Here is a 56,460-nt window from a genome sequence, read left to right as displayed (position 1 = left end):
TGATAGAAACAGAAGCCACTGGAGCACCTCAAAAACACCATCATACACTAAATCAGTAAGTTGGCAGCATCACCTCGGCGGCGATAGCATCGCTAACAAACTGCGCGGACACGGCAAACGGTATCGCGCTATTTTACTCGACGTCTCCAAACGGCTGAAACTGAAAGCCGATAAAGAGATGTCTACCTTTGAAATTGAGCAACAGTTACTCGAACATTTTCTGCGCAACACCTGGAAGAAAATGGACGAGACGCATAAAAAGGAGTTTTTGCAGACCGTCAACACGAAGGTTAACGAACTGGAAGAGCTGCTGCCGTTATTGATGAAAGACAAGCAACTGGCCAAAGGCGTGTCGCATCTGCTTTCCAGCCAGCTGACCCGCATTTTGCGTACCCACGCTGCGATGAGCGTGCTTGGGCATGGTCTGCTACGCGGCGCGGGTCTGGGAGGGCCGGTGGGTGCAGCATTAAATGGGGTTAAAGCCGTTAGCGGCACTGCCTTTCGGGTGACAATTCCAGCGGTGTTACAAATCGCCTGTCTGCGACGAATGATTAGCGTCACTCAGCCCTGATACCTGACACAGGGGAAAATTTTCATTTTCCCCTCAAAAGATCATAGACACTGCCCCATTGGCTGATTATTATGCCGCGCCCTGAAAACACTACAGTTATTCAGGGAAATTATTTCACCATTCATTCGATGATGATTTTTGAGGAATTATGGGCAACACTAAGTTGGCTAATCCGGCACCGCTGGGCCTGATGGGCTTCGGCATGACCACCATTCTGCTTAACCTGCACAACGTGGGTTATTTCGCTCTGGACGGTATTATTCTTGCCATGGGCATCTTCTACGGCGGCATCGCGCAAATTTTTGCTGGTCTGCTGGAGTACAAAAAAGGCAACACTTTCGGTTTAACCGCATTCACCTCTTACGGTTCTTTCTGGCTGACGCTGGTTGCGATTCTGCTGATGCCGAAACTGGGTCTGACCGATGCGCCAAATGCGCAGTTCCTTGGTGTCTACCTGGGTCTGTGGGGCGTGTTTACGCTGTTTATGTTCTTCGGCACGCTGAAAGGCGCACGCGTTCTGCAATTCGTTTTCTTCAGCCTGACCGTGCTGTTTGCCCTGCTGGCGATCGGTAACATTGCCGGTAATGCTGCGATCATCCACTTTGCCGGCTGGATTGGTTTGATCTGCGGTGCCAGCGCAATCTATCTGGCGATGGGTGAAGTGCTGAACGAGCAGTTTGGCCGCACCGTTCTGCCAATTGGTGAATCCCACTGATTGTTTGAGATCCCCCCGCTCGGGGGGATTTTTTTATTCGTTAACTTCGCGTCTTGCACTCTTTGGTCTGAATGCCGCTACCACTTCCGGTGCCGTTTCAACGTATGGCCCTTCCAGCAACTGAATGCAGTACGGTACGCTGGCAAAAATACCGTGCACCACGACGTTACCCTCAGCATCCTTCACACCTTCCAGCGTCTCTTTGATGGACTTCGGCTGACCGGGTAAGTTAAGGATCAGTGCCTGTTTGCGAATCACACCCACCTGACGCGAAAGGATCGCGGTTGGTACAAAATGCAGGCTAATCTGGCGCATCTGTTCACCAAAGCCCGGCATCTCGCGGTCAGCTACTGCCAGCGTCGCATCAGGCGTCACGTCACGGCGCGCCGGCCCAGTCCCTCCCGTAGTGAGTACCAGATGGCAACTCATTTCATCCACCAGCTCACACAACGTTTGCTCGATGATCGCCTGCTCATCGGGGATTAAGCGGGTTTCCAGTTCAAACGGCGTGGTTAGCGCCGATGTCAGCCATTCTTCCAGTGCAGGGATACCTTTATCCTGATAAACGCCGCTGGATGCGCGATCAGAGATGGAAACTAAGCCAATACGTAAAGTATTCATCAAGATTTTTCCGTTTAAACAGCCTCGTTAAACAGAATGATACACTGCGAAGGGAGTGACAGACAGGCTTCAGAAGAGGTAGCGTGACCGACTTCCCGGTCACGCTAAGAATGATTACAGCAGATCGCCGATCATTTTTTCCAGTTTTTCCTGGTCAACAGCAAACTTACGGATACCTTCCGCCAGTTTATCTACTGCCATTGGATCCTGGTTGTGCTGCCACAGGAACTCAGACTCGGTGATACGCGCCGGACGCGCTTTCACTTCACCGGTGTAAGACAGTTTACGTTCGATAGCCCCTTCGCTCTCAGCCAGCTCTTTCAGCAGTGCCGGTGCGATGGTCAGACGGTCGCAGCCTGCCAGTTCCAGAATTTCGCCGATGTTACGGAAGCTTGCGCCCATAACCACGGTTTCATAACCGTGCTCTTTGTAGTACTGGTAGATTTCAGATACAGAAACCACGCCCGGATCTTCTGCCGGAGCGTACTCTTTCTTATCGGTATTCGCTTTGTACCAATCCAGAATACGACCAACGAACGGAGAGATCAGGAACACGCCCGCTTCCGCACAAGCACGCGCCTGAGCGAAGGAGAACAGCAGAGTCAGGTTACAGTTGATGCCTTCTTTTTCCAGCTGTTCAGCAGCACGGATACCCTGCCAGGTAGACGCCAGTTTGATCAGAATACGATCGTTGCTAATACCCGCATCGTTGTAGAGTTTGATCAGGCGTTTTGCTTTCGCAATTGACGCTTCAGTGTCATAAGAAAGACGCGCATCAACTTCAGTGGAGATACGACCCGGAACCAGTTTAAGGATTTCCAGACCAATATTTACTGCCAGTTTGTCGGTCGCGTCCACGATCTGCTGCGCGCGATCGTTACTCTGCTGTTTCGCCCAGGCGACAGCATCATCAATCAACTTACGGTATTCCGGAATCTGCGCTGCGTTAAGAATGAGAGAAGGGTTGGTTGTGGCATCCTGCGGTTGATACAGCTTCATTGCCGCGATGTCCCCAGTGTCGGCCACTACAGTGGTGTACTGACGAAGGGAGGTCAATTTGTCCGTCATGATAGTATTTCTCTTTAAACAGCTTGTTAGGGGGATGTAACCGGTCTGCCCTGATGATATCACGACGCAACGACAGCGCAACCGCAGACGAAAGGGTTATAGCCAGGCGAGACTGTTTACGTTTTCTGACACTGCGTTGATATCGCTCGCCATTTTTAAACAAAAACTCGAGTATGCTACACAGGCGTTATCTACCAATGCACATCGTATATAATTCTTAATCAATTGGTAACGTTTACACAGGAATGTAACCGCGTGCCGGCGACAAGAGGGATACGAATGCCTGATTTTTTCTCTTTTATTAACAATGTACTATGGGGATCAGTGATGATCTACCTGCTCTTCGGTGCAGGTTGCTGGTTCACTTTTCGCACCGGATTCGTTCAGTTTCGCTACATTCGCCAGTTTGGCAAAAGTCTCAAAAATAGCGTTCATCCCCAACCGGGTGGCTTAACCTCTTTTCAGTCACTGTGCACTAGTCTTGCCGCGCGCGTCGGCAGCGGTAACCTCGCAGGTGTTGCGTTGGCCATTACTGCCGGTGGACCCGGTGCTATCTTCTGGATGTGGATTGCCGCGTTTATCGGCATGGCGACCTCTTTTGCAGAATGTTCCCTTGCCCAGCTTTATAAAGAACGTGACGCTAATGGGCAGTTTCGCGGTGGTCCAGCATGGTATATGGCACGTGGATTGGGGATGCGCTGGATGGGCGTGCTATTCGCTATCTTTTTGCTCATTGCATACGGATTGATTTTCAGCGGTGTTCAGGCAAACGCCGTTGCCCGCGCGATGAATTTTGCGTTTGATGTTCCACCATTAGTAACTGGCATCATTCTCGCCGTCTTTACTCTGTTGGCGATAACCCACGGTATTCATGGCGTAGCCCGACTGATGCAATGGTTTGTCCCTGCGATGGCATTAATCTGGGTACTCACCAGTCTGGCCATTTGTGCGATGAATATCGAGCAACTTCCTCACGTCATTTGGTCTATTTTTGAAAGCGCCTTTGGCTGGCAGGAAGCGGCAGGCGGCGCGGCGGGCTACACCCTGAGTCAGGCGGTTACAAACGGCTTTCAGCGCAGTATGTTTTCTAATGAGGCGGGAATGGGTTCGACACCAAACGCAGCAGCGGCAGCGGCATCCTGGCCGCCGCATCCGGCTGCGCAAGGCATTGTCCAGATGATCGGCATTTTCATCGACACCCTGGTCATCTGCACGGCGAGCGCCATGCTGATATTACTGGCCGGAAACGGTACAACCTATATGCCGCTGGAGGGTATACAACTTCTCCAGAAAGCGATGCGAGCACTAATGGGTTCCTGGGGAGCAGAGTTTGTCACAATCGTGGTAATTCTGTTTGCCTTCAGCTCCATCGTTGCCAATTACATTTATGCAGAAAATAACCTTTTCTTTTTACGCCTGAACAGCCCCAAAGCGATCTGGTGCCTGCGTATCTGCATCTTTACCACCGTGATTGGTGGCACACTACTTAGCCTGCCCATGATGTGGCAACTGGCTGATATTATTATGGCGTGTATGGCGATCACTAATCTGACCGCTATTTTGCTGCTCTCTCCGGTAGTGCATACCATTGCCAGTGATTATCTTCGCCAGCGTAAACTTGGTGTGCGCCCGGAGTTTGATCCGCTGCGCTACCCGGATATCGACCAGCAACTCGCGCCTGATACGTGGGATGATGTTTCGCGGGACTAATCACAACTATCGATCAATTCATCCGCTTTTTTTGCTACAGTCGCTGTAAATTTCCTGCAAGGACTGGATATGCTGATTCTGATTTCACCTGCGAAAACGCTTGATTATCAAAGCCCGTTGGCTACCACGCGCTATACGTTGCCGGAGCTGTTAGACAACTCTCAGCAGCTTATTCACGAAGCGCGGAAGCTGACGCCCCCGCAGATTAGCACGCTGATGCGCATCAGTGACAAACTGGCGGGTATCAACGCCGCTCGCTTTCAAGACTGGCAGCCAGATTTCACCCCGGAGAATTCCCGACAGGCGATTCTGGCGTTCAAAGGCGATGTCTACACAGGTTTGCAGGCCGAAACCTTCAGTGAAGAAGATTTCGCTTTTGCCCAGCAGCACCTGCGTATGCTTTCCGGTTTGTATGGCGTACTGCGCCCACTTGATTTAATGCAGCCATATCGTCTGGAGATGGGTATTCGTCTTGAGAACGCCAGGGGTAAAGATCTGTACCAATTCTGGGGTGATGTGATCACAAACAAGCTGAACGAGGCGCTCGAAGCGCAAGGCGATCAGGTAGTGATTAATCTGGCGTCAGATGAGTATTTTAAATCAGTGAAACCGAAGAAACTGAATGCTGAGATTATCAAGCCGGTGTTCCTCGATGAGAAGAACGGTAAGTTTAAGGTTATTAGCTTCTACGCTAAGAAAGCGCGTGGCCTGATGAGTCGTTTTATTATTGAAAATCGCCTGACCAAACCAGAGCAACTGACTGGTTTTAATAGTGAAGGTTACTTCTTCGATGAAGCCAGTTCCAGCAATGGCGAACTGGTGTTTAAACGCTACGAACTGCGTTAAGTTTGCGGTAAATGCCGGAGGTCATCCGGCATTTGTATTTACCGATGGTGCCTGTCCGGACCCGGACGATGATCGCCGCCGTGATCGTGTCGATGATCTCCACGGTGATCATTTCGATGATCATTATACCAATTATGACGCGGCGCTCCGTGTGGGTGCCAGCGATTGTCTCGCCATTCATAATTTCGATACCACCAGTCACGGTCACGCCAGTAACCGCCATCCCAGTAGTAACCACGGTGGTCGCGATCGCCAATCTGTAATTTCACTGATGGTACTAGCATTATTTCCCCAGCCTGCGCTGCCATAGTAGCGACCAGAATCAGGGAAAGTGCGAGTAAGATAGGTTGCATCTTTTTCACAGGTGACTCCTTTTATCATTGCCAGTTATGGGCCGATATGAGGAGCTTACGGTAAAAGAATCCCCGTTGTCATTCTCTACAATTCAAAGAGCTAAGTTACCGCATTTATTGAAAATTTCTCCTTTTTTTCTGTCGATTTTTCTCATGTTTTCTCCATAAAAAAGCCGAACTGCATAAACGCAAGCCCGGCCATTTTCAGGAAATTAATGGATACTACTTATGATTCATCATCAGCTTGCGCAACGCGGCAAAATCGGCGGGCAGATTATGAGAAAGCAGCGGTAATTCAGCTCGTTCTGCCAGCTCTTTTGGCAGCGCCAGCGATTCACCGAGAATCGCTTCCACACTCTCTTTAAACTTCGCCGGATGTGCGGTGCCAAGGAACAGACCATATTCGCCTGGATGCAACTGGTCACGCAGCGCACGGTAAGCCACAGCAGCGTGCGGTTCTGAGGTATAGCCCAGCTCTTTTAACTCACGCATCGTCTGTTGCGTGGTTTCATCATCCACCGCCGCATAACCCAGCTCTTTCAGTTGCCAGATTTTGCGGCGGAACAACTCTTCCACGCGCGGCCAGTTGTTCGGCTGACTCACGTCCATCGCGTTGGATAACGTCGCCTGGGTGGCTTTTGGCGACCACTGCCCGTCGTGCAGGAAACGCGGCACGGTATCGTTCACGTTGGTCGCAGCAATAAAACGCTTCACCGGCAGGCCAAGAGATTTCGCCAGCAGGCCTGCCGTCAAATCGCCGAAGTTACCGCTCGGCACCGAGACAACCAGCTGGTTGCGCGCTTCTTGCGGCAACTGCGCCACAGCTTCAAAGTAGTAGCAAATTTGCGCCAGCAAACGGCTGATGTTAATGGAGTTAGCGGAGTTTAACCCCAGCGCCACTTTCAGTTCTTCATCATCAAACGCCTGTTTCACCAGCGCCTGACAGGCATCGAAATCGCCGTCGATGGCAACGGTTTCAATATTGCCGCCCAGCGTACAGAACAGTTTTTCTTGCAGTGGACTGATTTTGCCTCGTGGATAGAGGATAACCACTTTCACATTCGGTAAACCGTAGAAAGCATGAGCCACTGCCGCTCCGGTATCACCGGAGGTCGCGGTCAGAATGGTCACTGGCTTATCGCCCGCAATATGGGTCAGCATTTGTGCCATAAAGCGACCACCGAAATCTTTAAATGCCAGCGTTGGCCCGTGGAACAATTCCAGACAACCGACATCGCTTTCAACATTGGCGACAGGAGCCGGGAAGGCAAACGCCGCGCGCACGCGCTCTTCCAGTGCATCCTGCGGGATCTCATCACCAATAAACGCGGCGAGGATCTTCGCGCTGCGAGTGACAAAATCCAGCTTCAGCATCTCATCAATTTCGGTCAGACTAAATTCCGGCAGGTCGTGCGGAAAAAACAGCCCCTGATTTTTGCCCAACCCCTGCGTTACGGCTTGCGCAAAACTGACCTGCTCGTTGTGATCTTTCAGATTGTAGAGTTTCATTTAGTTTTCCAGTACTCGTGCGCCCGCCGTATCCAGCCGGCAAATATGAACAAAACCTTCCTGATTTTGCAGGTAGTTCTTACCCAACCAGTCGGCAACGCGCTGGGCGGTATCCGGCTTGTCACACAGAGCGAACAATGTCGGACCGGAGCCGGAGATACCGCTCGCTACCGCGCCTATTTCCGCAACCGCCTGCCGCGACTGCCTGAAGCCTGGCAATAAACGTTCACGGTAGGGTTCAGCGATAACATCTTTCATCAGCTTCGCGGCAAGCTCAGGCTGACGGGAATAGCAGGCGTGAATGAAGCCCGCCAGATGTCGCCCGTGCGCAATGCAATCCTGGCGGCGATACTGCGCCGGTAATATAGCTCGAGCTTCTGCTGTCGAGACTTTAATCCCCGGATACGCCAGCACCCACAGCCACTCATCAAACCCCGGCACTTGCTGACTGATGATGCCATTTTCTTCGATCATCAACTGCATACCACCAAGAAAGCACGGTGCCACGTTGTCATAATGAATGCTGCCAGAGATACGCCCTTCCAGCTCGCCCATCAAAGCCAGCAAACGGGTATCATTGAGCGGCTTGCCGCAGTGTTCATTCATCGCTACCAGTGCCGCGACCACCGAACAGGCGCTGGAACCTAAACCAGAACCGATCGGCATATTCTTTTCCAGGGTCATCGCCACTGGAATTTGCTTGCCCAACTCCTGGCAAAAACGCTCCCAGCACTGATAAACGATATTTTCTCGTGGTTCTGACGGTAGCTTGTCGGCAAACCGTCCAAGGTTGTTGAGGCTGAATGTCTCTGCCGCCGCAACCGTCACCACATCCCCAAGCAACTCGCCATCAACAGGCGTTACCGCCGCGCCAAGCACATCAAACCCGACGCTCATATTGGCACTGGAAGCCGGAGCATAAACTTTAACCATGTCAGACTCCTAACTTCCATGAGAGGGTACGTAGCAGATCGGCAAAGACACCGGCAGCCGTAACGTCATTGCCCGCGCCGTATCCGCGCAGAACCAATGGCAGCGGCTGATAATAGTGGCTATAGAAGGCCAGGGCGTTTTCGCCATTTTTCACTTTGAACAGCGGATCGTTACCGTCCACTTCAGCAATTTTCACGCGGCAGACGCCATCGTCATCAATATTGCCAACATAGCGCAAAACTTTACCCTCATCACGAGCCTTCGCCACGCGCGCGGCAAAGAGATCGTCGAGCTGTGACAGATTCGCCATAAAAGCTGCAACATCACCCTCTGCGTTAAACTCTGCGGGCAGCACAGGTTCGATCTCGATATCCGCCAGCTCCAGTTCACGTCCAGTTTCACGGGCGAGAATCAACAGTTTGCGCGCCACATCCATACCAGAAAGATCATCACGCGGATCCGGTTCGGTATACCCCATTTCCCGCGCCAGCGTGGTCGCCTCAGAGAAACTCATGCCTTCGTCTAGCTTGCCGAAGATATAAGAAAGCGAACCAGAAAGAATGCCGGAGAATTTCATCAACTCATCACCTGCATTGAGCAGGTTTTGCAGATTCTCAATGACCGGTAATCCCGCACCGACGTTGGTGTCATAGAGGAATTTACGTCGCGATTTTTCCGCCGCATAACGCAACTGGTGGTAGTAATCCATCGACGAGGTGTTGGCCTTTTTGTTCGGCGTGACAACGTGGAAACCTTCGCGCAGGAAGTCGGCATATTGATCCGCCACCGCCTGGCTGGAGGTGCAGTCAACAATGACCGGGTTCAGCAGATGATATTCTTTCACCAGGCGAATTAAGCGCCCAAGGTTGAACGGCTCTTTGGCCTGCGCCAGCTCTTCCTGCCAGTTTTCCAGGTTAAGGCCATGCACATTGGTGAGCAGTGCCTTCGAGTTGGCAACGCCACAGACTCGTAAATCAATATGTTTGTTCTTCAGCCAGCTTTGCTGACGCTTCAGTTGCTCCAGCAGCGCGCCGCCAACGCCACCGACGCCAATCACAAACACTTCGATAACCTGATCGGTATTGAACAGCATCTGGTGGGTAACGCGCACGCCAGTCGTCGCGTCATCGTTATTTACCACGACAGAGATTGAGCGTTCAGAAGAACCCTGAGCAATGGCGACAATGTTGATATTGGCACGAGCCAGCGCGGCAAAGAATTTCGCCGAGATCCCACGCAGCGTGCGCATACCATCGCCCACCACCGAGATAATGGCCAGTCGTTCCGTCACCGCCAGCGGCTCCAGTAAACCTTCTTTCAGTTCAAGATAGAACTCTTCCTGCATTGCCCGTTCAGCTCGCACACAGTCGCTTTGTGGAACGCAGAAACTGATGCTGTATTCGGAAGACGATTGCGTAATCAGCACCACTGAAATGCGGGCGCGTGACATTGCTGCAAAGACGCGCGCCGCCATGCCGACCATCCCTTTCATTCCTGGACCGGAAACGCTGAACATTGCCATGTTATTCAGATTGGAAATGCCCTTGACCGGTAATTCGTCTTCATCACGGCTGGCACCGATGAGCGTCCCTGGCGCTTGTGGATTTCCGGTGTTTTTAATCAGGCAAGGGATCTGGAACTGAGCGATGGGGGTAATGGTGCGGGGGTGAAGAACTTTAGCGCCGAAGTAGGAAAGCTCCATCGCTTCCTGATAGGACATCGACTTTAACAACCTCGCATCGGGCACCTGACGCGGATCGCAGGTATAGACACCGTCGACATCCGTCCAGATCTCGCAACAATCGGCACGTAAACAGGCGGCCAGTACCGCAGCGGAGTAGTCGGAACCGTTACGTCCCAGCACCACCAGTTCGCCTTTTTCATTACCGGCGGTGAAACCTGCCATCAGCACCATGTGGTCAGCCGGAATGCGGCTTGCCGCAATACGGCGGGTGGACTCAGCAATATCGACGGTAGATTCGAGGTAATGACCGACTGCCAGCAGTTTTTCGACCGGATCGATAACGGTAACGTTATGTCCGCGCGCTTCCAGTACACCGGCCATAATGGCGATCGACATTTTTTCACCACGGCAGATCAACGCAGCGTTGATGCTGTCCGGGCACTGTCCCAACAGGCTGATACCATGCAGAACATGTTTAATTTGGGCAAATTCTTGATCGACGAACGTTTTCAGTTGCGCCAGCGGAAATCCCGGCTGGGCGGCGGCGAGTCCCGTCAGAAGTTCGGCAAAAATACGTTCGGCATCGCTGATATTGGGCAAAGCATCCTGGCCGCTAATCGTTTTTTCAATCATCGCCACCAGATGGTTGGTTATTTTGGCGGGAGCAGAGAGGACTGTAGCCACCTGCCCCTGCCTGGCATTGCTCTCCAGAATATCGGCAACCCGCAGAAAACGTTCCGCATTTGCCACTGATGTACCGCCGAACTTCAACACTCGCATGGTTGTTACCTCGTTACCTTTGGTCGAAAAAAAAGCCCGCACTGTCAGGTGCGGGCTTTTTTCTGTGTTTCCTGTACGCGTCAGCCCGCACCGTTACCTGTGGTAATGGTGATGGTGGTGGTAATGGTGGTGCTGATGCGTTTCATGGATGTTGTGTACTCTGTAATTTTTATCTGTCTGTGCGCTATGCCTATATTGGTTAAAGTATTTAGTGACCTAAGTCAATAAAATTTTAATTTACTCACGGCAGGTAACCAGTTCATAAGCTGCTGGCAGATGCTCTTTTTTAATCCATTCAGAGACAGATTTCCCGTTGCAGTCAGAATGAAAACCTAAAAACAACATGACGTGGCGTTTTTTATTTGGTGATATTTTTTTCAATATCATGCAACAAACGATGCAACATTGCGGTATCCCGTTGCTCTAAAAGCCCCAGACGTTGCTGTAACCAGTCGACCAGTTTTGTGTCATCTGCCACCGCTAACGTCGTTAACAACGACATGGCACGTTCGCGTAAAGCGCGCAGTTGATGTTGGTCTGCCGTTGCGTCACTTTTCGTCGGTTGTTGTATTAATGTTGCTAATTGATAGCAATAGACCATCACCGCCTGCCCCAGATTGAGCGAAGGGTAATCCGCCACCATTGGCACGCCGGTAAGAATATCAGCCAGTGCCAGTTCCTCGTTGGTCAGCCCGGAATCTTCACGACCAAAGACCAGCGCCACATGATTCATCCACGCCGATTTTTCTTCCAACAATGGCACCAGTTCCACCGGTGTCGCGTAGTAATGATATTTCGCCCGACTACGCGCTGTAGTGGCGACCGTGAAATCTACGTCATGTAACGATTCAGCCAGCGTCGGAAAAACTTTAATATTATCAATAATATCACCGGAGCCATGAGCAACCCATCGGGTGGCTGGCTCCAGGTGTGCCTGACTATCGACAATCCGCAGTTCGCTAAAACCCATCGTTTTCATTGCCCGCGCTGCTGCCCCAATATTTTCTGCTCTGGCGGGTGCAACCAGAATAATCGTCAAACGCATGTTGCTACTCTTCTTGACCAAATAACCGCGAATAGAGTGATGAATGTCAACTTACTGCGCGGAGAGAATTTACAAAATATTAACGCAAATCGCAGAAAAAGCCCTTTACTTAACTTAAAAAAAGCTAAACTATTTCTTGACTGTACTAACCGTTCAATTGTTAAAAAACGCTACATATCTTTCTGTTTACTTAGGATAATTTTATAAAAAATAAATCTCGACAATTGGATTCACCACGTTTATTAGTTGTAGGATGCAACTAGTTGGATTATTAAAATAATGTGACGAAAGCTAGCATTTAGATACGATGATTTCATCAAGCTGTTAACGTGCTACAATTGAACTTGATATATGTCAACGAAGCGTAGTTTTATTGGGTGTCCGGCACGTCTTAGCCTGTTATGTCGCTGTTAAAATGGTTAGGATGACAGCCGTTTTTGACACTGTCGGGTCCTGAGGGAAAGTACCCACGACCAAGCTAATGATGTTGTTGACGTTGATGGAAAGTGCATCAAGAACGCAATTACGTACTTTAGTCATGTTACGCCGATCATGTTAATTTGCAGCATGTATCAGGCAGGTCAGGGACTTTTGTACTTCCTGTTTCGATTTAGTTGGCAATTTAGGTAGCAAACATGCAGACCCCGCACATTCTTATCGTTGAAGACGAGTTGGTAACACGCAACACGTTGAAAAGTATTTTCGAAGCGGAAGGCTATGATGTTTTCGAAGCGACAGATGGCGCGGAAATGCATCAGATCCTCTCTGAATATGACATCAACCTGGTGATCATGGATATCAATCTGCCGGGTAAGAACGGTCTTCTGTTAGCGCGTGAACTGCGCGAGCAGGCGAATGTTGCGTTGATGTTCCTGACTGGCCGTGACAACGAAGTCGATAAAATTCTCGGCCTCGAAATCGGTGCAGACGATTACATCACCAAACCGTTCAACCCGCGTGAACTGACTATCCGTGCACGCAACCTGCTGTCTCGTACCATGAATCTGGGTACTGTCAGCGAAGAACGTCGTAGCGTTGAAAGCTACAAGTTCAATGGTTGGGAACTGGACATCAACAGCCGTTCGTTGATCGGCCCTGATGGCGAGCAGTACAAACTGCCGCGCAGCGAGTTCCGCGCCATGCTTCACTTCTGTGAAAACCCAGGCAAAATTCAGTCCCGTGCTGAACTGCTGAAGAAAATGACCGGCCGTGAGCTGAAGCCGCACGACCGTACTGTAGACGTGACAATCCGTCGTATTCGTAAGCATTTCGAATCTACGCCGGATACGCCGGAAATCATCGCCACCATTCACGGTGAAGGTTATCGTTTCTGCGGTGATCTGGAAGATTAATCGGTTTACCACCGTCAAAAAAACGGCGCTTTTTAGCGCCGTTTTTATTTTTCAACATTATTTCCAGATGCGTAACTCATCGTCTGTTGTGACTTCTTTACTGGTTTTCATTTTCGGTAGTGAAAATGCATACCAGTCGATATCACGTGTCACAAACATCATGCCAGCCAGCGCCACCACCAGCACACAGGTTCCCAACAACAGCGCGCTATCGGCAGAATTCAGCAGTCCCCACATCACGCCATCCAGCAACAACAGCGCGAGAGTAAACAACATGCTGTTGCGCCAGCCTTTTAATACTGCCTGCAAGTAAATACCGTTCATTAACGCCCCAATCAGACTGGCGATTATCCATGCCACGGTAAAACCGGTATGTTCAGAAAGCGCCAGCAAGAGCAAATAAAACATCACCAATGACAGCCCTACCAGCAAATATTGCATCGGGTGTAAACGCTTTGCCGTTAATGTTTCAAAGACAAAGAAGGCCATAAAAGTTAGCGAGATCAGCAAAATGGCGTACTTGGTCGCCCGATCCGTTAATTGATACTGATCGGCTGGCGTAGTGACTGCGACGCTAAACGCCGGGAAATTTTCCCAGCCGCTATCATTGCCTGAAGCAAAACGCTCACCGAGATTATTAGCAAACCAGCTACTTTGCCATTGCGCCTGAAAACCGGATGCACTTAACTCCCGTTTCGTTGGCAAAAAATCGCCTAAAAAACTGGGGTGCGGCCAGTTGCTGGTTAAGGTCATCTCGCTATTACGTCCCGTCGGCACCACAGAAAAATCACCAGTACCGCTTAAATTCAGCGCCATATTCAGCTTCAGGTTCTGCTTCAGCCAGTCTCCTTCGGGTAAAGGGATATGCACGCCCTGCCCGCCTTGCTCTAACCCGGTGCCAGGTTCAATGCTCAGCGCAGTTCCGTTAAGTTCAGGCGCTTTCACCACGCCAATGCCACGCGCATCACCAACGCTAATCACGATAAACGGCTTGCCTAAGGTGATATTTGGCGCATTAAGTTCGCTAAGACGCGAAACGTCAAAATCGGCTTTCAGCGTTAAATCACTGTGCCAGACCTGGCCGGAATAAATACCGATCTTGCGTTCTTCCACGTTCTGATTGCCATCAACCATCAACGACTCAGGTAACCAAAAATGGATAAAACTTCGTTTCCGCTCCACGGTTTTATCCTCTTCCTGCACCGTATAAAGCTCGGTCACAGGAATAGCGATGAGCGGCCCAACGAGTTTTTGCGGTCCGCTGGTGCTTTGGCGAATCGCATCTTCCACATCGCTCCGGTAATCGGCACGTTCGACAATCACCTGCCGAATCAACATTAATGGAATTAACAACAGCAACACCGTGCCAAACAAAGTGGTCATTTTCCAGAACAGGGGGGATTTCAACATAGTCTTCTCCTTTGCAATGACGGCAGTGTATGAAGGCTATGTGAGAAGAATTTGAAGTTATGTGAAGTGACGGTGAAGCCGAAGCGAGGCCAGCACACCGCTTTCCGGCATGTTGTGCAGCGTGACTTCGCCATTGAGCAAACGGGCAACTTCGCTGACAAACGCCAGCCCAAGACCACTGCTTTTTTGCCCATTTGCACGCGGTAAAGAGTAAAAGCGTTCAAAAATGCGCGACAGCGCGTAGTCAGGAATGCCACTGCCGGTATCCTGCACCTTAAGCGTAACTTGCTCCTCATCTGCCACAGCACTAAGCGTTATGCAGCCATGATCGGGAGTAAAATCGATGGCGTTATCCAGTAAATTCCCCAGCGCCTGCTCCAGTAACGCAGGTTCAGCAGCAACCTTAACCTCTGTAGGCATAACATGCAGAGTGATATTTTTTTCTGCCAACTGCACGGTGCGCGCTTCGCTGATGCGGTTAAATAATGCCGCTACGTCAACCGCAGAAAGAACCACTTCCTGGCGATTCTCCAGTCTTGCCTGGCGTAATAACGTTTCTACCAGTGCCTGCATTCGCGCATTTTGCGTCAAAATATTATCGGTAAAGCGAGCCACCACTTCTGGCGGCGGGCCTTCACGTAAAATTTCCGCTGCGCCACGAATCGCCGCCAGTGGGCTTTTTAGCTCATGAGTTAATGCGTAAACATACTGCTCAATATAGTTTTTCCCTTCCAGCTTCACGCGCATACTTTCCAGAGCCTGCGCTAACTTACGCAGCTCGCTACTGCCGAGTTCAGGGAGAGGAACGGGTTTATTGTCGGTAACGGAATCAGCATAGCGGGTGAGTCGGGCAATGGAGCGGTTGATCCACCAAACCATTCCCGCGCCAATCACCAGCGCAATCCCCAGCAAAATGGTACTCGCCCATAAAATTCGTCGCTCGCTGCGTTTAATGACCGGTGCCATCGCCGCGTTCGGTTTGCCTACGCTCAAAACGCCAATAAGCCGTGAACCGTCCATAATCGGCGCGGCGACATACATCACAGAACTTTCGGGGTCGGCAGGATTTTGCAACGTGCTGCGCGCACCATACTGACCACGCAACGTTAGCCAGACATCATTCCAGCGGGAATAATCCTGTCCCACGGCTTTGTTTGCCGAATCGAACAATACTTTGCCCTGCGCATCAGTCATATAGACATGGTATTCATTGCGCACTTTGTTAATGCCGCCGATATTGGCGCGAAACGGGCGATTTTGTAGCTGGTTAAACGCCTGCGCCAGTTGTCCATGCTCGGGGTCACCAGAGAGCAAATCGGGACGCGCCAGCTCCGCCAGCAACGTTGCGGTGTCGATCAGCGTACCTTCCGTCGCCCTTCGCACACCCGGTTTAACTTCTTTGACAAAAATTGCCAGTACGAACCAGGCTGCCACCGCCACCAGTAAAAAATAGCCCAGCAACAGGCGCATCCCGATGCGCATTACAGGCTCCTCAGGCTGTATCCCATTCCGCGATGAGTATTAATTGGCGAAAGGTCGGGATTTATAGCGCGCAGTTTGGCGCGCAGCGTTTTGATGTGAGTATCGACAGTGCGATCGTAAGTGTCCTGTGCATCTTCCCAGACGCTATCCATCAATTGCTGGCGTGACCAGACGCGGCCTGGCGACTTGAGTAACGTTTTCAACAACAGAAATTCGTACCGCGTCAGCGTTAATGGCGTGTCAAACCAGCTGATCTGCGCCGCAGGTTCATTCAGTTCAAAATGACCAATACGGATGACGGGAGACGGCGTAGAAAACTTCTTCACCCGACGCAGTAAGGTGCGCACCCTGGCGCACACTTCGCGAGGTGAAAACGGTTTAGCCACGTAGTCGTCAGCGCCAATCTCCAGCCCAAGCAGGCGATCCACCTCTTCACTACGGGCGGTCAGAAACAGTACAGGCAACGCAGGATGGAGCGCCAGCAACTGGCGACACAGTTCGAAACCGCTAATATCAGGCAGGCCGACATCGAGAATGATAACGTCAGGAACCTGCAGGCGCGCTTTATCCAGCGCCGGTAAGCCCCGTTCAAAGAACTCGACGGCAAAACCTTCCTGCTGCAACATGTAGACCAGCGTGTCGGCTATCCCTTGCTCGTCTTCCACTAACCAGACCGTTTCCCGTTGCATAAATCGCCTCTGTTATTGTCGCCACGGCATGACAGGAACGGCGCTGATGGCATTTTTCGGTGAACCATCGACAACTTTGTCGGAGTAAGCCAGGTAAGCGAGCGCGTTGCGTTTGGCGTCATAGAAACGCACGACCTGTAACGACTTAAAGACCAGAGAAGTCCGTTTTTTGAACACGACTTCGCCTTGAGCTTTGCCGTTTTTAATGCGATCCGACAGTTCAATCGGCCCTACCTGCTGGCAGGAAATGGCCGCATCGGAAGTATCTTCCGCCAGACCTAATCCCCCTTTAATACCGCCGGTTTTCGCCCGACTCACATAACAAGTGACATTTTTTACATCGGGATCGTCAAAGGCTTCCACGACAATTTTGTGATCCGGGCCGATCATTTTAAATACGGTGTCGACCGAACCAATTTCTTCCGCATGAGCCAATGGTCCCAGCATTATCAGGCTTAAGGACAAGATCAAATGCTTGTATTTCATATTGTTACCATTTTTATAAGTTACACTGAGCAATTAGTTCGTCATGATAAATAACATATTGATTAAGAACAAAAACTCAATATTTTTATCTCCGTCAAGACCTAAAACATACTCTGCTAAGAAAAAAAACACTGAATGCTAAAACAACAAAAAATGCTATTATCCAATTACCTGATGTCAGGTGCTCGTTGTTGAAAGGATGAGGATATTTTATGGATCAGGCCGGCATTATTCGCGACCTTTTAATCTGGCTGGAAGGTCATCTGGATCAGCCCCTGTCGCTCGACAATGTAGCGGCGAAAGCAGGTTATTCCAAGTGGCACTTACAGAGAATGTTTAAAGATGTCACTGGCCATGCTATTGGCGCGTATATTCGTGCTCGTCGTTTGTCGAAATCGGCGGTCGCACTACGCCTGACTGCGCGTCCGATTCTGGATATCGCGCTGCAATACCGCTTCGACTCTCAACAGACATTTACCCGCGCATTCAAGAAGCAGTTTGCCCAGACTCCCGCACTTTACCGCCGTTCTCCTGAATGGAGCGCCTTTGGTATTCGCCCGCCGCTGCGTCTGGGTGAATTTACCATGCCAGAGCACAAATTTGTCACCCTGGAAGATACGCCGCTGATTGGTGTTACCCAGAGCTACTCCTGTTCGCTGGAGCAAATCTCTGATTTCCGCCACGAAATGCGCTACCAGTTCTGGCACGATTTTCTCGGCAACTCGCCAACCATTCCACCAGTGCTTTACGGTTTGAACGAAACGCGTCCAAGCCAGGATAAAGATGACGAGCAAGAAGTGTTTTACACCACGGCTCTGGCTCGGGATCAAGCTGACGGCTATGTACTGACGGGACATCCGGTACTGTTGCAGGGTGGCGACTATGTGATGTTTACCTACGAAGGTCTGGGAACCGGCGTGCAGGAGTTTATTCTGACGGTATACGGAACCTGTATGCCGATGCTCAACCTGACCCGCCGTAAAGGTCAGGATATTGAGCGATACTACCCGGCAGAAGATGCCAAAGCGGGTGATCGCCCAATTAATCTGCGCTGCGAGCTGCTTATTCCAATACGTCGTTAACGCTGTAGCTCGTCTAATGCAGGGGCGTCCAGATGCGAGATGTCCCCTGCGGTTTCAACTACCCAGCCAGATGCCAGCCACAGGCTTTCCTGATAATCCACGCGCGAAATAGAACAGTTACGCAGACGTAAGCGGCGTTCTGCCCATGCCGGTAAGCCCAGAATGGTACTCACCAGGCATCCCAGCGCGATACCGTGACTCACCAGCAGTGGTCGACTTCCCGGTGGTAAATCCCGACAAGATTCCAGTGCTGCGTTAACGCGATCGCTAAGTTCCTGCATCGACTCGCCTTCAGGAATACGCCCGTCAACGGTGCCATTGACGAGCTGACGACGCCAGTTCTCTTCTTCTTCAGTCAGAGAGTCAATGTGTCTTTTCTCCAGCACGCCCATATTTAACTCACGCAAGCGGGAATCAAAGATGATGTCACAACCACAAGCCTGGGCGATGATTTCCGCCGTACGCCGGGTGCGGCCTAAATCACTACTGATGATATGCGTAATGCCAAGCTCTTTGGCACGGTTCGCCACCTGCATTGCCTGTTGCTCACCTTTTGCAGTCAGCGGGCTGTCAGACTGGCCCTGAATACGTCGCTCGGCGTTCCACTGTGTTTCACCGTGGCGGACAAGGTATACCTGTAACATGCTTTTTTTCCGTATACTGCTTTAACGTTAATTTTGTGAGTAATCCTGATTATGCACCATGTTGTCTGTGCGACCACCAATCCCGCTAAAATTCAGGCCATTCTGCAGGCATTTCACGAGATCTTCGGTGAAGGATCCTGCCACATTGAGTCCGTTGCCGTCGAGAGCGGCGTACCGGAACAGCCCTTTGGCAGTGAGGAAACGCGCGCTGGCGCACGAAATCGGGTAGCAAATTCTCGTCGTTTACGCCCAGAGGCTGATTTTTGGGTAGCAATTGAAGCGGGTATTGATGGTGACAGCACCTTCAGTTGGGTGGTGATTGAAAACGCGAGCCAGCGCGGTGAAGCGCGTTCGGCAACTTTGCCGTTACCTGCGGTGATTCTGGAGAAAGTGCGTGAGGGCGAGGCGCTTGGCCCCGTGATGTCGCGTTATACCGGCATTGATGAGATTGGCCGTAAAGAGGGCGCGATCGGCGTGTTTACCGCCGGGAAACTCACCCGCGCCAGCGTCTATCACCAGGCGGTGATCCTGGCGCTAAGTCCGTTTCATAATGCGGTATATCAGCCATTGTAGGACGGATAAGGCGTTCACGACGCATCCGGCATTCGGTGCGCAATGCCTGATGCGACGCTGACGCGTCTTATCAGGCCTACAAAATCAATCGCTTTTCAGCAGCACTTCTTCCAGCCACTGGCGCAACTCGACAGGCGCGGCTTTCAGACTGTTAGATCCACGAGTAATGGTCGCAATGCCCGCGCCGAGTTCGTTTTTTAACTCACGCTGGCTCATTTCACCGCGCAACAACTCTTCTACGATACGCACGCGAGTCCCCAACGCTTCGCGCTCATCCGGCGTCAGCATCAGGTTTAGCAACGGTAAATGGAGATCGTTTTCGTAGGCATTCTTAAGCAGGTCAACAAAACGTAACCACTCCTGGTGACGCTGTTCTGCCATCGCTGCTGAATAGGGTGATTGTTGAGCCATAGTGTGTCGCCATTGTTAGCGGGGGAAGCCTGATGCCTCCCCCGGTTGTACTCGCAAAAGAGTACGATAGCATATCATAAACGGGCGGTTCAGTAACGACGCCCCCATTCTGTGGCGCTCAAAAGCGTCGGTTTATCGCCCATGAAATAGCGATAGTACGCGTCATAAGCCAGCACGTTCTTCACATAACCGCGCGTCTCGGAGAACGGGATACTCTCGACAAACGCCACCGCGTCGATACGTCCGGCGCTGTTGCCAAGCCAGGTACGCACTCTCCCTGGTCCCGCGTTATAGGCTGCCGATGAGAAAATACGGTTATTACCAAACTGCTGATAAACATATTGCAGGTAACTGGTGCCAATGTTGATGTTCGTTTCCGGATCAAGCAATTGTCCTGGGCTGCTGTAACCTGGAATTGAGAACATCTTCACCGTATGGGTCGCTGTGCCAGGCATAATCTGCATCAGGCCGCTGGCGCCTACCGGCGACTTCACTTTCGGATTCCAGGCGCTCTCCTGGCGGACAATCGCCATTGCATAGCTTTGCGGGATATCTTTGCCATTGGTGTAGCGTTTGAAAAGATCGTTGTAGGCCAGCGGGAATCGCTCTTCCAGATGATCCCACAGCTTCCCGGCGATCGTTGCCTGAACGCTAAGATCCCACCATTGGTTATTGAAAGCATATCGCGCCAGTTGAGCCTGCTCTGCTTTTGACTTGCTCTTCACAAGATTGGCCCACTCGCTACGCGCGGTATTATCGAGATTCCAGTACATCAACTCGCGCACGCGCGCCATCTCCGACCCCTGAGTCAGGGCGCTGTCAACATTCTGCGGCGCTTTATCAATCTTCAGCTCATACTCTTCGCCGATCCGCTGTGCAGCAACCATCGGGTAGAAACCACGCTGTTGCATGAGTTGATGCAAAATCTCTTTTGCTTCCGCTTCACGACCGCGTTCCAGCAATAAATCCGCCTGCCAGTAACGCCATTCATCTTTCTCTTTCGCTTCCATCGGCAAGCGTGCCAGCCAGGTATTCAGGCCAGAACGGTCGCCAGTGCCAAGCGCCATCCGCACGCGTCGTTCAATTAACGACGTGGATTGCGAACGCATAATGGCGTCATCGCGCCATTTCGCCTGCTCGTCGGTGACGTCGTTGCCCATCAGACGCCAGGCGACGATATCGCGTAGCTCCTGAATCTGATCTTCATTAAGCTGCTGCGCCTGGGCAAGCGACGGGATCATCAACCGTGCGTTTTCTGCATCCTGGCGCGCCACGCTGGCAAACGCCACCGCTGCCATCTGGCGGGTAAAATCAGTCGCTCCGGTAGTACGCGCGAAGGTCAGCACTGTATTAGGATCGTTCGCCAGCGAAATAATCGCCGAGGCGATAGTTTGATAATCGGCAGGCATCTGCCCTGCGAGTACCGTCACCAGCCCGGTATTGCCCGCTTTCATCGCCAGGCGGATACGCTCTAAATAAGCCAGTGGTTCTTGCTTACCGGACGCGCGCCAGACGCTAAACAACTTATCGCAAGCGTTAGGCTGACTCTTTCCGGTTAGCCAAAGTTCTTTCGCCCCCTGCCAGGCTTCTTCGCTCTGCCCGATATTCCATTTCGCATAGTAATAATTACATTGCGCTTCGGTAGTCCCTGGTTTTTCCGGGCTAAAAGCTAACAGACCACGCCAGTCTTCACGCCGCGCCAGTTCATTGACGAAGCGAGATTGTAGCGTGCGAGCGGGAGGAAGCGTGGGGTTAGCGCGAACAAAGTTAGTGACCTTGACCGCCGGTTGATTCATCAGGTCATCGGTAATCTGGCGGTATTCCAGGTAGGGATAAAGCGGATAATCCTTCAGTCCAGGCATCATTTGTTCGACCACATCCATTTGTCGATTATCCCAGGCCTGCTTGATTTGCGCGTAACGGCTACGCTGCTCATCCAGTGAGTCGGCTCGCGCCACGCTGCTGACCGTCAGCAGACAGACACCGGCAGCCAACAGCCGCCAGGTAACTTGTTTGGCTTTTTCCACAAGCGCATCCTCTAAGTGTAAATACATCAATGCAGCGTCATGCCGCCTAATAGATTTATGCTAACCAGTCATTGCCGTTTGTGCCACGTTATGGACACTTTTTTACTTTTACTGCGAGGGTGATCGACCGGCTGGGATTAGATAAGGAAACAGGCTACACTTCGCCTTTGAAAACTCATCATCACGATAAACATAGAGGCGAAGTCCAACGTGGCTCAATTCGTTTATACCATGCATCGTGTCGGCAAAGTTGTTCCGCCGAAACGTCATATTTTGAAAAACATCTCTCTGAGTTTCTTCCCTGGGGCAAAAATCGGCGTCCTGGGTCTGAACGGCGCCGGTAAATCTACCCTGCTGCGCATTATGGCGGGCATCGATAAAGACATCGAAGGCGAAGCGCGTCCGCAGCCGGATATCAAGATTGGTTATCTGCCGCAGGAACCGCAGCTGAACCCGGAACACACCGTGCGTGAGTCCATTGAAGAGGCGGTTTCTGAAGTGGTTAACGCCCTGAAACGTCTGGATGAAGTGTATGCGTTATACGCCGATCCGGATGCCGATTTTGACAAGCTGGCCGCTGAACAAGGCCGTCTGGAAGAGATCATTCAGGCTCACGACGGTCATAACCTGAACGTGCAACTGGAACGTGCAGCAGATGCGCTGCGTCTGCCGGACTGGGAGGCGAAAATCGCTAACCTCTCCGGTGGTGAGCGTCGTCGCGTGGCGTTGTGCCGCCTGCTGCTGGAAAAACCAGACATGCTGCTGCTCGACGAACCAACTAACCACCTGGATGCCGAATCCGTAGCGTGGCTGGAACGCTTCCTGCACGACTTCGAAGGCACCGTTGTGGCGATTACCCACGACCGTTACTTCCTCGATAACGTTGCGGGCTGGATCCTCGAACTTGACCGTGGCGAAGGTATTCCGTGGGAAGGTAACTACTCCTCCTGGCTGGAGCAGAAAGATCAGCGTCTGGCGCAGGAAGCTTCGCAAGAAGCAGCACGTCGTAAGTCGATTGAAAAAGAGCTGGAGTGGGTACGTCAGGGGACTAAAGGCCGTCAGTCGAAAGGTAAAGCACGTCTGGCGCGCTTTGAAGAGCTGAACAACACCGAATATCAGAAACGTAACGAAACCAACGAACTGTTTATTCCACCTGGACCGCGTCTGGGCGATAAAGTGTTGGAAGTCAGCAACCTGCGTAAATCCTACGGCGATCGCCTGCTGATTGACTCCCTGAGCTTCTCGATCCCGAAAGGGGCAATCGTCGGGATCATCGGGCCGAACGGTGCGGGTAAATCGACCCTGTTCCGTATGATCTCTGGTCAGGAACAGCCGGACAGCGGCACCATCACTTTAGGTGAAACGGTGAAACTGGCGTCTGTTGATCAGTTCCGTGACTCAATGGATAACAGCAAAACCGTTTGGGAAGAAGTTTCCGGCGGACTGGATATCATGAAGATCGGTAACACCGAGATGCCGAGCCGTGCCTACGTAGGCCGCTTTAACTTTAAAGGGGTTGATCAGGGTAAACGCGTTGGCGAACTTTCCGGTGGTGAGCGCGGTCGTCTGCATCTGGCGAAGCTGCTGCAGGTTGGCGGCAACATGCTGCTGCTCGACGAACCGACCAACGATCTGGATATCGAAACCCTGCGTGCGCTGGAAAACGCCCTGCTGGAGTTCCCGGGCTGCGCGATGGTTATCTCGCACGACCGTTGGTTCCTCGACCGTATCGCGACGCACATTCTGGATTACCAGGATGAAGGTAAAGTCGAGTTCTTCGAAGGTAACTTTACCGAGTACGAAGAGTACAAGAAACGCACGCTGGGCGCAGATGCGCTGGAGCCGAAGCGTATCAAGTACAAGCGTATTGCGAAGTAATGCGTAAAATGCCGGATGCGGCGTGAACGCCTTATCCGGCCTACAAGCCCAGCGATTTCAATACGTTGCGAAACAGTAGGCCTGATAAGACGCGTCAGCGTCGCATCAGGCATTGGGTCTTAACCCTGCTCCCCCATCATCTCCCGCACCAGCTCCACGCAGCGCAGGAAACGGCTGTCGTAATCGTCCTCTTCAACCCGCACAAATTCGATATTGTTCTCTTCCAGCATCTCCACCAGCAGATTCTGGAACTCTTTACGATCCACCGAACTACCGAGGCTGCGTAAACCATCCGCCACCCACGGCGTGTTGTTCTCCAGCAGGATCACCAGATCAAAACGGTATTCATCGATCAGCGCCTGCACGAACGGATGCTCACGCCCTTCGTACTTTTTGCAGAACGCCTGCGTTGTCACAAAATCGGTGTCGATAAACGCCACTTTATTGGCATATTTAACTGCAAAATCAATATATTGTGCGTGACCCAGCGCGATTTTATCGTAGTCGGAATACTGCAACGCAATCTCATCTCCGCCAAGGTGTGAAAAGACATAATCACGACCAAACTCCCACGCACTGGTGGTGTTGAAGATGTTGGCGAGTTTGTTTACCAGGGTAGATTTACCGCTCGACTCGCCGCCGAGGATCGCCACGGTGCGCACAAAGAACGGCTTCACTTCGGTAGGAATATATTCCCAGTAGCGGAACGGGTTTTCGCGGATCTGCGCACCGCTGATACTCATAAAGGTACGTTTCGGATCGACAAGCACCGTTTCGATCCCCAGATGCTCCAGGTACTGTGGTGCGTCGGTCTCTTCCGAGGTGTAGATCAGATCCGGCTGAATGCCTTTTTCAGCCATAAACTTTTTGATGCCGTTGCTCCACACATCCCAACCGTGCGGATACGGCTCCATGCCCTCTTCGTTGAAAGCATGAATGCGGATATTTTTCTGATATTTAAAGGTTTGCAATAACCAGCGCAGACGATCCGGCACCGTGGGCTGCTGCGACATGGCGCTGTCTTCAAACAACGCGCGGTCGCGAGTATCGTCAAAGCCCATAATGATATGCAGCTCATCAACCTGGCTACAGGCGCGCTGGATAAGGTAGATATGTCCGGTATGCAGCGGGTAGAACTTACCGAATACCACACCAATGGTTTTCTTCTGTCGGGGAAACTCAAGCCCCAAAAAACGGTGCAACGCCTCCAGCTTTTGTGCGCTGGGGCTTTTGATTTTGGCATTCAGTAACTGGCTTAAATACCCTTTGGTCATACCGCTGGCATCAGCAACCTGCTGTAACGTGCAGCCTTGTTGCTTAATAGCGGTTTTCAGGTAATCAAATGACGACATATCTCCCTCCGTATCTCTCATTATAAGTCGTCGAACACGCTAAGCGCGTCGGAGAGTTTTTTAACGCCAAAAATCTGCATCCCTTCCGGCGCTTTTTTCGGCACGTTGGCCGCCGGAACAATCGCCCGGCGAAAACCGTGTTTCGCCGCTTCAGAGATTCGTTCCTGACCGCTGGGCACCGGGCGGATCTCCCCTGCCAGCCCCACTTCGCCAAACACCACCAGATCCTGCGGCAGCGGCCTGTCGCGCAGGCTGGAAACCATCGCCAGCAGTAACGCTAAATCGGCACTGGTTTCGGTCACCTTCACACCGCCGACCACGTTAACAAACACATCCTGATCGGCCATTTGCAGACCGCCATGACGGTGCAGCACCGCCAGCAGGATCGCCAGACGGTTTTGTTCCAGCCCGACCGCCACGCGGCGTGGGTTCGCCATCATCGAGTGATCGACCAGCGCCTGAATCTCCACCAGCAGCGGGCGCGTCCCTTCCCATACCACCATCACTGAACTGCCAGAGGTCACTTCATCGCCACGGCTTAAGAAGATTGCCGAAGGATTGCTGACTTCACGCAGCCCCTGTTCGGTCATCGCAAAGACGCCCAGCTCATTCACCGCGCCGAAGCGGTTTTTATGGCTGCGTAAGGTGCGAAAACGGGAGTCGGCATCGCCATCCAAAAGCACCGAACAGTCGATACAGTGTTCCAGCACTTTCGGGCCAGCCAGCGAGCCATCTTTGGTTACGTGCCCAACCATGACAATCGCCACGCCGCGCGTTTTGGCGAAGCGCGTCAGATAAGCCGCCGTTTCACGCACCTGCGCCACGCTGCCAGGCGATGACTGAACATCCGCCATATGCATCACCTGGATCGAGTCAATTACCATCAGCTTCGGTTGCTCTTCTTCGGCAATCAGGCAGATCTGCTCGATGCTGGTTTCCGACAACATATTGAGATTGTCAGTCGGCAGGCCGAGACGATGAGCGCGCATTGCCACCTGTTGCAGCGACTCTTCGCCAGTGACATACAGCGTTTTCATCTGCTGCGCCAGTTTGCACAGCGTTTGCAGCAGCAGCGTGGATTTACCGGCACCAGGGTTACCGCCAATCAGAATGGCGCTTCCCGGCACCACCCCGCCGCCTAATACGCGGTCGAACTCTTTAAATCCGGTAGAAAAACGCGGCAATTCCTCAAGGCTGATATCGGAGAGTTTCTGGACTTTCGCCACTCCGGCGCTACCGGCATAGCCACTGAGACGCTCGTTACGCGCCACCGTTGGCGACGCAGCAAGACGCACCTCGGTGATGGTGTTCCAGGCATGACAGGCGCTGCACTGCCCTTGCCAGCGCGGATAATCTGCCCCGCATTCATTACAAACAAAGGCGCGTTTTGGAGCTTTTGCCACGGTGTACCTCGTTAATGCTGTGCCGCCCGCAGGATGACGGGCGTGCAATTACTTCTGATTCAGGCTGCCGGAGAGGATGCAGAACACCCCCATCAGGTCAGCGTGACGGATGGTGACTTCCGTCTTTTCATTCACTTTTGGCTTGGCATGGTAGGCAATCCCCAGCCCTGCCGCTTTGATCATCGGCAGGTCGTTGGCACCATCGCCAATCGCCACGGTCTGCGCCAGCGAGATTTCATACTCCTGTGCCAGTCGGGTCAGGGTATTAGCTTTGTACTGCGCGTCTACGATGTCGCCGATCACATTGCCGGTAAATTTACCGTCCATGATCTCCAGTTCATTAGCTACCACGGCGGTCAGGCGCAGCTTGTCGCGCAGGTATTCGGCAAAGAAGGTGAAGCCGCCGGAGGCAATCGCCACTTTCCAGCCCAGCGTTTCCAGTTTGAGTACCAGCTGCGTTAAGCCTGGCATCAACGGCAGATTTTCACGTACCTGAAGCAAAATGTTCGCGTCAGCGCCTTTCAGCGTCGCCACGCGACTGCGCAGGCTGGCGGTAAAATCAAGTTCTCCACGCATCGCCCGTTCTGTCACTTCCGCCACCATCTCGCCCGTTCCGGCCAGTTTGGCAATTTCATCAATACATTCAATCTGGATGGCGGTGGAATCCATGTCCATCACCAGCAAACCCGGCGTGCGCAGGTGCGGGATTTTCCCCAGCGGCGCGACATCCAGCTGCGCTTCGTGGGCCAGGCGTGTAGCCCGTGCGGTGAGTGAACCTGCCAGACGAATCACCTGATAATCTTCCACGCACCAGGCGGCAACAATCACCATCGCCGCACCCAGTTTGCTCTGGTATTGGGTCAGACGTTGTTTATCCAGCCCACGACCATACAGCAGCCAGCCGCTACGACCTGCGTGGTAATCCAGTGGCATCACTTCATCACCACTTAATGAAAGAGGCAGACCCGGCCATAAAGAGACATCTTCAGGCAGGTCGCACCAGGTAATGTTAGGCATTAAGGCTCCTGTAAAATCGTTCGAAGCAGGGAAAATAACGCATGAGGCTACCTTGTATCCATTGCTTCTGGCAACATTAAGTCTCAAATTTTCAAAGGGTGGAAGATGGCTCGCACAAAACTGAAATTCCGGCTGCATCGGGCAGTGATTGTCCTGTTCTGTCTTGCCTTGTTAGTGGCGCTGATGCAGGGGGCGTCATGGTTTAGTCAAAACCACCAGCGACAGCGTAATCCACAGCTGGAAGAACTGGCCCGCACCCTGGCGCGTCAGGTGACGCTGAACGTTGCACCGCTGATGCGTACCGACTCACCGGATGAAAAACGCATTCAGGCGATCCTCGATCAGTTAACGGATGAAAGCCGCATCCTCGACACGGGTGTGTATGACGAACAAGGCGATCTTATCGCACGTTCTGGCGAAAGCGTCGAAGTGCGCGACCGGCTGGCGCTCGACGGTAAAAAAGCAGGCGGCTATTTTAACCAGCAGATTGTCGAGCCAATTGCGGGTAAAAACGGCCCGCTCGGCTATCTGCGCCTGACACTCGACACCCATACGCTCGCCACCGAAGCCCAACAGGTGGATAACACCACTAACATTTTACGCCTGATGTTGCTGCTCTCACTGGCAATCGGCGTAGTGCTGACCCGCACGTTGTTGCAGGGTAAGCGCACCCGCTGGCAGCAATCTCCCTTCCTGTTAACCGCCAGCAAACCGGTGCCGGAAGAGGAAGAAGGCGAGAAAAAAGAGTGACCCATTACTACAAGAAAGGAAATCGTTATGTCCACATTACGCCTGCTCATCTCTGACTCTTACGACCCGTGGTTTAACCTGGCGGTGGAGGAATGTATTTTTCGCCAGATGCCCGCCACGCAGCGCGTTCTGTTTCTCTGGCGCAATGCCGACACCGTGGTGATTGGTCGCGCGCAGAACCCGTGGAAAGAGTGTAATACCCGGCGGATGGAAGAAGATAACGTCCGACTGGCGCGGCGCAGTAGCGGCGGCGGCGCGGTGTTCCACGATCTCGGTAATACCTGTTTTACCTTTATGGCTGGCAAGCCGGAGTACGATAAAACCATCTCCACGTCGATTGTGCTCAATGCGCTGAACGCGCTCGGCGTCAGCGCCGAAGCGTCCGGACGTAACGATCTGGTGGTGAAAACCGCCGAAGGCGACCGAAAAGTCTCAGGCTCAGCCTATCGCGAAACCAAAGATCGCGGCTTCCACCACGGCACCTTGCTACTCAATGCTGACCTTAGCCGTCTGGCAAACTATCTCAACCCGGATAAAAAGAAACTGGCGGCGAAAGGCATTACCTCGGTACGTTCCCGCGTGACCAATCTGACCGAATTGCTGCCGGAAATTACCCATGAGCAGGTTTGCGAGGCCATAACCGAGGCCTTTTTCGCCCATTATGGCGAGCGCGTGGAAGCGGAAATCATCTCCCCGGACAAAACGCCAGACCTGCCGAACTTCGCCGAAACCTTTGCCCGTCAGAGTAGCTGGGAGTGGAACTTCGGTCAGGCTCCGGCGTTCTCGCATCTGCTGGATGAACGCTTTACCTGGGGCGGCGTAGAACTGCATTTCGACGTTGAAAAAGGCCATATCACCCGCGCCCAGGTGTTTACCGACAGCCTCAACCCCGCGCCGCTGGAAGCCCTCGCCGGGCGACTGCAAGGCTGCCTGTACCGCGCGGATATGCTGCAACAAGAGTGCGAAGCTCTGTTGGTCGACTTCCCTGAACAGGAAAAAGAGCTACGGGAATTGTCAGCGTGGATGGCTGGGGCTGTGCGGTAACTACGCGCCCATGCGGGCAACTTTCTCTTCGATTTGCCGGATTTTTTCCGGCATTTCTTGCGCAATGTGGCGAAACGCCTCGCTGATACGCGGATCTCCGGCGACCGTTTGCCAGAACTGCTGCGCCAGCGGGATCGCCGTTAACCATGCGCTTTTACTGACGTTAAGATCAAACTTCACCTCAATGGCAGCATCTCGCAACATTCCGGCGCTGTTTGGCGCATAAGCCATCGGCAGCATGTCGTAGACGGGCGTCAGCGCAAATGGCGGTTCAGATAAATAAAACGATAAATTGCCTGCATGCATATCACTGTTAGCGATAAGTCGCCCAAACGCCCAGATCACTTCTGTTTGCGCCACGCTCTCATGGGTGGCAAGTTGTTGCTCACACAAACGGCGCATTGCCTCCGGCCACGATCCCGGAGAAGAGATAAACTCACTTTGCACCGCCTCCAGCGACACAATGGGCAAGCGACCATCGTTACCTTTGCAGTCAAAGCGTTCCGCTTCAAGGAATACCTGCCTGTTACTTGTTACAAGCACCGTTGACTGGCTGGCGTAGATCCCGCCAGCGCGCAGGATTTGCGCGGCAATAGATTCCGCAATAAGCAGGTCACCCCAACGTTGGCTGACTGCGGTTTGCTGCGGCACGGTGAATTTCACCAACACATGTTTATTGCCTGACGGCGTTTGTGCATAGCAGGTAAATTTTGGCTGCTCACCGCCCGCAGAAGAACCCACAATTTCTCCTGCCAGTGCGTCATGTGCCAGTTGTTCATAGCGGATGAGTTTTTCATCCAGAGTAATTGCCGCAGGGCGTTGTGCAGTAATCCATTGCTGATAATTCCCCTCCCCGACCAGCCAGCCGCCGGTATATTCACCGCTAAATACGGTCAGGGCGTAGAGCACCTCTTCTTCCTGCCAGAGACGGATATCTTCGGTCAGATTCAGTTGCGCGGCTAACTTCCTGCCCCACGCGCGCCCTAAAAAACCCTGTGGTCGGAGATCGGTCAAATACCAGGGCAAACCATCAAACCACTGTTCGTCGCCATCTGCGCCTGTTACCAGACAACTTCCCTGCGGCCAGCACAACCGGATGTCGGCGAATTTATGCGCCTTTCCGGCAGCGTCCACTCGCCAGACGGGAATACGTTCTATTCCGCGATAAGGCCGCAGCAGTACATATCGCGTTGCCCGTGCTTTACCAAAGCGAATCACCCGATCTTCTCTGGCAACAAGGCGTGAGAACGTCGCCTGACTGATTGCCAGACGCTGGCGCAATTCCGGGGCAGAACGCGGCCCTTGCAGTAAAAGATCGGTCAGTTCTCTCATTAATGAATAGATTCGTGAATAGATACTTGAATAGATTTATTAACACATTTCACTGAAAAGTATAGCGAAAATATTCAAGCTGGAGAGAAAAATGAATTGATACTAAAAAGCCGGAGCAGTCTCCCGCTCCGGCTTAACACGACAATCGCCTTTCAGCGAAAAACAATTACTCTTTATCGCCCAGCAGAACGGATTCCAGTGCGATTTTGATCATGTCGTTAAAGGTGGTCTGACGCTCTTCAGCAGTGGTCTGCTCGTGAGTGCGGATGTGGTCAGACACGGTGCAAATAGCCAGGGCTTTCGCGCCAAATTCTGCTGCTACGCCGTAGATACCAGCCGCTTCCATTTCTACGCCAAGGATGCCGTATTTTTCCATCACGTCGAACATTTCGCCGTCCGGAGAGTAGAACAGGTCAGCGGAGAACAGGTTACCAACGCGCGCATCCACGCCCAGAGCTTTAGCCGCGTCTACCGCGTTACGCACCATGTCAAAGTCAGCGATAGCAGCAAAGTCATGGTCTTTAAAACGGATGCGGTTAACTTTGGAATCGGTGCAGGCACCCATACCGATAACTACGTCACGCAGTTTTACGTGCGGCAGAACAGCGCCACAGGAACCCACGCGGATGATTTTTTTCACGCCGAAATCGGTGATCAGCTCTTTGGTGTAGATGGAGCAGGACGGGATCCCCATACCGTGACCCATTACGGAAATTTTGCGGCCTTTGTAAGTACCGGTGAAGCCCAGCATACCGCGAACGTTGTTCACTTCACGGGCATCTTCAAGGAAAGTTTCAGCAATATACTTCGCACGCAGCGGGTCGCCTGGCATCAAAACTACGTCAGCGAAATCGCCCATTTCTGCATTAATGTGTGGGGTAGCCATTGTTTTATCCTTATCAACATGTTTTCACCCTCTCCCTGTGGGAGAGGGCCGGGGTGAGGGCATCAAGCCGCACCCATTATCAGAACATGGCTTTGCCATATTCCATATCAGAAGTGCCAAAATATTTTGCCAGAGTCTGACCGATATCCGCGAAGGTTTCACGGTGACCCAGCGAACCCGGTTTTACTTTCGGGCCATACACCAGTACCGGAATGTGTTCACGGGTGTGGTCAGTACCAGTCCAGGTTGGGTCGCAACCGTGGTCAGCGGTGAGGATCAGGATATCGTCATCGCGCAGCAGTGACATCAGCTCCGGCAGACGGCGGTCGAACAGTTCCAGACCCGCAGCATAACCCGCGACGTCACGACGGTGACCCCAGGAAGAGTCGAAGTCAACAAAGTTAGTGAAGACGATAGTGTTATCACCTGCTTCCTTCATCTCTTTAATGGTGGCGTCAAACAGCGCGTCCAGACCGGTCGCTTTCACTTTTTTGGTGATACCGCAGTTAGCGTAGATGTCTGCAATTTTACCGACAGAAACCACCTGGCCGTGTTTTTCATCAACCAGTTTCTGCAACACAGTTGGTGCTGGCGGTTCAACAGCCAGATCGTGACGGTTGCCGGTACGCTGGAAGTTACCGGCTTTGTCGCCGATAAACGGACGGGCGATAACGCGACCGATGTTGTAGCCGCCGTTGGTCAGCTCTTCACGGGCGATTTCGCACAGTTCGTAGAGTTTATCCAGGCCAAAGGTTTCTTCATGGCAGGCAATCTGGAACACGGAGTCAGCGGAGGTATAGAAAATCGGCTTGCCGGTTTTCATGTGCTCTTCGCCCAGTTGATCCAGGATGACCGTACCGGAAGAGTGGCAGTTACCCAGGTAACCCGGCAGATTAGCGCGTTCGACCAGTTTATCCAGCAGTTCTTGCGGGAAGCTGTTTTCATGATCGGAGAAGTATCCCCACTCAAACAGAACCGGTACACCGGCGATTTCCCAGTGACCAGACGGGGTATCTTTACCGGATGACATTTCGTGCGCCCATGCGTACGCGCCGATAACTTCAGCGTTGCCGTCCATTCCTGCCGGAATGAAACCGGTAGAACCTTCGTGTGCTTTCGCCAGCCCCAGACGGGTCAGATTTGGCAGATTCAGTGGCCCTTTACGACCATTATCAGCTTCGCCTTTAGCACAAGCTTCTGCGATATGACCCAGGGTGTCAGCCCCGACGTCACCAAAGCGTTCTGCATCTTCTGTAGCGCCGATGCCGAATGAGTCCAGCACCATAATAAATGCACGTTTCATATGTTCTCCGTACTCAGTGCTTCAAATTTAAATGATCAGATCAGTATACAATTATTCACTGATACGACGATAGACGGTTGGTGTGCTTTCTGGTGCTTTATCGGCAAGTTTAATTGCCGCTTTCACCGCTTTCGCCGCTTCCTGCCAGCTGTTTTCGTCTTTCGCGTGGACAACTGCCAGCGGACGCTGACCGTCTACCTGGTCGCCCAGACGCGCCATATCAGTAAAGCCGACGCTGTAATCGATGGTGTCAGATGCCTGACGGCGACCGCCGCCCATTGCAACCACTGCCATCCCCAGCGCGCGGGTATCCATTTCACTGACAAAACCTTCGGTATCAGCATAGACTGCTTTCGTCAGCATCGCTGTCGGCAGATACTTCGCGTAGTTCTCAACGAAGTCGGTTGGGCCTTTTTGTGCCGCCACCATACGACCAAAGACTTCTGCCGCTTTACCGTTGTCCAGCACCGCCTGCAATTTCGCGCACGCTTCAGCGTCATCTTTCGCCAGTTTGCCGGAGATAAGCATCTCCACGCACAGTGCCATTGTGACATCAAACAGACGCGGGTTACGGTATTCACCAGTCAGGAACTGCACCGCTTCACGCACTTCAACCGCGTTACCGGCACTGGAGGCCAACACCTGATTCATGTCGGTGAGCAGCGCAGTGGTGCGCACGCCAGCGCCATTTGCCACGCCAACAATCGCTTCGGCAAGGGCTTCAGAGAGTTCGTAGGTCGGCATAAACGCGCCGCTACCGACTTTCACGTCCATCACCAACGCATCCAGCCCTTCCGCCAGTTTCTTAGCCAGAATAGAGGCAGTGATCAGCGGGATGGAGTCCACGGTTGCGGTGATATCACGGGTTGCGTAGAAACGTTTATCCGCCGGAGCCAGTGAGCTGGTCTGACCGATAATCGCCACGCCGACGTCTTTAATTATTTCGCGGAAACGATTGTCATCCGGGAAAATGTCGAAGCCAGGGATGGATTCCAGTTTGTCGAGCGTACCGCCAGTATGACCGAGGCCGCGACCGGAGATCATTGGAATGTAACCACCGCAGGCAGCGACCATTGGCCCTAACATCAGCGAAGTCACATCGCCGACGCCGCCGGTGGAGTGTTTATCAACAATCGGGCCATTCAGATGCAGGCTTTTCCAGTCGAGAACGGTTCCTGAATTTCGCATCGCCATCGTCAGCGAGACACGCTCCGGCATTGTCATATCGTGGAAGAAAATGGTCATCGCGAGGGCGGCAATTTGCCCTTCGGAGATAGTATTGTCGCGAATGCCATTGATAAAGAAACGAATTTCTTCATCGCTCAGCGCATGACCATCACGTTTTTTACGAATAATTTCTTGTGCGAGAAACAAGGTAACCTCCCGTGGAATAAGTTTGAAGGCGTTGTTGCCAGATGGCGGATGTTGTTATTGCCTGATGCTGACCGCTTCTTATCATGCCTACACGGCACTCGCCCCGTAGGCCGGATAAGGCGTTCGCGCCGCATCCGGCATCACTGCTGACAGCCTGATGCAACGCTGACGCGTCTTATCAGGCCTACAGGGGTACCCGACCCGTAGCATCCGGCATCCACCCTCTGGCAAAAGGCAGCTTAGTAGCTGCTGGCGCTCTTACCGTCGCCGTGGCCCAGAGCTTTCAGCAGGCTTGCCAGCAGGCTGGAAGCGCCAAAGCGATAGTGACGTGCATCTGCCCAGTCAGCACCGAACAGTTCATCTGCAATCGCGAGATATTTCTGTGCATCTTCCGCAGTACGCACGCCACCCGCCGGTTTGAAACCAACGGTTTTTTCTACGCCCATGTCGCGGATGACTTCCATCATGATGCGCGCGCTTTCAGGCGTCGCATTCACCGCGACTTTACCGGTAGAGGTTTTGATAAAGTCAGCGCCCGCTTTGATGGAGATTTCAGATGCTTTGCGGATCAGGGCTTCGTCTTTCAGTTCACCGGTTTCGATGATCACTTTCAGCAGCACATTCGCCGCTGCACAAGCCTCTTTACAGGCTTTCACCAGGTCAAAACCAACCTGCTCGTTACCCGCCATCAGCGCACGGTACGGGAACACCACGTCAACTTCATCGGCACCGTAGGCGATTGCCGCACGGGTTTCTGCCAGTGCGATGTCAATGTCGTCGTTACCGTGTGGGAAGTTAGTTACCGTAGCAATACGGATTTCCGGGGTGCCCTGCTCTTTCAGAGTCTTGCGAGCAATCGGGATAAAGCGAGGATAGATGCAGATAGCGGCGGTATTGCCGACCGGAGTTTTAGCCTGATGACACAGGGCGATCACTTTCTCGTCAGTGTCGTCGTCATTCAGAGTGGTCAGGTCCATCAATTTCAGTGCACGCAGGCTGCTTGCTTTCAGATCAGTCATTTCATTCTCCTGGCTTGTCGCCAATAAAATTCACCTTGCGAGTTTGTTAGTATTCTAACATCGACTCCGCAACACACTTCGATATACATCACAATTAAGAAAATCTACTTACAAATTTGCATTATGGTAATGCGATCTGGATCAAATAATTCACTTTCAAATGAATGCGCCAGTGGTGGCAAACGCATCAGGATCAAAGTGAACATCACGAAACCTCTTACAATGGCGCATCACCTTCGGCATAAAAGGAAAAGAAGATGCCCACTTCTCATGAAATGGCACTGCAACAACGTTGCCAGCAAATTGTCACCAGTCCGGCACTTAGCCCGGAGCAGAAGCGCCATTTTCTGGCGCTGGAAGCAGAAAACAATCTGCCTTATCCACAGCTTCCTGCCGAAGCCCGCCGCGCGCTGGATGAAGGCGTAATCTGCGATATGTTTGAAGGTCATGCGCCGTACAAACCGCGCTATGTCTTACCCGATTACGCCCGTTTTCTGGCGAACGGTTCTGAATGGCTGGAGCTGGAAGGCGCGAAAGATCTTGATGATGCGCTCTCCCTGCTGACCATTCTTTATCACCATGTCCCGTCAGTCACATCAATGCCGGTCTACCTGGGGCAACTGGATGCGTTGTTGCAACCGTATGTTAAAATTCTAACACAAGACGAAATCGATATTCGAATAAAACGTTTCTGGCGTTATCTCGACAGAACCCTGCCAGACGCTTTTATGCATGCCAATATCGGCCCGTCCGATTCCCCCATCACCCGTGCAATTTTACGCGCAGATGCTGAGATGAAGCAGGTTTCTCCAAATCTGACCTTTATCTACGATCCTGAAATCACCCCTGATGATCTGCTGCTGGAAGTGGCAAAAAACATTTGTGAATGTAGCAAACCGCACATCGCCAACGGTCCGGTGCATGATAAAATTTTCACAAAAGGGGGCTACGGGATCGTGAGCTGTTACAACTCACTGCCGCTGGCTGGCGGTGGCAGCACGCTAGTACGCCTTAACCTGAAAGCCATTGCAGAGCGCAGTGAATCGCTGGATGACTTCTTTACGCGCACTCTACCGCACTACTGCCAGCAGCAGATCGCCATCATCGATGCGCGATGTGAATTTCTCTATCAACAATCACACTTCTTTGAGAATAGCTTCCTGGTAAAAGAAGGGTTGATTGATCCTGAACGTTTTGTGCCGATGTTTGGCATGTACGGGCTGGCGGAAGCGGTTAACTTGCTGTGCGAGAAAGAAGGGATTGCCGCGCGCTACGGTAAAGAAGCCGCCGCAAATGAAGTCGGTTATCGCATCAGCGCGCAACTGGCGGAGTTTGTCGCCAATACTCCCGTGAAATATGGCTGGCAAAAACGCGCCATGTTACACGCACAGTCGGGGATCAGTTCCGATATCGGCACCACGCCGGGGGCGCGATTGCCGTATGGCGATGAGCCAGATCCAATCACCCATCTGCAAACCGTCGCCCCGCATCATGCATATTATTACTCTGGGATCAGCGACATTCTGACGCTCGACGAAACCATCAAGCGTAATCCACAGGCGCTGGTACAGCTTTGCCTCGGTGCCTTTAAAGCCGGAATGCGTGAATTTACCGCCAATGTCAGCGGTAACGATCTGGTTCGCGTTACCGGTTATATGGTGCGTTTGTCGGATTTAGAAAAATATCGTGCCGAAGGTTCACGTACCAACACAACATGGCTGGGCGAAGAAGCTGCACGTAACACTCGTATTCTGGAACGCCAGCCGCGCGTGATAAGCCATGAACAGCAGATGCGCTTTAGTCAGTAAGATTATCCCCTTCTCCTGCGTTGACGGGCCAGGCAGTCGTCTGGCTCTGTTTTTACAAGGGTGCAATCTGCGCTGCAAAAACTGTCACAATCCGTGGACGATGGGGCGCTGTAATAATTGCGCGGAATGCGTGCCACAGTGTCCGCATCAGGCGTTGCAGATTGTTGACAGCAAAGTGGTGTGGAACGTTGCAGTCTGCGAGCAGTGCGATACCTGCCTGAAGATGTGCCCGCAGAATGCCACGCCGATGGCGCAAACCATGAGCGTGGACGAGGTGCTTAGTCATATCCGCAAAGCGGTGTTGTTTATTGAAGGGATAACGGTGAGCGGTGGCGAAGCCACGACCCAACTGCCGTTTGTGGTGGCGCTGTTTACTGCTATCAAAAATGATCCACAATTGCGCCATCTCACCTGTCTGGTGGACAGCAACGGCATGTTGAGCGAAACCGGCTGGGAAAAATTGCTTCCGGTGTGCGACGGCGCAATGCTCGATCTCAAAGCGTGGGGGAGCGAATGTCATCAACAGTTAACCGGACGCGATAATCAACAGATTAAGCGCAGCATCAGTTTGCTTGCAGAGCGCGGCAAGCTGGCAGAACTGCGTTTACTGGTAATCCCCAATCTGGTGGATTATTTGCAACACATTGAAGAACTGGCGGCGTTTATCAAGGGACTTGGCGATGTTCCGGTACGCTTGAACGCGTTTCATGCCCACGGCGTATATGGCGAAGCGCAAAGCTGGGCGAGCGCCACACCGGAAGACGTTGAGCAGTTGGCTGGCGCGTTACGGGAGCGCGGGGTAAGTCGATTGATATTTCCGGCGCTGTATTTGTGACATGCCAGAGATGTCGCAAAACTCAACATCAAGCACAATCAGTCCCCTCGCCCCTCTGGGGAGAGGGTTAGGGTGAGGGGAACAAGCAGCACCATTGTTCACTTACGGACGGCCTTACCAGCCATCGGGCACGTTAAACAACGCATACGTGTTATTAAGCAACACGTCGGCAATCTCATCTGCGGGTTCCGGGCGTAACTCGCACAGTACGGCAAATACCCGGGCAGCCTGCTCCGGGCGGTTGGGCTGCCCCTGAAAACCATTTAGCGGCATATCCGGCGCGTCGGTTTCCAGCAACAACGACGCCAGCGGTAATTTTGCGATGACATCGCGGGTTTTACTGGCGCGCGGATAGGTGATAGTTCCACCAACGCCAATTTTGTAGCCCAGTTGCACAAACCGCTCGGCCTGTTGCTGGCTGCCAGAAAAACCATGAACCACGCCAGCACGCGGCAAATTGTGGCGTTTAAGATGCATCGCCAGTTTGTCATGCGTGCGCCGTGAATGAAGGATCACCGGCAGATCGTAGCGTTTCGCCAGCTTAAGTTGTTCGTCGAGTAACCACTGCTGGCGATCAAATTGTGGATCGTCGCCAAAGAGATCCAGGCCTACCTCCCCTACCGCCACCACCTTCGGCGAGCGCCTTTCCAGTGCCTGCTGTAACTGCTCCAGCGACGCATCGCAATGTTTTTCCAACATCCCCGGATGCAACCCTAAGGCGGCATACAGCGGTTGATAATTTTCCGCTAACGCCTGCACGCGGGCAAAATTTGCCGCCTCAGTTGCCGGTACAATGATCTTGCCTACGCCCGCTTGTGCCGCGCGTTGCAGGCTGGCCTCTTCATCACCGCTAAACGGCGGAAAATCAAAATGGCAGTGGGTGTCGATAAAACGGCAAATCAAGCCAGATCCTCGTTGTTGAATGTCGGGTCATTCGCCTGCGGGGCGTCTATCACCTCGGTAACCAGCGTATCGTTGGCGACTGGCGCAGGCGGAATGACGATTGGTTCCGGCGTCGCCACAGGCACCAGATGGCGAGTGAACGGTGCTTTTTCGGTTAGCATTTTACCGACCGTGGCCAGGAAATAGCGACCGCATAAACGCCCAAGTTTATAGTCATCGCGTAGCGCCGGAAGCCGACTGCCAAGCGCGATGCTATGCAGCGGCTTCGGCGGATAAATTTCGAAAATGCGTAGCTTGCCTGGCGGTTTCTCAATAAATTGCTGGATGGCGCGATAGCTGGTTTCATGATGCTGCACCAGATTGACCAGCGGTTGTAGGCTACTGTCTCCCAGCCAGCGTTCCATGCGTTTGAACCACTGCGGCGTGTAGTACATTTGCGACGGCACGGTGCGGATTACCACCAGTGTTTTCGCCCCCTGTCTTGCCGCTTCTTTAACCGGAATCGCATCGCTGACGCCACCATCAAAATAGTTAATCCCATCAAGTGAAACCCCGGTGCGATAAAAACCTGGAATAGCACTGGAGGCGCGAATCAAATCCAGCCAGTTTTGTTTGGTTGGTAAAAAGTAATTTGGTGTGTAGTCATCCTGACGACAGGCACACATATAAAACGATTTGCCGCTATCGAACAACCGCGCGGCGGTATCCATCTGCAACGGCATCTGGCGTGCAGTCGCTTCCACCAGCCAGTCGAGATCGATAAGATTTCCTCCACGGACAAAGCGCACTGGATCGAAAAATTCGCGCTTTGTGGTATAGCGCATGATAACTTTACGCGCGTAACCGGGCTGATTACAAATATACGCCGAAAGGTTCTGCGCCCCGGCGGACGTGCCAAAATAGAGATCGAAAGGATTAAACTGCGCGCGCATAAACTCATCCAGCACGCCAGCCGTAAAGATTCCACGCTGCCCGCCGCCTTCGCACACCAACGCAATTCGTCCAGGCTGGAACGGCCTTAGCGACAACGGCGCAATATTACCAAGCGTTACAGGTATTCGCTGCCCCACCTCTGCCTTCCTGTTTTTGTTGTGAAAGAATGACAAAGTAACGCAATTTATTATTCGCTAAAACCGCAAAAGCCAGTCCGCTGGACTGGCTTTGTATAAAATTTTCTTAATCGTCTGAAATCTAGGGTCGTTTTCGGCCCATGAACAAACTCACCAGGAACAGAATAATCCCGACGACAAAGACAATTTTTGCAGCACCCGCTGCAGTACCGGCCAGACCACCAAACCCAAGAGCGGCGGCGATTAACGCGATAACCAGAAATATGATGCCCCAACGAAACATAAGCCTCTCCTTTACCATAGTTAATGTCACCGCTTGATATTCACTCAATGCGATATTTTTAGTGTGGTGCACATCGCGCCTCCCGACAAAGTTCGGGAGGACGAATTACGACGAATTACTTAGTTTTCAGATCATTTTTAACGCTTTTCACACCATCTACCGCTTTGGCGATACTTTCAGCACGGTCGCTTTGTGCCTGAGAATCTACGGTTCCGGAGAGCTGAACCACGCCATCGGTGGTTTCAACTTTCACTTTACGTGAAGGAACAATGTCGTCCGCCAGCAGTTTGGCTTTGATTTCACTGGTGGTGGCGGTGTCACCGGCGTAACCCTTCACGGAGCTTTCTTTAGCGTCGCGAACGTGCAGTTTGTCGCTGACGGAGGTCACGCCTTCAACGCCTTTCGCCACTTTCACTGCCTCTTCGGCCTGTGTCTGGCTTTCAACAAATCCGCTTAAAGTCACGACTTTTTGATCGGTTTTGACAGAGATATCAGTGCTCTTGATATTTTCATGATCCACCAGAGCCGCCTTCACTTTCGCTGTGATGGCGCTGTCATCCATGAAATTACCGACTTTATTCATAGAGCTATCGACTTTTTGCCCTGCGCTTTCATTGGTGGTCTGCGCGTTGTTTTCCGCGTAGGCAGAACCGGTCGCGACGGCAGAGGTCAGCATTACAGCCAGCAGAGTTTTCGAAATCTTCAGTCTTGTCATAGTCATCGATTTATTCCTGTATATTTGCTCGTAATTTGAGCCAGGCAACACGAGGTTGCATTGCTGAATAGGGAGAGACTTCACCCTCGACAGAAGTCAATGGTCGCCATCACAAAAGCGATAGGTGATGAATAACGACCGTTACAACTTCTTAATCAGTTATTAATATCAATCGAATGACAGTTAACGGTTTTAAATACTGTTACCTACTCACATAACGGTATTTAAAGCCGACACAAATGTCATTGCTTTGTTAAATATAGATCACAATTTTGAAACCGCCCGCCATATCGGCTAAAAAGCGAGCAAACATAAGCGAAAGCGAATGTTTTAAGAACATTCCGCAAGCGGCTAATAAGGAAGGGAAATTGACAGGGCGCAGCGGCTGCCGCGCCCTGGAGGCAAGAATTAATGCTCGCGGGTCTGGTGGAATTGAACGTCCGGATAACGCTCTTGCGCTAAGCGTAGGTTAACCATGCTGGTGGCGATGTAAGCGAGGTTATCGCCGCCATCGAGCGCCAGTTGACCTTCGTTCTTACGCTTGAACTCTTCGAATTTCTTTGCGTCCGCGCATTCTACCCAGCGGGCGGTGGCAACGTTGACTGACTCATACACTGCTTCAACGTTGTATTCGCTCTTCAGGCGCGATACCACCACATCAAACTGCAGCACACCAACCGCACCGACGATCAGGTCGTTATTGGAGATCGGACGGAACACTTGCACTGCGCCCTCTTCAGAAAGCTGTACCAGCCCTTTGAGCAGCTGTTTTTGCTTCAGCGGATCTTTCAGGCGGATACGACGGAACAGTTCCGGTGCGAAGTTCGGAATACCGGTGAACTTCATCATCTCACCCTGGGTAAAGGTGTCGCCGATCTGAATGGTGCCGTGGTTGTGCAGACCGAGGATATCGCCAGGATACGCTTCTTCAACGTGCGAACGGTCACCCGCCATAAAGGTCAGCGCGTCAGAGATCACCACGTCTTTCGCGGTGCGCACCTGGCGCAGCTTCATGCCTTTTTCATATTTACCGGATACCACGCGCATAAACGCCACGCGGTCGCGGTGTTTCGGGTCCATGTTGGCCTGAATTTTAAATACGAAGCCGGTAAATTTATCTTCGCTCGCTTCTACGGTACGGGTGTCAGTCTGACGCGGCATCGGCGCAGGCGCCCACTCCACCAGACCATCCAGCATATGATCGACGCCGAAGTTACCCAGCGCAGTACCGAAGAATACCGGAGTAATTTCGCCCGCAAGGAACAATTCTTTGTCGAACTCGTTAGAGGCGCCTTTCACCAGTTCCAGTTCGTCACGCAGTTGCTGTGCCAGATCTTCTCCAACCGCAGCGTCGAGATCCGGGTTGTTCAGCCCTTTAACAATGCGTACTTCCTGAATGGTGTGACCTTTACCGCTCTGGTAGAGATAGGTTTCATCTTTATACAGGTGATAAACGCCTTTAAACAGCTTGCCGCAGCCAATCGGCCAGGTGATCGGCGCACAACCGATTTTCAGCTCGTTCTCAACTTCATCGAGCAATTCCATCGGGTCGCGGATATCACGGTCAAGTTTGTTCATAAAGGTGAGGATCGGCGTATCGCGCAGACGGGTAACTTCCATCAGCTTGCGGGTACGATCTTCAACACCTTTTGCAGCGTCGATAACCATCAGGCAGCAGTCCACCGCCGTCAGGGTACGATAGGTATCTTCCGAGAAGTCTTCGTGCCCCGGGGTGTCAAGCAGGTTAACCAGGCAGTCGTGATACGGAAACTGCATCACAGAGGTGGTAATGGAGATCCCACGCTGCTTTTCCATCTCCATCCAGTCCGACTTGGCGTGCTGATTAGAGCCACGGCCTTTTACTGTACCGGCGGTCTGAATGGCCTGTCCGAACAGCAGCACCTTCTCGGTGATGGTGGTTTTACCGGCGTCCGGGTGAGAAATTATAGCAAAGGTGCGGCGCTTCGCCACCTCTTGCAAATAAGGAGACAACGTCATAATTCTTTCTTCTTGAGTAAGCGGCATCGCGCCGCGCTTGTTGAAAACGAAAAATTGCGGCTATTTTACCCATCAACGGGGGGGAGGCAATCAGTGTTTACACAGGAGTTGCTCCAGTTCGTGCAACGAAGAAACTGTCCAGGTGGGCGCAATGCCTTCTGGTTGCTCGCGATTGTGCGCATTCAGCCAGCAGGTAGCAAGCCCGGCGTTGATGCCACCGAGAATATCGGACTCAGCAGTGTCACCAACCATTAGCACGCGTGAACGGTCAGGATTGCCCGCCTGTTCCAGCGCATAATCGAAAATTTTCTTATTCGGTTTGGCAACGCCAACTTCTTCGGAAATCACCAGCAAATCGAAATAATCACGCAAACCCGTTCGTTCCAGACGCACTTGCTGCAAGGCACTAAAACCGTTGGTGATGATGCCGATTTTGGCATTGCCGCGAATGGCGTTAAGCAGGGAAACCGCGCCAGGCAGCGGTGTGCAGATTTCCGCCATCGCATTAATAAAGGCAGCGTTGAGTTTACCCGGCTCGACGTTCAGCCGTTCGGCCCAGCTTTCAAAACGCCCGTGCTGGAGCTGTAATGAAGTGATCGCGCCGTTTTGATAATCCACCCACAGTGGTTTGTTAACGGCCTGATAGTCCTGAAAATCTTCAGCGGTAAAGGTGACGCTGTAGTCAAGGAACATCCGCTGCAGGCCGGTGAACGAGTCAAAAGTAAACAGCGTTTCATCGGCATCAAAGAAAATCCAGTCCCACTTCATTATTCCACCTTGTCTTACATACTGATTGGCAACGCCATGATGATGGCGTCTTCGCGACCGTCCGTGGTGGGGTAGTAATTGCGGCGAATTGTCGCCTCGTTAAAGCCTAAACTTTCGTACAGAGCAATGGCGGCGGCGTTAGAGGCGCGGACTTCCAGCCATAGCGTCGCCACGCCGCGTTTTTCCAGTTCGTCGATCAGATGTTCCAGCAACGCCCTTCCCAGTCCCTGACGCTGATAGTCGGGATCGACCGCAATATTGAACAATGTAGCTTCATCCAGCACCACTTGCGTAATCGCAAACGCAGCCATTTTGCCGTCTTGTGTCAACTGAAAGTTGAGATAGCGTTCGCCCTGGTTGCTGGCAAAGGTTTTTTCACTCCACGGAAAGGCGTGGGCGCGTTGTTCAATGTGGAAAGCCGCAGGTAAATCAGTCGTTTCGAGGGAAGAAATCGTGTTCATATGTGCAAATTTGTTGCCATAACGCGGCGCGTGCCGTTGGGTTTGCCCGTAATTCGGTGAGCGCCGGTGATGTCACCTGAGCGCCCTCCAGTGACAGCGGTTCGTCAGTACCCAACCGCCAACTGTTGCATCGACTGCCTTGTGGCAGCATCGCGATCCTATCTGGTGTCAGTTGCAGCACCTGATCGGGGCTGACGGTTAATGCGCGCAGAACATCGCTCACCAGAGGATCGGTCAGGGCGGGAAGATCGTTTGCCACCATCACCAGACGGACGTGTGCCGGGATCGCAATGGCAATCTCCCCCTGCAACGCGCCAGGGCGACGCAGCGACCACTGGGTAATGCCCAGCTGCTGTAACTGCCAGTCTCGTCGGGATGTCATAGCGAATCGCTCCTGTTGTCAGGGGCGCAAATATAGCAAATTCGTCGATACCGCGCCAACATATGGCTATAATCGCCGCCAGTATCAATTGAGGAGCATTCCATGTCTGCATTTACCCCGGCAAGTGAAGTCTTGCTGCGCCACAGTGATGATTTCGAACAAAGCCGTATTCTGTTTGCCGGTGACTTACAGGATGACCTGCCCGCGCGTTTAGATACCGCGACCAGTCGTGCTCATACCCAGCAATTCCACCACTGGCAGGTGTTAAGCCGCCAGATGGGTGATAACGCCCGTTTTAGTCTGGTCGCCACGGCGGATGACATCGCAGATTGCGATACGCTGATTTACTACTGGCCGAAGAACAAACCGGAAGCTCAGTTCCAGTTGATGAATTTACTTTCTCTGCTGCCAGTGGGCACTGACATTTTCGTCGTTGGCGAAAACCGTAGCGGCGTGCGCAGCGCCGAGCAGATGCTGGCAGATTATGCGCCATTGAATAAGGTAGACAGCGCCCGTCGCTGCGGCCTCTATTTTGGTCGTCTGGAAAAGCAGCCAGTGTTCGATGCGGATAAATTCTGGGGCGAATATAACGTAGATGGACTGACGGTCAAAACGCTGCCTGGCGTGTTTAGCCGCGACGGTCTGGATGTCGGCAGCCAGTTGCTGCTCTCGACGTTAACCCCGCACACAAAAGGCAAAGTGCTGGATGTCGGCTGCGGTGCAGGTGTGCTTTCAGTTGCCTTTGCGCGCCATTCACCGAAGATTCGTCTCACTCTGTGCGATGTCTCTGCCCCGGCGGTAGAAGCCAGCCGTGCGACGCTTGCGGCCAACGGTGTTGAAGGTGAAGTCTTTGCCAGCAACGTCTTTTCCGAAGTGAAAGGTCGTTTTGATATGATCATCTCCAACCCGCCGTTCCATGATGGGGTGCAAACCAGCCTGGATGCAGCACAAACGCTGATTCGCGGCGCGGTGCGTCATCTTAACAGCGGCGGCGAGTTACGAATTGTGGCGAACGCCTTCCTGCCTTACCCGGACGTGCTGGATGAGACATTTGGCTTCCACGAAGTCATTGCGCAAACCGGGCGTTTCAAGGTGTATCGCGCCATTATGACCCGCCAGGCGAAGAAAGGTTAAGTCTCTCGCCGCAAGCCTTGTTGGATGCGGCGTGAACGCCTTATCCAACCTACAAAACCTGCACATTAGCCCTTCGTAGGCCAGATAAGACGCGCCAGCGTCGCATCTGGCATCTGCACCCACATACCATGTCGGATGCGGCGTGAACGCCTTATCCGACATACAAAACCTGCACGTTAGCCTCCTGATGACCATTTTTCCAGCAATTACACATCAGTCGATAATTAACTATTGACGAAAAGCTGAAAACCACTAGAATGCGCCTCCGTGGTAGCAATTCTTTTTAAGAATTGATGGTATGCGAAGGTGGCGGAATTGGTAGACGCGCTAGCTTCAGGTGTTAGTGTCCTTACGGACGTGGGGGTTCAAGTCCCCCCCCTCGCACCAATTATCTTTACTTCCTCTCTTGTTTCTTCCCTGCTTTTTCATCCCTGATTCCACTTTATTATCATTAACATGACGCCAGAAATAAGCGCCAGGCACGATGGTAGTAAAACGTAATGCCGTAACTGTTTGTGATATAGCATCAGCGGCGTCAACACTAATCCCATCAGAATGACAATCCGCCACTGATCCGGCGATAAATCCGCATACGTCATCCCTGCAATCAGCAATCCCGGCAGCAACACTCCCCAGCCACTGCCCAGCATACGTTGCAACATGGTTTAATCTCTCAAAGCGATAATGATAACCAATATCATATGATAATTTTTATCATTTGCAAGCCAGAGAAATCCCTTGCTATCGGGCAAACCTATCGCTAGGATTAGCAATCATTATCATTTAGATTACTATCACGATTATGGCCTATCGTTCTGCACCGCTCTATGAAGATGTTATCTGGCGAACGCATCTCCAGCCGCAGGATGCTGGGCTTGCGGAATCAGTACGGGCGACGATCGCAGAACATCGTGGACATTTGCTGGAGTTTATCCGTCTGGATGAACCCGCCCCGCTTAACGCCATGACACTGGCGCAATGGTCATCACCGAATGCGCTACGTTCTCTACTGGCGGTCTATTCCGATCATATCTACCGTAATCAACCGATGATGATCCGTGAGAACAAACCGCTGATCTCACTCTGGGCGCAATGGTATATCGGCCTGATGGTGCCACCCTTAATGCTGGCGCTGCTGACGCAGGAAAAAGCGTTAGACCTTTCTCCAGAACATTTCCACGTTGAGTTTCACGAAACCGGGCGCGCAGCCTGTTTCTGGGTCGATGTATGTGAAGATAAAAACGCAACAACGCATTCTCCACAACAACGAATGGAAACGTTAATCAGCCAGGCGCTTGTCCCGGTAGTGCAGACATTAGAAGCAACTGGAGAGATCAACGGCAAACTCATCTGGAGTAATACCGGTTATTTGATCAACTGGTATCTGACAGAGATGAAGCAGTTGCTCGGCGAGGCAGCGGTTGAATCGCTGCGTCATGCCCTGTTTTTTGAGAAAACGCTCACTACAGGTGAAGATAATCCACTCTGGCGTACAGTAGTGCTACGCGATGGTCTGCTGGTACGCCGTACCTGCTGCCAGCGTTATCGCCTACCGGATGTGCAGCAATGTGGTGACTGTACGCTGAAATAAAAACTTTGCCGGGACGATAACCCGGCATTAAGCATATTAAAAGGGATGCAACACGTTACTTGTTTCGCAATGCCGCATACATAACAGAATATCTGCGGCCTCCAACAACCCCGCATCAGAACTGACGCCCAGTTTCGACATCACATTAAATTTATGCGCCCGGATCGTTTTAATATTGCGTTTAAGCTGCTCGGCAATTTGTGTCATTGAGTAGCCACGCGACATAAAACGCAATATTTCTCTCTCCGTTGGGCTTAACGTCCGGCTTTGGTTAATGTACCACTGATTATTCAGCCGATCTGTCGCCTGACGCACACCATTTAATGACAGAAACAACTCCTGATGAAAAACTTCCAGCGTCGATGCTTTACTTAATACTCCGTCCAGCGGAGATGGAGATAATGAACCGATCAACCGTGCTTCAATATCATCATCTGCAATAACCAAACGTCGGGTACGCGGAAATTTAATCGCCAGCTCAGTCAGGCAAGATAATCCTTCTCTGCGCTCACTTCTCATGGCAGAAAAAGAAAAAATGACCGCCGCGAACGAGATCCGCGACATTGCATTCTGAAACGACTCCTGACTGGTATAGGTGTGGAGCTTATAAGGGTTACCCGCAAACTTTCTGAATAAACTCTCAATACCGATACTGCTCATGACGCATTTTTCTACGAGTGCGACATTTCTCTTCTTAATTCGGCTGTGTTCCATTCTGCGGCATCTCCATAAACAGAAGGCAAGTTAAGTTCTCTTGCACCCTGTGCGCTATTTATCCATGCATACATCTCAGCATTGCTGTGAATTGCCAGCCGACGCATCGCACTGTTTTTTTGTGCGCTGATAGTTTTATTACTTTTCTTGAGCAATGAAGCTATCTGGTTGATGCCCCATCCTTTGCCTAACAGCCGCAGTACCTTACGCTCTGAAAGCGTCAGAACGACGGTGCGATAGCTAAAATCCTGAGTTTCAGCCATTGTCGGAGAGGTCAGCATCGCGCTGATACGATCCGCATACGCATTACCGGAACGAACTGTTTTAACCAGATTCTCAATGGGTTCAATATCCGACAGTAACGTCGCTGTTGGACACATTAGCAGTTCTACTGCCGGGGAGTACCAGGCACGCGAAACCATGAAAACCCAATGTATTTCCCGGTATTGTGAGATCAATGAATAGTAATGTTCACAAACGGAACGCGGGTCTTCCGTTTCGCCGGATAAATCGGCAACCACTAACCCAGCACGACGTAATTGTAATAAGGTTAACTCCTCCGCAGAGGCGCTACTCGTTATTTCATATTCAGGTAGATGGGTCCTCATGACCTCTTTTAATCCTGCCTGCATAACGGGTATTTTACTGATAACAATTCCATTTTTGCAGCATCCTGGCAACATATATCCTCCATATCCACTCTCTATAAATCATGATGGTTAATTCAGGATATTCACCCCCTAAATTAATCCAACAAATTAATAGTTCTAGCGAATAAATTATCCTTAGCATTCACTTCCATATCAGTTTACCCCTGACACACCAAAAATCCTTTGTATGTTTCAGGAGGCTAGCATCAAATAATAACCTGGTAAAATACCTCTGACACATTTAAAATATCTAAATTATGTTGTTAGAAATACTTAATCAAAAACCACAAATCCAATCAGTTTACGATATCATTCAAAATAATGGTCAAAGGCGAAACTCAAGACCTTTAGACCGAAAGAGCAACAAAAAAATCAATAAAAACTGAAAGATATTTCTTATCCAGATTCGAAAAATTGATTTTCCCTGCTATTAGCCAAACGAGTAAAAACAAAACTATAAATTCATTTCAGTGATAATATTCATGAGGATATTTATTTGACCTCTGACGCAGATCGCTTCCTGTCGCCATAACCAGAATTAATCAGCGCAATTTTGATCTTAACCAACCCCAAAACAACCGCGCTTCATGATACAAATGGGGTCTCATTATTTGAACAATACGCAGCACGTCTATGACAAAGGGCGAGTTATGCAAACTGAGCAACAGCGAGCCGTAACACGGTTATGTATCCAGTGCGGATTATTTCTTTTGCAGCACGGGGCGGAAAGTGCGCTGGTGGATGAGCTTTCTTCACGACTTGGGCGCGCGCTGGGGATGGACTGCGTTGAAAGCTCCATCTCTTCCAACGCAATTGTGCTAACCACCATTAAAGATGGTCAATGTTTAACCTCGACACGTAAAAATCAGGATCGCGGCATTAATATGCATGTGGTTACTGAAGTACAACACATTGTGATTCTGGCGGAACATAAATTGCTGGATTACAAAGGTGTGGAGAAGCGTTTTAGCCAAATACATCCTCTGCGCTATCCGCGTTGGCTGGTAGCCTTGATGGTAGGACTTTCTTGCGCCTGTTTCTGCAAACTGAATAACGGTGGCTGGGACGGCGCGCTAATTACGTTCTTCGCCAGCATGATCGCCATGTATATCCGCCAGCTGCTGGCACAACGCCATCTTCACCCACAGATAAACTTTTGCCTCACTGCATTTGCCGCCACCACGATTTCCGGCCTCCTTTTACAACTTCCGACATTCAGTCATACGCCTACCATCGCGATGGCGGCCAGCGTTCTATTGCTGGTGCCGGGCTTTCCGTTGATTAATGCCGTCGCCGATATGTTTAAAGGCCATATCAATACCGGGCTGGCACGCTGGGCAATTGCCAGCCTGTTGACGTTGGCTACCTGCGTTGGCGTGGTGATGGCACTCACGATTTGGGGGCTACGTGGATGGGTATAATCGAATTTCTCATAGCGTTGGTGCAGGATATGCTCCTCGCGGCAATTCCTGCCGTCGGATTTGCGATGGTATTCAACGTTCCGGTTCGGGCATTACGCTGGTGTGCGCTGCTTGGCGCGATTGGTCATGGTTCACGAATGATCTTAATGACTACCGGGCTGAATATTGAGTGGTCAACCTTTATGGCCTCTATGCTGGTCGGCACCATTGGAATTCAATGGTCGCGCTGGTATCTGGCGCATCCAAAAGTCTTTACCGTGGCGGCCGTTATCCCTATGTTCCCTGGCATCTCTGCTTATACAGCAATGATTTCAGCTGTAAAAATCAGTCAGTTAGGTTACAGCGAGCCGTTGATGATTACCCTGTTAACCAACTTTCTTACGGCGTCATCAATTGTTGGAGCATTATCCATCGGCCTTTCCATTCCTGGATTATGGTTGTACCGCAAGCGCCCTCGCGTATAAAATTGCCTCGCTTAAAGCACACGGATGAGAGACAGCCTCCTTTCATCCGTGTGTTACTATAAAAGTAATCTCCCTTCTCGTTCATCGTTCCATATTGAGAAACAGTATGTCTTCCAGAGTTTTGACCCCGGACGTCGTTGGTATTGACGCCCTGGTACACGATCACCAGACCGTTCTGGCAAAAGCTGAAGGCGGAATGGTTGCCGTATTTGCTAACAACGCTCCGGCGTTTTATGCCGTCACGCCCGCGCGTCTTGCTGAACTGCTGGCGCTGGAAGAAAAGCTGGCGCGTCCGGGAAGCGATATCGCTCTGGACGATCAACTCTATCAGGAACCGCAAACTGCCCCCGTTGCCGTACCGATGGGGAAATTTGCCATGTACCCAGACTGGCGACCCGATGCCGACTTTACCCGCCAGGCCGCGTTATGGGGCATGGCACTAAGAGAACCCGCTACCGCCGAAGAACTGGCCTCATTCATTGCCTACTGGCAGGCGGAAGGTAAAGTTTTTCACCATGTGCAGTGGCAGCAAAAACTGGCGCGCAGTCTGCAAATTGGCCGCGCCAGCAACGGCGGACTAGCCAAACGAGATGTGAACACGGTCAGCGAACCTGACAGCCAAATTCCACCAGGATTCAGAGGGTAACGATGAAAAACGTTGGCGACCTGATGCAACGCCTGCAAAAAATGATGCCTGCCCATATCAAACCCGCCTTCAAAACGGGTGAAGAACTTCTGGCGTGGCAGAAAGAACAAGGGGCGCTCCGCTCCGCCGCTCTGGAGCGCGAGAATCGGGCCATGAAAATGCAGCGCACCTTTAACCGCTCCGGCATTCGTCCGCTGCATCAGAACTGTTCCTTTGAGAACTATCGTGTTGAATGCGAAGGGCAGATGAATGCGTTGAGCAAAGCGCGTCAATATGTCGAAGAGTTCGACGGCAACATCGCCAGCTTTATCTTTTCTGGCAAGCCGGGCACCGGTAAAAACCATCTGGCGGCGGCAATCTGCAACGAACTACTGCTGCGCGGCAAATCGGTATTGATTATTACTGTTGCCGATATTATGTCGGCGATGAAAGATACCTTCAGAAATAGCGGCGTCAGTGAAGAACAACTGCTCAACGATCTGAGCAACGTTGATCTACTGGTGATCGACGAGATCGGCGTGCAGACCGAATCTAAATACGAAAAAGTGATCATCAATCAGATCGTCGATCGTCGTTCTTCTTCCAAGCGCCCAACCGGAATGCTGACGAACAGCAATATGGAAGAAATGACGAAGTTGCTGGGCGAGCGTGTTATGGATCGTATGCGCCTGGGTAACAGTCTGTGGGTGATCTTCAACTGGGACAGTTATCGTAGTCGGGTAACGGGTAAAGAGTATTAATCCCCATTCCCGGCGTTATACTGCGACACAATTCCACCTTGAGTAATGATGATGAAAACTGTTAAACACCTTCTGTGCTGTGCAATTACCGCCAGCGCATTAATTTCCACCGGGGTAAATGCCGCTTCCTGGAAAGATGCGCTCTCCAGTGCCGCCAGCGAGTTAAGCAATCAAAACAGCACTACACAGGAAGGCGGCTGGTCGCTCGCTTCATTAACTAACCTGCTTAGTAGCGGCAACCAGGCATTAAGCGCAGATAACATGAACAATGCCGCAGGCATTCTGCAATACTGCGCGAGGCAAAAGCTGGCTTCGGTGACCGATGCGGAAAACATCAAAAACCAGGTGCTGGAAAAGTTAGGTCTGAACAGCGAAGAGCAGAAAGAAGACACCAACTATCTGGACGGTATTCAGGGTTTGCTGAAAACCAAAGATGGCCAGCAGCTTAATCTGGATAACATCGGTACGACTCCGCTGGCGGAGAAAGTGAAAACCAAAGCCTGCGATCTGGTATTAAAGCAAGGTCTGAACTTTATCTCTTGATCCGCATAACGCCGCGTTTTAGCTGTTAATCGGCTGGCGCGGCAATCCCCTTCTCTTTTTCCCGCTTCTGACGCTTTCATCCCCTGCTATGCGGGAAACAACCCCGATCAAAAAAGTCTGTTTATAAACTAATTCCTAACAACATCGCATTTTTTTGACACTAGAATTGCAGCAATATGGCAGCGCCATTACATTGTGTTTCTCAAAAAATCTTAAGCATCGGCTACACAGCCTGGTTTAGTGAGGATCGCCCGTTGTCAGAACTACTCTCATTTGCCTTGTTTCTCGCCTCTGTGCTGATCTACGCATGGAAAGCGGGACGTAACACCTGGTGGTTTGCCGCCACATTAACGGTGCTGGGGCTATTTGTCGTTTTAAATATCACCCTTTTTGCCAGTGACTACTTTACTGGCGATGGCATTAACGACGCGGTTCTCTATACCTTAACCAACAGCCTGACCGGTGCAGGCGTCAGCAAATATATCCTGCCAGGTATTGGCATTGTACTGGCACTGGCAGTCGTTTTCGGTGCACTGGGCTGGATCCTGCGCCGTCGCCGTCATCATCCGCACCATTTTGGTTACAGCCTTTTGGCGCTCTTGCTGGCACTGGGTTCTGTCGATGCCAGCCCGGCGTTTCGTCAGATAACGGAACTGGTGAAATCACAGTCACGCGATGGCGATCCGGACTTTGCGGCTTATTATAAAGAACCGTCGAAAACCATTCCTGACCCGAAACTCAACCTGGTTTATATCTACGGAGAAAGCCTCGAGCGCACCTATTTTGACAACGATGCTTTCCCGGATCTCACGCCTGAATTGGGCGCGCTGAAAAATGAAAGTCTGGATTTCAGCCACACGCAGCAGCTGCCGGGAACGGACTACACGATTGCGGGCATGGTGGCTTCCCAGTGTGGCATTCCGCTTTTTGCTCCATTTGAAGGCAACGCTTCTGCATCCGTTTCCAGCTTCTTCCCGCAGAACATCTGTCTGGGCGATATTCTGAAAAACTCGGGTTATCAGAACTATTTCGTACAGGGAGCCAATCTGCGTTTTGCTGGTAAAGATGTGTTCCTGAAATCACACGGTTTCGACCATTTGTACGGCTCGGAAGAGCTGAAAAGCGTGGTCGCAGACCCACATTATCGCAACGACTGGGGATTCTACGACGATACCGTGCTGGATGAAGCATGGAAAAAATTTGAGGAGCTGTCTCGCTCCGGTCAACGGTTCTCACTGTTTACCCTGACGGTCGATACCCATCACCCGGATGGTTTTATCTCTCGTACCTGTAATCGCAAAAAATATGATTTCGACGGTAAACCGAACCAGTCATTCAGCGCGGTAAGTTGCAGCCAGGAGAACATTGCGGCGTTTATCAATAAAATCAAAGCCTCTCCGTGGTTTAAAGATACCGTCATTGTCGTCTCTTCCGACCATCTGGCGATGAACAACACGGCATGGAAATACCTCAATAAGCAGGATCGCAATAACCTGTTTTTTGTCATCCGTGGCGACAAACCGCAGCAAGAGACGCTGGCGGTGAAGCGCAACACGATGGATAACGGCGCTACGGTACTGGATATCCTTGGTGGTGATAATTTTATCGGCCTCGGACGCAGTAGCCTTTCTGGTCAGTCAATGTCAGAAGTGTTCCTCAACATGAAAGAGAAAGTACTGGCGTGGAAACCGGATATCATTCGTCTGTGGAAATTCCCCACCGAGATAAAAGAATTTACCATTAATCAGAATAAAAATATGATCGCCTTCTCAGGTAGTCATTTCCGTTTGCCGCTGCTGTTGCGGGTTTCAGACAAACGAGTGGAACCACTGCCAGAAAGTGAATACTCCGCACCACTGCGTTTCCAACTGGCCGATTTCGCCCCACGTGATAATTTCATCTGGGTTGACCGCTGTTACAAAATGGGGCAGTTGTGGGCGCCGGAACTGGCGCTTTCTACCGACTGGTGTGTTTCACAGGGGCAACTTGGCGGGCAACAAACTGTGCAGCATGTCGATAAGCCAGAATGGAAAGGTAAAACGGCATTTAAGGACACGGTCATCGACATGGAACGCTACAAAGGCAATGTCGATACACTGAAGATTGTCGATAACGATATTCGCTACAAAGCAGACAGTTTCATCTTTAACGTCGCGGGTGCGCCGGAAGAGGTAAAACAGTTTAGCGGGATTTCCCGTCCGGAGTCGTGGGGACGCTGGTCCAACGCACAGCTTGGCGATGAAGTGAAAATCGAGTACAAGCATCCGCTGCCGAAGAAATTTGATCTGGTGATTACCGCCAAAGCCTACGGTAATAACGCCAGCCGCCCCATTCCGGTACGCGTTGGCAATGAAGAACAAACCATCGTGCTGGGCAACGAAGTAACCACCACTACGCTGTATTTCGATAACCCAACCGATGCCGACACACTGGTGATTGTGCCGCCGGAACCTGTCGCAACCAACGAGGGGAATATTCTCGGTCACTCGCCGCGTAAACTCGGTATCGGGATGGTGAAAATTAAAGTGGTGGCGCGTGAAGGGTAAACACTGACGGATTTACAGGTCGGATAAGACGCGTAAACGTCTTATCCGACCAACAAAACATTATTGATAAATAAAAATAGTGTCCAACACTGCATAGCCACTTTACCAGTCACTCATTCTCAGAAAGTAACCACGCCCTTAATCAACTCACGATTGTTAATCACATCGCGCTCATAGGTTTCTGCCAGCGTGGCGAACGGATAGCGATGGGTTAACATCATGTTAGCAGTGATTTTCCCTTCCGCCATCAGCCGCCAGACTTTCGCAAAATCTTCCGGCGTAGCGTTACGGCTACCCATTATTGTGGTCTCTTTTTTGTGGAATTCTGGATCAGAGATTTGCAAATCGCCTTTAAACAGGCCGACAAAGACTACCGTGCCACCGTGGCGAATCAGATTAACAGTGTTATTCATCGCATGTTGATTACCTGTCGCGTCGATCACTTTCTGCGCCAGAGAGCCGCCAAATTGCGCACGTAGTTGGTCATCAAAATCTTCTGCGAACGGATCAAGCACGGGCAGCTCCAGACGCCTTATCACATGCTCACGCCGCGCCGGACTGGTATCCACCACCACCACATGTGCGCCATCAACTTTAGCGATTGCCGCAGCTCCCAAACCGATTGGCCCCGCCCCGACCACCAGCACTTGCTCACCAGGCGCAACTGCCGCGCGACGTACCGCATGAGCACTAATGGCGAAGGGTTCAATCAACGCTGCCGCCTGCGGGTCAATGCCATCTGCGGGCAAAATGTTCGCCTCTGGCACGCTTAAATACTCACTAAAACCGCCATCCTGATGCACGCCAATGACCGAAATGCTTTCACAGCAGTTGGTGCGACCACTTTTACACGCCGGGCATTTCTGGCAGGCAATATAAGGGATCACGGCAACTTGCTGACCATTTTTGAGATCAGCAATATCTTTACCTAATTCAACAATCTCGCCACATATTTCATGGCCTAACACACGTGGATAACTAAAAAATGGTTGATTCCCACCCCAGGCATGAATATCAGTACCACAAATTCCGACAGACTTAATCTTTATTAATACTTCATCGCCACCGGGAATAGGCATTTCATATTGTTTCCAGACTAATTCTTTCGGTTTCTGGCAAATTAATGTATTTATCTTAGGCATAATTCTGCTCTCCATTTTTTGTTATCTTAGATATCAATGGAAATGAAAAATGCCAGTGAAATAGAAAATCTATTTTGTGAAAATACACGCATAAAAATGTTTTAAATCGGGTTTTAATAGCGCGACAAGGAGAAAAATATGAGTCGCTCACAAAATTTACGCCATAATGTAGTTAACCAGTTTATTGATGAGATGGTATGTGGTCATATCCCTTCCCCACTCCGGTAATGACTCTAACTTATTGATAGTGTTTTATGTTCAGATAATGCCCGATGACTTTGTCATGCAGCTCCACCG

The 56,460-nt window shown here is 51.6% G+C and carries 57 protein-coding genes, 1 tRNA gene, 1 pseudogene and 1 other annotated feature; of the genes and pseudogenes, 22 read left to right on the top strand and 37 right to left on the bottom strand.

Going from position 1 to position 56,460, the window contains the following annotated elements; all coding sequences use genetic code 11:
• Together FC814_RS12080 and satP are read left to right on the top strand one after the other, a co-directional pair.
• Positions 1-571: ubiquinol-cytochrome C chaperone family protein (locus FC814_RS12080; protein ID WP_301546366.1), on the top strand; the 571-nt coding region annotated here is incomplete at its 5' end.
• 148 nt (positions 572-719) lie between these two features.
• A complete protein-coding gene (gene satP / locus FC814_RS12075) occupies positions 720-1,286 on the top strand; it encodes an acetate uptake transporter (protein ID WP_000528538.1) in 567 nt (188 codons plus the stop codon).
• Positions 1,287-1,319: 33 nt separating this feature from the next.
• Here the strand turns inward: satP and mog are convergent, their stop codons facing one another.
• Both mog and tal read right to left on the bottom strand, forming a co-directional pair.
• Positions 1,320-1,907 carry a molybdopterin adenylyltransferase gene (gene mog / locus FC814_RS12070; RefSeq protein ID WP_024212610.1) on the bottom strand — a complete coding sequence of 196 codons (588 nt, stop codon included), beginning with the start codon at positions 1,905-1,907 and terminating at the stop codon, positions 1,320-1,322.
• Between the two features lie 114 nt (positions 1,908-2,021).
• A complete protein-coding gene (tal, locus tag FC814_RS12065) occupies positions 2,022-2,975 on the bottom strand; it encodes a transaldolase (protein ID WP_000130187.1) in 954 nt (317 codons plus the stop codon).
• Positions 2,976-3,254: 279 nt separating this feature from the next.
• On the opposite strand from tal, the gene FC814_RS12060 reads away from it, so the two are divergent.
• Entirely contained in the window at positions 3,255-4,685 is a 1,431-nt protein-coding gene (locus FC814_RS12060; protein ID WP_137325988.1) for a sodium:alanine symporter family protein, read from the top strand.
• A 69-nt stretch (positions 4,686-4,754) separates the two neighbouring features.
• Complete coding sequence (gene yaaA / locus FC814_RS12055) at positions 4,755-5,531, top strand: peroxide stress protein YaaA (RefSeq protein ID WP_137325987.1); 777 nt, start codon at positions 4,755-4,757, stop codon at positions 5,529-5,531.
• Positions 5,532-5,569: 38 nt separating this feature from the next.
• Here the strand turns inward: yaaA and FC814_RS12050 are convergent, their stop codons facing one another.
• The 7 genes from FC814_RS12050 to yjjY all read right to left on the bottom strand — a co-directional run bounded on the left by FC814_RS12050 (position 5,570) and on the right by yjjY (position 12,375).
• Complete coding sequence (locus FC814_RS12050) at positions 5,570-5,893, bottom strand: DUF2502 domain-containing protein (RefSeq protein ID WP_301546365.1); 324 nt, start codon at positions 5,891-5,893, stop codon at positions 5,570-5,572.
• Positions 5,894-6,106: 213 nt separating this feature from the next.
• Positions 6,107-7,393 carry a threonine synthase gene (gene thrC / locus FC814_RS12045; protein WP_137325986.1) on the bottom strand — a complete coding sequence of 429 codons (1,287 nt, stop codon included), beginning with the start codon at positions 7,391-7,393 and terminating at the stop codon, positions 6,107-6,109.
• Positions 7,394-8,326 carry a homoserine kinase gene (gene thrB / locus FC814_RS12040; protein WP_000241673.1) on the bottom strand — a complete coding sequence of 311 codons (933 nt, stop codon included), beginning with the start codon at positions 8,324-8,326 and terminating at the stop codon, positions 7,394-7,396.
• Between the two features lies 1 nt (position 8,327).
• Positions 8,328-10,790, bottom strand: coding sequence for a bifunctional aspartate kinase/homoserine dehydrogenase I (gene thrA / locus FC814_RS12035; RefSeq protein WP_085460296.1), 2,463 nt, complete (start codon positions 10,788-10,790; stop codon positions 8,328-8,330).
• Positions 10,791-10,815: 25 nt separating this feature from the next.
• Positions 10,816-10,935 (bottom strand) — a sequence feature (Thr leader region).
• The gene (gene thrL, locus FC814_RS12030) at positions 10,871-10,936 is read right to left on the bottom strand and encodes a thr operon leader peptide (RefSeq protein WP_001386572.1); all 66 of its coding nucleotides are present in this window, start codon (positions 10,934-10,936) and stop codon (positions 10,871-10,873) included. It overlaps the preceding feature by 65 nt.
• Positions 10,937-11,148: 212 nt before the next feature.
• Positions 11,149-11,835 carry a tRNA/rRNA methyltransferase gene (locus FC814_RS12025; protein WP_085460295.1) on the bottom strand — a complete coding sequence of 229 codons (687 nt, stop codon included), beginning with the start codon at positions 11,833-11,835 and terminating at the stop codon, positions 11,149-11,151.
• 399 nt (positions 11,836-12,234) lie between these two features.
• Positions 12,235-12,375: a protein YjjY gene (gene yjjY / locus FC814_RS12020; RefSeq protein WP_001303782.1), complete on the bottom strand. Its 141-nt coding sequence runs from the start codon at positions 12,373-12,375 to the stop codon at positions 12,235-12,237.
• Positions 12,376-12,470: 95 nt separating this feature from the next.
• On the opposite strand from yjjY, the gene arcA reads away from it, so the two are divergent.
• Complete coding sequence (gene arcA / locus FC814_RS12015) at positions 12,471-13,187, top strand: two-component system response regulator ArcA (RefSeq protein WP_001194358.1); 717 nt, start codon at positions 12,471-12,473, stop codon at positions 13,185-13,187.
• Between the two features lie 57 nt (positions 13,188-13,244).
• On the opposite strand, the gene creD is transcribed toward arcA, so the two are convergent.
• The 4 genes from creD to creA are packed head-to-tail and all read right to left on the bottom strand — an operon-like array spanning position 13,245 to position 17,254.
• Complete coding sequence (gene creD / locus FC814_RS12010) at positions 13,245-14,597, bottom strand: cell envelope integrity protein CreD (RefSeq protein WP_000920370.1); 1,353 nt, start codon at positions 14,595-14,597, stop codon at positions 13,245-13,247.
• 57 nt (positions 14,598-14,654) lie between these two features.
• The gene (gene creC / locus FC814_RS12005) at positions 14,655-16,079 is read right to left on the bottom strand and encodes a two-component system sensor histidine kinase CreC (protein ID WP_085460294.1); all 1,425 of its coding nucleotides are present in this window, start codon (positions 16,077-16,079) and stop codon (positions 14,655-14,657) included.
• On the bottom strand, positions 16,079-16,768 hold the full coding sequence (gene creB, locus FC814_RS12000; RefSeq protein ID WP_001188653.1) for a two-component system response regulator CreB: 690 nt from the start codon (positions 16,766-16,768) through the stop codon (positions 16,079-16,081). The genes creC and creB overlap by 1 nt, the downstream gene beginning before the upstream one ends.
• A 12-nt stretch (positions 16,769-16,780) precedes the next feature.
• Complete coding sequence (creA, locus tag FC814_RS11995; protein ID WP_000875485.1) at positions 16,781-17,254, bottom strand: protein CreA; 474 nt, start codon at positions 17,252-17,254, stop codon at positions 16,781-16,783.
• Between the two features lie 212 nt (positions 17,255-17,466).
• Here creA and robA point away from each other — a divergent pair, with 212 nt between their 5' ends.
• Entirely contained in the window at positions 17,467-18,336 is an 870-nt protein-coding gene (gene robA, locus FC814_RS11990) for an MDR efflux pump AcrAB transcriptional activator RobA (RefSeq protein WP_000371672.1), read from the top strand.
• Here robA and gpmB read toward each other — a convergent pair.
• Positions 18,333-18,980: a 2,3-diphosphoglycerate-dependent phosphoglycerate mutase GpmB gene (gpmB, locus tag FC814_RS11985; RefSeq protein ID WP_000942335.1), complete on the bottom strand. Its 648-nt coding sequence runs from the start codon at positions 18,978-18,980 to the stop codon at positions 18,333-18,335. The two genes, robA and gpmB, sit on opposite strands and share 4 nt — an antisense overlap.
• A 51-nt stretch (positions 18,981-19,031) precedes the next feature.
• On the opposite strand from gpmB, the gene yjjX reads away from it, so the two are divergent.
• Positions 19,032-19,553, top strand: coding sequence for an inosine/xanthosine triphosphatase (gene yjjX / locus FC814_RS11980; protein WP_032224345.1), 522 nt, complete (start codon positions 19,032-19,034; stop codon positions 19,551-19,553).
• Between the two features lie 84 nt (positions 19,554-19,637).
• On the opposite strand, the gene trpR is transcribed toward yjjX, so the two are convergent.
• Together trpR and sltY are read right to left on the bottom strand one after the other, a co-directional pair.
• Entirely contained in the window at positions 19,638-19,964 is a 327-nt protein-coding gene (gene trpR, locus FC814_RS11975; protein ID WP_000068670.1) for a trp operon repressor, read from the bottom strand.
• An 89-nt stretch (positions 19,965-20,053) separates the two neighbouring features.
• Complete coding sequence (gene sltY, locus FC814_RS11970) at positions 20,054-21,991, bottom strand: murein transglycosylase (RefSeq protein WP_137325985.1); 1,938 nt, start codon at positions 21,989-21,991, stop codon at positions 20,054-20,056.
• A gap of 210 nt (positions 21,992-22,201) precedes the next feature.
• On the opposite strand from sltY, the gene ettA reads away from it, so the two are divergent.
• The gene (ettA, locus tag FC814_RS11965) at positions 22,202-23,869 is read left to right on the top strand and encodes an energy-dependent translational throttle protein EttA (RefSeq protein WP_000046760.1); all 1,668 of its coding nucleotides are present in this window, start codon (positions 22,202-22,204) and stop codon (positions 23,867-23,869) included.
• Between the two features lie 119 nt (positions 23,870-23,988).
• Here ettA and nadR read toward each other — a convergent pair whose 3' ends face one another.
• The 3 genes from nadR to serB are packed head-to-tail and all read right to left on the bottom strand — an operon-like array spanning position 23,989 to position 27,641.
• Positions 23,989-25,221 carry a multifunctional transcriptional regulator/nicotinamide-nucleotide adenylyltransferase/ribosylnicotinamide kinase NadR gene (gene nadR / locus FC814_RS11960; protein WP_000093820.1) on the bottom strand — a complete coding sequence of 411 codons (1,233 nt, stop codon included), beginning with the start codon at positions 25,219-25,221 and terminating at the stop codon, positions 23,989-23,991.
• Between the two features lie 20 nt (positions 25,222-25,241).
• Positions 25,242-26,624, bottom strand: coding sequence for a DNA repair protein RadA (gene radA / locus FC814_RS11955; protein ID WP_001029698.1), 1,383 nt, complete (start codon positions 26,622-26,624; stop codon positions 25,242-25,244).
• 48 nt (positions 26,625-26,672) lie between these two features.
• Complete coding sequence (serB, locus tag FC814_RS11950; RefSeq protein ID WP_137325984.1) at positions 26,673-27,641, bottom strand: phosphoserine phosphatase; 969 nt, start codon at positions 27,639-27,641, stop codon at positions 26,673-26,675.
• A 105-nt stretch (positions 27,642-27,746) separates the two neighbouring features.
• Here serB and FC814_RS11945 point away from each other — a divergent pair, with 105 nt between their 5' ends.
• Positions 27,747-28,391, top strand: a complete 645-nt coding sequence (locus tag FC814_RS11945) for a YtjB family periplasmic protein (protein WP_137325983.1) — start codon at positions 27,747-27,749, stop codon at positions 28,389-28,391.
• A gap of 27 nt (positions 28,392-28,418) precedes the next feature.
• A complete protein-coding gene (lplA, locus tag FC814_RS11940) occupies positions 28,419-29,435 on the top strand; it encodes a lipoate--protein ligase LplA (RefSeq protein ID WP_001550572.1) in 1,017 nt (338 codons plus the stop codon).
• On the opposite strand, the gene yjjJ is transcribed toward lplA, so the two are convergent.
• From yjjJ to deoC, 5 genes are all read right to left on the bottom strand, one after another.
• Positions 29,436-30,767 carry a type II toxin-antitoxin system HipA family toxin YjjJ gene (gene yjjJ / locus FC814_RS11935; RefSeq protein WP_105290156.1) on the bottom strand — a complete coding sequence of 444 codons (1,332 nt, stop codon included), beginning with the start codon at positions 30,765-30,767 and terminating at the stop codon, positions 29,436-29,438. It lies immediately after the preceding gene.
• A gap of 166 nt (positions 30,768-30,933) precedes the next feature.
• Entirely contained in the window at positions 30,934-31,653 is a 720-nt protein-coding gene (gene deoD, locus FC814_RS11930; protein WP_000224878.1) for a purine-nucleoside phosphorylase, read from the bottom strand.
• 79 nt (positions 31,654-31,732) lie between these two features.
• Positions 31,733-32,956: a phosphopentomutase gene (gene deoB / locus FC814_RS11925; RefSeq protein ID WP_000816471.1), complete on the bottom strand. Its 1,224-nt coding sequence runs from the start codon at positions 32,954-32,956 to the stop codon at positions 31,733-31,735.
• Positions 32,957-33,007: 51 nt separating this feature from the next.
• Entirely contained in the window at positions 33,008-34,330 is a 1,323-nt protein-coding gene (deoA, locus tag FC814_RS11920) for a thymidine phosphorylase (protein ID WP_137325982.1), read from the bottom strand.
• A gap of 239 nt (positions 34,331-34,569) precedes the next feature.
• Positions 34,570-35,349, bottom strand: coding sequence for a deoxyribose-phosphate aldolase (deoC, locus tag FC814_RS11915; RefSeq protein WP_001298497.1), 780 nt, complete (start codon positions 35,347-35,349; stop codon positions 34,570-34,572).
• A gap of 257 nt (positions 35,350-35,606) precedes the next feature.
• Between deoC and FC814_RS11910 the strand changes: the two genes are divergently transcribed.
• A complete protein-coding gene (locus FC814_RS11910) occupies positions 35,607-37,157 on the top strand; it encodes a YjjI family glycine radical enzyme (protein WP_137325981.1) in 1,551 nt (516 codons plus the stop codon).
• On the top strand, positions 37,129-37,992 hold the full coding sequence (locus FC814_RS11905; RefSeq protein WP_105290158.1) for a YjjW family glycine radical enzyme activase: 864 nt from the start codon (positions 37,129-37,131) through the stop codon (positions 37,990-37,992). The genes FC814_RS11910 and FC814_RS11905 overlap by 29 nt, the downstream gene beginning before the upstream one ends.
• A 114-nt stretch (positions 37,993-38,106) precedes the next feature.
• Here the strand turns inward: FC814_RS11905 and FC814_RS11900 are convergent, their stop codons facing one another.
• The 8 genes from FC814_RS11900 to holD all read right to left on the bottom strand — a co-directional run bounded on the left by FC814_RS11900 (position 38,107) and on the right by holD (position 44,572).
• Positions 38,107-38,895, bottom strand: a complete 789-nt coding sequence (locus tag FC814_RS11900) for a metal-dependent hydrolase (protein WP_085460292.1) — start codon at positions 38,893-38,895, stop codon at positions 38,107-38,109.
• Complete coding sequence (locus FC814_RS11895) at positions 38,892-39,965, bottom strand: patatin family protein (protein ID WP_137325980.1); 1,074 nt, start codon at positions 39,963-39,965, stop codon at positions 38,892-38,894. Before FC814_RS11895 ends, FC814_RS11900 begins: the two co-directional genes overlap by 4 nt.
• A gap of 121 nt (positions 39,966-40,086) precedes the next feature.
• Positions 40,087-40,248, bottom strand: coding sequence for a DUF1328 domain-containing protein (locus tag FC814_RS11890; RefSeq protein ID WP_000490275.1), 162 nt, complete (start codon positions 40,246-40,248; stop codon positions 40,087-40,089).
• Between the two features lie 115 nt (positions 40,249-40,363).
• Complete coding sequence (osmY, locus tag FC814_RS11885; RefSeq protein ID WP_137325979.1) at positions 40,364-40,969, bottom strand: molecular chaperone OsmY; 606 nt, start codon at positions 40,967-40,969, stop codon at positions 40,364-40,366.
• Positions 40,970-41,371: 402 nt separating this feature from the next.
• Positions 41,372-42,961: a peptide chain release factor 3 gene (gene prfC / locus FC814_RS11880; RefSeq protein WP_000175941.1), complete on the bottom strand. Its 1,590-nt coding sequence runs from the start codon at positions 42,959-42,961 to the stop codon at positions 41,372-41,374.
• 90 nt (positions 42,962-43,051) lie between these two features.
• Positions 43,052-43,729, bottom strand: coding sequence for a pyrimidine 5'-nucleotidase (gene yjjG, locus FC814_RS11875; RefSeq protein WP_000870704.1), 678 nt, complete (start codon positions 43,727-43,729; stop codon positions 43,052-43,054).
• A gap of 14 nt (positions 43,730-43,743) precedes the next feature.
• On the bottom strand, positions 43,744-44,190 hold the full coding sequence (gene rimI, locus FC814_RS11870; RefSeq protein WP_001092448.1) for a ribosomal protein S18-alanine N-acetyltransferase: 447 nt from the start codon (positions 44,188-44,190) through the stop codon (positions 43,744-43,746).
• Positions 44,159-44,572, bottom strand: a complete 414-nt coding sequence (holD, locus tag FC814_RS11865; protein ID WP_000204010.1) for a DNA polymerase III subunit psi — start codon at positions 44,570-44,572, stop codon at positions 44,159-44,161. Before holD ends, rimI begins: the two co-directional genes overlap by 32 nt.
• Positions 44,573-44,674: 102 nt before the next feature.
• On the opposite strand from holD, the gene rsmC reads away from it, so the two are divergent.
• Both rsmC and FC814_RS11855 read left to right on the top strand, forming a co-directional pair.
• The gene (rsmC, locus tag FC814_RS11860; protein ID WP_137325978.1) at positions 44,675-45,706 is read left to right on the top strand and encodes a 16S rRNA (guanine(1207)-N(2))-methyltransferase RsmC; all 1,032 of its coding nucleotides are present in this window, start codon (positions 44,675-44,677) and stop codon (positions 45,704-45,706) included.
• Between the two features lie 300 nt (positions 45,707-46,006).
• A tRNA-Leu gene (locus tag FC814_RS11855) sits at positions 46,007-46,093 on the top strand.
• Between the two features lie 38 nt (positions 46,094-46,131).
• On the opposite strand, the gene FC814_RS11850 is transcribed toward FC814_RS11855, so the two are convergent.
• Complete coding sequence (locus tag FC814_RS11850; protein ID WP_000941740.1) at positions 46,132-46,368, bottom strand: DUF1435 domain-containing protein; 237 nt, start codon at positions 46,366-46,368, stop codon at positions 46,132-46,134.
• Between the two features lie 140 nt (positions 46,369-46,508).
• Between FC814_RS11850 and fhuF the strand changes: the two genes are divergently transcribed.
• Positions 46,509-47,297 (top strand): siderophore-iron reductase FhuF, encoded by a 789-nt coding sequence (fhuF, locus tag FC814_RS11845; protein WP_137325977.1) that lies wholly within the window; start codon positions 46,509-46,511, stop codon positions 47,295-47,297.
• 36 nt (positions 47,298-47,333) lie between these two features.
• Here fhuF and bglJ read toward each other — a convergent pair whose 3' ends face one another.
• Positions 47,334-48,011: a DNA-binding transcriptional activator BglJ gene (gene bglJ / locus FC814_RS11840; RefSeq protein WP_024165170.1), complete on the bottom strand. Its 678-nt coding sequence runs from the start codon at positions 48,009-48,011 to the stop codon at positions 47,334-47,336.
• On the bottom strand, positions 47,969-48,694 hold the full coding sequence (locus FC814_RS11835) for a response regulator transcription factor (protein WP_000936647.1): 726 nt from the start codon (positions 48,692-48,694) through the stop codon (positions 47,969-47,971). The genes bglJ and FC814_RS11835 overlap by 43 nt, the downstream gene beginning before the upstream one ends.
• A gap of 617 nt (positions 48,695-49,311) precedes the next feature.
• Here FC814_RS11835 and FC814_RS11830 point away from each other — a divergent pair.
• From FC814_RS11830 to opgB, 6 genes are all read left to right on the top strand, one after another.
• Positions 49,312-50,082, top strand: coding sequence for a threonine/serine exporter ThrE family protein (locus FC814_RS11830; protein WP_024212502.1), 771 nt, complete (start codon positions 49,312-49,314; stop codon positions 50,080-50,082).
• Positions 50,073-50,546 carry a threonine/serine exporter gene (locus tag FC814_RS11825; protein ID WP_000511337.1) on the top strand — a complete coding sequence of 158 codons (474 nt, stop codon included), beginning with the start codon at positions 50,073-50,075 and terminating at the stop codon, positions 50,544-50,546. Before FC814_RS11830 ends, FC814_RS11825 begins: the two co-directional genes overlap by 10 nt.
• Positions 50,547-50,652: 106 nt before the next feature.
• On the top strand, positions 50,653-51,192 hold the full coding sequence (dnaT, locus tag FC814_RS11820; protein ID WP_137325976.1) for a primosomal protein DnaT: 540 nt from the start codon (positions 50,653-50,655) through the stop codon (positions 51,190-51,192).
• A 2-nt stretch (positions 51,193-51,194) separates the two neighbouring features.
• Positions 51,195-51,932, top strand: a complete 738-nt coding sequence (gene dnaC / locus FC814_RS11815) for a DNA replication protein DnaC (protein WP_000799918.1) — start codon at positions 51,195-51,197, stop codon at positions 51,930-51,932.
• A 48-nt stretch (positions 51,933-51,980) separates the two neighbouring features.
• The gene (gene yjjA / locus FC814_RS11810) at positions 51,981-52,475 is read left to right on the top strand and encodes a DUF2501 domain-containing protein YjjA (protein ID WP_137325989.1); all 495 of its coding nucleotides are present in this window, start codon (positions 51,981-51,983) and stop codon (positions 52,473-52,475) included.
• 254 nt (positions 52,476-52,729) lie between these two features.
• Complete coding sequence (gene opgB / locus FC814_RS11805) at positions 52,730-55,021, top strand: phosphatidylglycerol--membrane-oligosaccharide glycerophosphotransferase (RefSeq protein WP_137325975.1); 2,292 nt, start codon at positions 52,730-52,732, stop codon at positions 55,019-55,021.
• A gap of 119 nt (positions 55,022-55,140) precedes the next feature.
• Here opgB and FC814_RS11800 read toward each other — a convergent pair whose 3' ends face one another.
• Positions 55,141-56,163, bottom strand: a complete 1,023-nt coding sequence (locus FC814_RS11800) for a zinc-binding alcohol dehydrogenase family protein (protein WP_137325974.1) — start codon at positions 56,161-56,163, stop codon at positions 55,141-55,143.
• Between the two features lie 138 nt (positions 56,164-56,301).
• Here FC814_RS11800 and FC814_RS23140 point away from each other — a divergent pair.
• Positions 56,302-56,385 (top strand): annotated as a pseudogene (locus FC814_RS23140) (hypothetical protein); the annotation flags it as partial.
• Positions 56,386-56,401: 16 nt separating this feature from the next.
• On the opposite strand, the gene FC814_RS23500 reads toward FC814_RS23140, so the two are convergent.
• On the bottom strand, positions 56,402-56,458 hold the full coding sequence (locus FC814_RS23500) for an IS1 family transposase (protein WP_003032489.1): 57 nt from the start codon (positions 56,456-56,458) through the stop codon (positions 56,402-56,404).
• Between the last annotated feature and the right edge of the window lie 2 nt (positions 56,459-56,460).

Source organism: Escherichia sp. MR, from assembly GCF_005280595.1.
In the GTDB taxonomy this organism is placed as follows: Bacteria; Pseudomonadota; Gammaproteobacteria; order Enterobacterales; family Enterobacteriaceae; genus Escherichia; species Escherichia ruysiae.
Note: the sequence above shows the minus strand (reverse complement) of the source record. Positions and strands in the feature narration are given on the sequence as shown.

What these genes read in the sequence shown, in the direction of transcription:
- satP (WP_000528538.1), top strand. Translation starts at nt 720, where the DNA reads ATGGGCAACACTAAGTTGGCTAATCCGGCACCGCTGGGCCTGATGGGC.
- mog (WP_024212610.1), bottom strand. Translation starts at nt 1,907, where the DNA reads ATGAATACTTTACGTATTGGCTTAGTTTCCATCTCTGATCGCGCATCC.
- tal (WP_000130187.1), bottom strand. Translation starts at nt 2,975, where the DNA reads ATGACGGACAAATTGACCTCCCTTCGTCAGTACACCACTGTAGTGGCC.
- FC814_RS12060 (WP_137325988.1), top strand. Translation starts at nt 3,255, where the DNA reads ATGCCTGATTTTTTCTCTTTTATTAACAATGTACTATGGGGATCAGTG.
- yaaA (WP_137325987.1), top strand. Translation starts at nt 4,755, where the DNA reads ATGCTGATTCTGATTTCACCTGCGAAAACGCTTGATTATCAAAGCCCG.
- thrC (WP_137325986.1), bottom strand. Translation starts at nt 7,393, where the DNA reads ATGAAACTCTACAATCTGAAAGATCACAACGAGCAGGTCAGTTTTGCG.
- thrB (WP_000241673.1), bottom strand. Translation starts at nt 8,326, where the DNA reads ATGGTTAAAGTTTATGCTCCGGCTTCCAGTGCCAATATGAGCGTCGGG.
- thrA (WP_085460296.1), bottom strand. Translation starts at nt 10,790, where the DNA reads ATGCGAGTGTTGAAGTTCGGCGGTACATCAGTGGCAAATGCGGAACGT.
- FC814_RS12025 (WP_085460295.1), bottom strand. Translation starts at nt 11,835, where the DNA reads ATGCGTTTGACGATTATTCTGGTTGCACCCGCCAGAGCAGAAAATATT.
- yjjY (WP_001303782.1), bottom strand. Translation starts at nt 12,375, where the DNA reads ATGACTAAAGTACGTAATTGCGTTCTTGATGCACTTTCCATCAACGTC.
- arcA (WP_001194358.1), top strand. Translation starts at nt 12,471, where the DNA reads ATGCAGACCCCGCACATTCTTATCGTTGAAGACGAGTTGGTAACACGC.
- creD (WP_000920370.1), bottom strand. Translation starts at nt 14,597, where the DNA reads ATGTTGAAATCCCCCCTGTTCTGGAAAATGACCACTTTGTTTGGCACG.
- creC (WP_085460294.1), bottom strand. Translation starts at nt 16,079, where the DNA reads ATGCGCATCGGGATGCGCCTGTTGCTGGGCTATTTTTTACTGGTGGCG.
- creB (WP_001188653.1), bottom strand. Translation starts at nt 16,768, where the DNA reads ATGCAACGGGAAACGGTCTGGTTAGTGGAAGACGAGCAAGGGATAGCC.
- creA (WP_000875485.1), bottom strand. Translation starts at nt 17,254, where the DNA reads ATGAAATACAAGCATTTGATCTTGTCCTTAAGCCTGATAATGCTGGGA.
- robA (WP_000371672.1), top strand. Translation starts at nt 17,467, where the DNA reads ATGGATCAGGCCGGCATTATTCGCGACCTTTTAATCTGGCTGGAAGGT.
- gpmB (WP_000942335.1), bottom strand. Translation starts at nt 18,980, where the DNA reads ATGTTACAGGTATACCTTGTCCGCCACGGTGAAACACAGTGGAACGCC.
- yjjX (WP_032224345.1), top strand. Translation starts at nt 19,032, where the DNA reads ATGCACCATGTTGTCTGTGCGACCACCAATCCCGCTAAAATTCAGGCC.
- trpR (WP_000068670.1), bottom strand. Translation starts at nt 19,964, where the DNA reads ATGGCTCAACAATCACCCTATTCAGCAGCGATGGCAGAACAGCGTCAC.
- nadR (WP_000093820.1), bottom strand. Translation starts at nt 25,221, where the DNA reads ATGTCGTCATTTGATTACCTGAAAACCGCTATTAAGCAACAAGGCTGC.
- serB (WP_137325984.1), bottom strand. Translation starts at nt 27,641, where the DNA reads ATGCCTAACATTACCTGGTGCGACCTGCCTGAAGATGTCTCTTTATGG.
- FC814_RS11945 (WP_137325983.1), top strand. Translation starts at nt 27,747, where the DNA reads ATGGCTCGCACAAAACTGAAATTCCGGCTGCATCGGGCAGTGATTGTC.
- lplA (WP_001550572.1), top strand. Translation starts at nt 28,419, where the DNA reads ATGTCCACATTACGCCTGCTCATCTCTGACTCTTACGACCCGTGGTTT.
- yjjJ (WP_105290156.1), bottom strand. Translation starts at nt 30,767, where the DNA reads ATGAGAGAACTGACCGATCTTTTACTGCAAGGGCCGCGTTCTGCCCCG.
- deoD (WP_000224878.1), bottom strand. Translation starts at nt 31,653, where the DNA reads ATGGCTACCCCACACATTAATGCAGAAATGGGCGATTTCGCTGACGTA.
- deoB (WP_000816471.1), bottom strand. Translation starts at nt 32,956, where the DNA reads ATGAAACGTGCATTTATTATGGTGCTGGACTCATTCGGCATCGGCGCT.
- deoC (WP_001298497.1), bottom strand. Translation starts at nt 35,349, where the DNA reads ATGACTGATCTGAAAGCAAGCAGCCTGCGTGCACTGAAATTGATGGAC.
- FC814_RS11910 (WP_137325981.1), top strand. Translation starts at nt 35,607, where the DNA reads ATGCCCACTTCTCATGAAATGGCACTGCAACAACGTTGCCAGCAAATT.
- FC814_RS11905 (WP_105290158.1), top strand. Translation starts at nt 37,129, where the DNA reads ATGAACAGCAGATGCGCTTTAGTCAGTAAGATTATCCCCTTCTCCTGC.
- FC814_RS11890 (WP_000490275.1), bottom strand. Translation starts at nt 40,248, where the DNA reads ATGTTTCGTTGGGGCATCATATTTCTGGTTATCGCGTTAATCGCCGCC.
- osmY (WP_137325979.1), bottom strand. Translation starts at nt 40,969, where the DNA reads ATGACTATGACAAGACTGAAGATTTCGAAAACTCTGCTGGCTGTAATG.
- prfC (WP_000175941.1), bottom strand. Translation starts at nt 42,961, where the DNA reads ATGACGTTGTCTCCTTATTTGCAAGAGGTGGCGAAGCGCCGCACCTTT.
- yjjG (WP_000870704.1), bottom strand. Translation starts at nt 43,729, where the DNA reads ATGAAGTGGGACTGGATTTTCTTTGATGCCGATGAAACGCTGTTTACT.
- rimI (WP_001092448.1), bottom strand. Translation starts at nt 44,190, where the DNA reads ATGAACACGATTTCTTCCCTCGAAACGACTGATTTACCTGCGGCTTTC.
- holD (WP_000204010.1), bottom strand. Translation starts at nt 44,572, where the DNA reads ATGACATCCCGACGAGACTGGCAGTTACAGCAGCTGGGCATTACCCAG.
- rsmC (WP_137325978.1), top strand. Translation starts at nt 44,675, where the DNA reads ATGTCTGCATTTACCCCGGCAAGTGAAGTCTTGCTGCGCCACAGTGAT.
- FC814_RS11850 (WP_000941740.1), bottom strand. Translation starts at nt 46,368, where the DNA reads ATGTTGCAACGTATGCTGGGCAGTGGCTGGGGAGTGTTGCTGCCGGGA.
- fhuF (WP_137325977.1), top strand. Translation starts at nt 46,509, where the DNA reads ATGGCCTATCGTTCTGCACCGCTCTATGAAGATGTTATCTGGCGAACG.
- bglJ (WP_024165170.1), bottom strand. Translation starts at nt 48,011, where the DNA reads ATGGAACACAGCCGAATTAAGAAGAGAAATGTCGCACTCGTAGAAAAA.
- FC814_RS11835 (WP_000936647.1), bottom strand. Translation starts at nt 48,694, where the DNA reads ATGTTGCCAGGATGCTGCAAAAATGGAATTGTTATCAGTAAAATACCC.
- FC814_RS11830 (WP_024212502.1), top strand. Translation starts at nt 49,312, where the DNA reads ATGCAAACTGAGCAACAGCGAGCCGTAACACGGTTATGTATCCAGTGC.
- FC814_RS11825 (WP_000511337.1), top strand. Translation starts at nt 50,073, where the DNA reads ATGGGTATAATCGAATTTCTCATAGCGTTGGTGCAGGATATGCTCCTC.
- dnaT (WP_137325976.1), top strand. Translation starts at nt 50,653, where the DNA reads ATGTCTTCCAGAGTTTTGACCCCGGACGTCGTTGGTATTGACGCCCTG.
- dnaC (WP_000799918.1), top strand. Translation starts at nt 51,195, where the DNA reads ATGAAAAACGTTGGCGACCTGATGCAACGCCTGCAAAAAATGATGCCT.
- yjjA (WP_137325989.1), top strand. Translation starts at nt 51,981, where the DNA reads ATGATGAAAACTGTTAAACACCTTCTGTGCTGTGCAATTACCGCCAGC.
- FC814_RS11800 (WP_137325974.1), bottom strand. Translation starts at nt 56,163, where the DNA reads ATGCCTAAGATAAATACATTAATTTGCCAGAAACCGAAAGAATTAGTC.